Origin of the sequence: Brevibacillus sp. NPDC058079, assembly GCF_042885155.1 — a bacterium.
Taxonomy (GTDB): Bacteria; Bacillota; Bacilli; order Brevibacillales; family Brevibacillaceae; genus Brevibacillus.
Window position 1 is genome coordinate 576,714 of sequence record NZ_JBHVSO010000003.1, and the last position, 55,229, is coordinate 631,942.

52 protein-coding genes, 1 tRNA gene and 4 pseudogenes (1 of these 57 only partly in view) are annotated in these 55,229 nt (G+C 45.9%); 19 read left to right on the forward strand and 38 right to left on the reverse strand.

Features of this window, described 5'->3' with window-relative positions:
• Window positions 1-459, reverse strand: the start of a protein-coding gene (locus ACFVS2_RS12870) for an S-layer homology domain-containing protein (RefSeq protein WP_390234402.1). The gene continues 1,014 nt to the left of window position 1, outside the view; 459 of the gene's 1,473 nt are visible here — the first part of the coding sequence; the start codon lies at window positions 457-459; its stop codon lies beyond the left edge, outside the window.
• A 161-nt stretch (window positions 460-620) separates the two neighbouring features.
• The gene (locus tag ACFVS2_RS12875; protein ID WP_390234405.1) at window positions 621-1,817 is read right to left on the reverse strand and encodes a DUF418 domain-containing protein; all 1,197 of its coding nucleotides are present in this window, start codon (window positions 1,815-1,817) and stop codon (window positions 621-623) included.
• Window positions 1,818-2,109: 292 nt separating this feature from the next.
• Here ACFVS2_RS12875 and ACFVS2_RS12880 point away from each other — a divergent pair, with 292 nt between their 5' ends.
• Window positions 2,110-3,324: a GDSL-type esterase/lipase family protein gene (locus tag ACFVS2_RS12880; RefSeq protein ID WP_390234407.1), complete on the forward strand. Its 1,215-nt coding sequence runs from the start codon at window positions 2,110-2,112 to the stop codon at window positions 3,322-3,324.
• On the opposite strand, the gene ACFVS2_RS12885 is transcribed toward ACFVS2_RS12880, so the two are convergent.
• Window positions 3,269-3,799, reverse strand: a complete 531-nt coding sequence (locus tag ACFVS2_RS12885; protein WP_390234409.1) for a hypothetical protein — start codon at window positions 3,797-3,799, stop codon at window positions 3,269-3,271. The genes ACFVS2_RS12880 and ACFVS2_RS12885 overlap by 56 nt on opposite strands.
• A 234-nt stretch (window positions 3,800-4,033) precedes the next feature.
• Between ACFVS2_RS12885 and ACFVS2_RS12890 the strand changes: the two genes are divergently transcribed.
• From ACFVS2_RS12890 to ACFVS2_RS12900, 3 genes are all read left to right on the forward strand, one after another.
• Window positions 4,034-7,129 carry a GNAT family N-acetyltransferase gene (locus ACFVS2_RS12890; RefSeq protein WP_390234410.1) on the forward strand — a complete coding sequence of 1,032 codons (3,096 nt, stop codon included), beginning with the start codon at window positions 4,034-4,036 and terminating at the stop codon, window positions 7,127-7,129.
• 14 nt (window positions 7,130-7,143) lie between these two features.
• Window positions 7,144-8,001, forward strand: coding sequence for an amidohydrolase family protein (locus ACFVS2_RS12895; protein WP_390234412.1), 858 nt, complete (start codon window positions 7,144-7,146; stop codon window positions 7,999-8,001).
• Window positions 8,002-8,225: 224 nt separating this feature from the next.
• A complete protein-coding gene (locus tag ACFVS2_RS12900; RefSeq protein WP_390234414.1) occupies window positions 8,226-9,071 on the forward strand; it encodes a DegV family protein in 846 nt (281 codons plus the stop codon).
• Window positions 9,072-9,145: 74 nt separating this feature from the next.
• Here the strand turns inward: ACFVS2_RS12900 and ACFVS2_RS12905 are convergent.
• The 11 genes and pseudogenes from ACFVS2_RS12905 to ACFVS2_RS12955 all read right to left on the reverse strand — a co-directional run.
• Window positions 9,146-9,444, reverse strand: a pseudogene (locus ACFVS2_RS12905) (NAD(P)-dependent alcohol dehydrogenase); the annotation flags it as partial.
• A 24-nt stretch (window positions 9,445-9,468) separates the two neighbouring features.
• Window positions 9,469-9,855: an iron chaperone gene (locus ACFVS2_RS12910; RefSeq protein ID WP_390234416.1), complete on the reverse strand. Its 387-nt coding sequence runs from the start codon at window positions 9,853-9,855 to the stop codon at window positions 9,469-9,471.
• A 112-nt stretch (window positions 9,856-9,967) separates the two neighbouring features.
• Window positions 9,968-10,405 (reverse strand): SRPBCC family protein, encoded by a 438-nt coding sequence (locus ACFVS2_RS12915; protein ID WP_390234418.1) that lies wholly within the window; start codon window positions 10,403-10,405, stop codon window positions 9,968-9,970.
• Between the two features lie 87 nt (window positions 10,406-10,492).
• Entirely contained in the window at window positions 10,493-11,254 is a 762-nt protein-coding gene (locus tag ACFVS2_RS12920) for a DUF4253 domain-containing protein (RefSeq protein WP_390234420.1), read from the reverse strand.
• Window positions 11,255-11,337: 83 nt separating this feature from the next.
• Complete coding sequence (locus tag ACFVS2_RS12925) at window positions 11,338-12,474, reverse strand: VanZ family protein (RefSeq protein WP_390234422.1); 1,137 nt, start codon at window positions 12,472-12,474, stop codon at window positions 11,338-11,340.
• A 45-nt stretch (window positions 12,475-12,519) separates the two neighbouring features.
• On the reverse strand, window positions 12,520-13,935 hold the full coding sequence (locus ACFVS2_RS12930) for a sensor histidine kinase (RefSeq protein ID WP_390234425.1): 1,416 nt from the start codon (window positions 13,933-13,935) through the stop codon (window positions 12,520-12,522).
• Window positions 13,936-13,938: 3 nt separating this feature from the next.
• Window positions 13,939-14,637, reverse strand: coding sequence for a response regulator transcription factor (locus tag ACFVS2_RS12935; protein ID WP_173619957.1), 699 nt, complete (start codon window positions 14,635-14,637; stop codon window positions 13,939-13,941).
• 112 nt (window positions 14,638-14,749) lie between these two features.
• The gene (locus ACFVS2_RS12940; RefSeq protein ID WP_390234429.1) at window positions 14,750-15,121 is read right to left on the reverse strand and encodes a YxeA family protein; all 372 of its coding nucleotides are present in this window, start codon (window positions 15,119-15,121) and stop codon (window positions 14,750-14,752) included.
• A 20-nt stretch (window positions 15,122-15,141) separates the two neighbouring features.
• Complete coding sequence (locus tag ACFVS2_RS12945; protein ID WP_390234432.1) at window positions 15,142-17,070, reverse strand: FtsX-like permease family protein; 1,929 nt, start codon at window positions 17,068-17,070, stop codon at window positions 15,142-15,144.
• On the reverse strand, window positions 17,057-17,824 hold the full coding sequence (locus ACFVS2_RS12950) for an ABC transporter ATP-binding protein (protein ID WP_173619960.1): 768 nt from the start codon (window positions 17,822-17,824) through the stop codon (window positions 17,057-17,059). The genes ACFVS2_RS12945 and ACFVS2_RS12950 overlap by 14 nt, the downstream gene beginning before the upstream one ends.
• 221 nt (window positions 17,825-18,045) lie before the next feature.
• Window positions 18,046-18,492 carry an SRPBCC domain-containing protein gene (locus ACFVS2_RS12955; protein ID WP_390234435.1) on the reverse strand — a complete coding sequence of 149 codons (447 nt, stop codon included), beginning with the start codon at window positions 18,490-18,492 and terminating at the stop codon, window positions 18,046-18,048.
• A 188-nt stretch (window positions 18,493-18,680) separates the two neighbouring features.
• Between ACFVS2_RS12955 and ACFVS2_RS12960 the strand changes: the two are divergent.
• Both ACFVS2_RS12960 and ACFVS2_RS12965 read left to right on the forward strand, forming a co-directional pair.
• Window positions 18,681-19,010, forward strand: a pseudogene (locus ACFVS2_RS12960) (nuclear transport factor 2 family protein); the annotation flags it as partial.
• A 129-nt stretch (window positions 19,011-19,139) separates the two neighbouring features.
• Window positions 19,140-20,612 (forward strand): MFS transporter, encoded by a 1,473-nt coding sequence (locus tag ACFVS2_RS12965; RefSeq protein WP_173619961.1) that lies wholly within the window; start codon window positions 19,140-19,142, stop codon window positions 20,610-20,612.
• Window positions 20,613-20,648: 36 nt separating this feature from the next.
• On the opposite strand, the gene ACFVS2_RS12970 is transcribed toward ACFVS2_RS12965, so the two are convergent.
• The 6 genes from ACFVS2_RS12970 to ACFVS2_RS12995 all read right to left on the reverse strand — a co-directional run bounded on the left by ACFVS2_RS12970 (window position 20,649) and on the right by ACFVS2_RS12995 (window position 25,393).
• Window positions 20,649-21,854, reverse strand: coding sequence for an MFS transporter (locus tag ACFVS2_RS12970; protein WP_390234437.1), 1,206 nt, complete (start codon window positions 21,852-21,854; stop codon window positions 20,649-20,651).
• Window positions 21,855-21,928: 74 nt separating this feature from the next.
• Window positions 21,929-22,480: a MarR family winged helix-turn-helix transcriptional regulator gene (locus ACFVS2_RS12975; RefSeq protein WP_173619963.1), complete on the reverse strand. Its 552-nt coding sequence runs from the start codon at window positions 22,478-22,480 to the stop codon at window positions 21,929-21,931.
• 27 nt (window positions 22,481-22,507) lie between these two features.
• Complete coding sequence (locus ACFVS2_RS12980) at window positions 22,508-23,206, reverse strand: formylglycine-generating enzyme family protein (protein WP_390234440.1); 699 nt, start codon at window positions 23,204-23,206, stop codon at window positions 22,508-22,510.
• 2 nt (window positions 23,207-23,208) lie between these two features.
• On the reverse strand, window positions 23,209-23,577 hold the full coding sequence (locus ACFVS2_RS12985) for a DUF4180 domain-containing protein (protein WP_390234443.1): 369 nt from the start codon (window positions 23,575-23,577) through the stop codon (window positions 23,209-23,211).
• 11 nt (window positions 23,578-23,588) lie between these two features.
• Window positions 23,589-24,245, reverse strand: a complete 657-nt coding sequence (locus tag ACFVS2_RS12990; RefSeq protein ID WP_390234445.1) for a TetR/AcrR family transcriptional regulator — start codon at window positions 24,243-24,245, stop codon at window positions 23,589-23,591.
• Between the two features lie 128 nt (window positions 24,246-24,373).
• A complete protein-coding gene (locus tag ACFVS2_RS12995) occupies window positions 24,374-25,393 on the reverse strand; it encodes an AraC family transcriptional regulator (RefSeq protein WP_390234446.1) in 1,020 nt (339 codons plus the stop codon).
• Window positions 25,394-25,535: 142 nt separating this feature from the next.
• Between ACFVS2_RS12995 and ACFVS2_RS13000 the strand changes: the two genes are divergently transcribed.
• On the forward strand, window positions 25,536-26,111 hold the full coding sequence (locus ACFVS2_RS13000; protein ID WP_390234448.1) for an NAD(P)H-dependent oxidoreductase: 576 nt from the start codon (window positions 25,536-25,538) through the stop codon (window positions 26,109-26,111).
• A gap of 67 nt (window positions 26,112-26,178) precedes the next feature.
• On the opposite strand, the gene ACFVS2_RS13005 is transcribed toward ACFVS2_RS13000, so the two are convergent.
• From ACFVS2_RS13005 to ACFVS2_RS13015, 3 genes are all read right to left on the reverse strand, one after another.
• Window positions 26,179-27,159: an ABC transporter substrate-binding protein gene (locus tag ACFVS2_RS13005; RefSeq protein ID WP_390234450.1), complete on the reverse strand. Its 981-nt coding sequence runs from the start codon at window positions 27,157-27,159 to the stop codon at window positions 26,179-26,181.
• A gap of 27 nt (window positions 27,160-27,186) precedes the next feature.
• A complete protein-coding gene (locus tag ACFVS2_RS13010) occupies window positions 27,187-28,494 on the reverse strand; it encodes an NtaA/DmoA family FMN-dependent monooxygenase (protein WP_390234453.1) in 1,308 nt (435 codons plus the stop codon).
• Between the two features lie 139 nt (window positions 28,495-28,633).
• Window positions 28,634-29,446, reverse strand: coding sequence for a helix-turn-helix transcriptional regulator (locus tag ACFVS2_RS13015; RefSeq protein ID WP_390234455.1), 813 nt, complete (start codon window positions 29,444-29,446; stop codon window positions 28,634-28,636).
• A gap of 192 nt (window positions 29,447-29,638) precedes the next feature.
• Between ACFVS2_RS13015 and ACFVS2_RS13020 the strand changes: the two genes are divergently transcribed.
• Complete coding sequence (locus ACFVS2_RS13020) at window positions 29,639-30,169, forward strand: ECF transporter S component (protein WP_069845969.1); 531 nt, start codon at window positions 29,639-29,641, stop codon at window positions 30,167-30,169.
• Between the two features lie 318 nt (window positions 30,170-30,487).
• On the opposite strand, the gene ACFVS2_RS13025 is transcribed toward ACFVS2_RS13020, so the two are convergent.
• The 6 genes and pseudogenes from ACFVS2_RS13025 to ACFVS2_RS13050 form a co-directional block, all read right to left on the reverse strand.
• The gene (locus ACFVS2_RS13025; protein WP_390234532.1) at window positions 30,488-31,015 is read right to left on the reverse strand and encodes a terminase small subunit; all 528 of its coding nucleotides are present in this window, start codon (window positions 31,013-31,015) and stop codon (window positions 30,488-30,490) included.
• Window positions 31,016-31,072: 57 nt separating this feature from the next.
• Window positions 31,073-31,261, reverse strand: a pseudogene (locus ACFVS2_RS13030) (DNA translocase FtsK); the annotation flags it as partial.
• 45 nt (window positions 31,262-31,306) lie between these two features.
• Window positions 31,307-31,816, reverse strand: a pseudogene (locus ACFVS2_RS13035) (SDR family oxidoreductase); the annotation flags it as partial.
• Window positions 31,817-31,897: 81 nt separating this feature from the next.
• Window positions 31,898-33,064: an SMP-30/gluconolactonase/LRE family protein gene (locus ACFVS2_RS13040; protein ID WP_390234459.1), complete on the reverse strand. Its 1,167-nt coding sequence runs from the start codon at window positions 33,062-33,064 to the stop codon at window positions 31,898-31,900.
• Window positions 33,065-33,096: 32 nt separating this feature from the next.
• Window positions 33,097-34,110: a zinc-dependent alcohol dehydrogenase family protein gene (locus ACFVS2_RS13045; protein ID WP_390234462.1), complete on the reverse strand. Its 1,014-nt coding sequence runs from the start codon at window positions 34,108-34,110 to the stop codon at window positions 33,097-33,099.
• The gene (locus ACFVS2_RS13050; RefSeq protein WP_390234464.1) at window positions 34,107-34,952 is read right to left on the reverse strand and encodes an SDR family NAD(P)-dependent oxidoreductase; all 846 of its coding nucleotides are present in this window, start codon (window positions 34,950-34,952) and stop codon (window positions 34,107-34,109) included. The genes ACFVS2_RS13045 and ACFVS2_RS13050 overlap by 4 nt, the downstream gene beginning before the upstream one ends.
• 293 nt (window positions 34,953-35,245) lie before the next feature.
• Here ACFVS2_RS13050 and ACFVS2_RS13055 point away from each other — a divergent pair, with 293 nt between their 5' ends.
• Window positions 35,246-35,902 (forward strand): TetR/AcrR family transcriptional regulator, encoded by a 657-nt coding sequence (locus tag ACFVS2_RS13055; RefSeq protein WP_390234466.1) that lies wholly within the window; start codon window positions 35,246-35,248, stop codon window positions 35,900-35,902.
• A gap of 221 nt (window positions 35,903-36,123) precedes the next feature.
• On the opposite strand, the gene ACFVS2_RS13060 is transcribed toward ACFVS2_RS13055, so the two are convergent.
• Window positions 36,124-36,516, reverse strand: coding sequence for an ArpU family phage packaging/lysis transcriptional regulator (locus ACFVS2_RS13060; protein ID WP_390234534.1), 393 nt, complete (start codon window positions 36,514-36,516; stop codon window positions 36,124-36,126).
• A 390-nt stretch (window positions 36,517-36,906) separates the two neighbouring features.
• Between ACFVS2_RS13060 and ACFVS2_RS13065 the strand changes: the two genes are divergently transcribed.
• The 4 genes from ACFVS2_RS13065 (at window position 36,907) to ACFVS2_RS13080 (ending at window position 39,426) form a co-directional block, all read left to right on the forward strand.
• Window positions 36,907-37,443, forward strand: a complete 537-nt coding sequence (locus ACFVS2_RS13065) for a hypothetical protein (protein WP_390234468.1) — start codon at window positions 36,907-36,909, stop codon at window positions 37,441-37,443.
• 646 nt (window positions 37,444-38,089) lie between these two features.
• Window positions 38,090-38,554: a GNAT family N-acetyltransferase gene (locus ACFVS2_RS13070; RefSeq protein WP_390234471.1), complete on the forward strand. Its 465-nt coding sequence runs from the start codon at window positions 38,090-38,092 to the stop codon at window positions 38,552-38,554.
• A gap of 227 nt (window positions 38,555-38,781) precedes the next feature.
• Window positions 38,782-39,021 (forward strand): hypothetical protein, encoded by a 240-nt coding sequence (locus ACFVS2_RS13075; protein WP_390234473.1) that lies wholly within the window; start codon window positions 38,782-38,784, stop codon window positions 39,019-39,021.
• Between the two features lie 99 nt (window positions 39,022-39,120).
• Complete coding sequence (locus ACFVS2_RS13080) at window positions 39,121-39,426, forward strand: NIPSNAP family protein (protein ID WP_173608843.1); 306 nt, start codon at window positions 39,121-39,123, stop codon at window positions 39,424-39,426.
• A gap of 114 nt (window positions 39,427-39,540) precedes the next feature.
• Here the strand turns inward: ACFVS2_RS13080 and ACFVS2_RS13085 are convergent, their stop codons facing one another.
• The 4 genes from ACFVS2_RS13085 to ACFVS2_RS13100 form a co-directional block, all read right to left on the reverse strand.
• Window positions 39,541-39,762, reverse strand: a complete 222-nt coding sequence (locus tag ACFVS2_RS13085) for a BRO-N domain-containing protein (protein ID WP_390234475.1) — start codon at window positions 39,760-39,762, stop codon at window positions 39,541-39,543.
• A 238-nt stretch (window positions 39,763-40,000) separates the two neighbouring features.
• Window positions 40,001-40,609, reverse strand: a complete 609-nt coding sequence (locus tag ACFVS2_RS13090; RefSeq protein ID WP_390234478.1) for a GNAT family N-acetyltransferase — start codon at window positions 40,607-40,609, stop codon at window positions 40,001-40,003.
• Window positions 40,610-40,615: 6 nt separating this feature from the next.
• Window positions 40,616-41,224, reverse strand: coding sequence for a TetR/AcrR family transcriptional regulator (locus tag ACFVS2_RS13095; RefSeq protein WP_390234480.1), 609 nt, complete (start codon window positions 41,222-41,224; stop codon window positions 40,616-40,618).
• A gap of 134 nt (window positions 41,225-41,358) precedes the next feature.
• On the reverse strand, window positions 41,359-42,672 hold the full coding sequence (locus ACFVS2_RS13100; RefSeq protein ID WP_390234482.1) for an MFS transporter: 1,314 nt from the start codon (window positions 42,670-42,672) through the stop codon (window positions 41,359-41,361).
• A gap of 302 nt (window positions 42,673-42,974) precedes the next feature.
• Between ACFVS2_RS13100 and ACFVS2_RS13105 the strand changes: the two genes are divergently transcribed.
• The 4 genes from ACFVS2_RS13105 (at window position 42,975) to ACFVS2_RS13120 (ending at window position 47,290) form a co-directional block, all read left to right on the forward strand.
• Window positions 42,975-44,687 (forward strand): LytS/YhcK type 5TM receptor domain-containing protein, encoded by a 1,713-nt coding sequence (locus ACFVS2_RS13105; protein ID WP_390234484.1) that lies wholly within the window; start codon window positions 42,975-42,977, stop codon window positions 44,685-44,687.
• Complete coding sequence (locus ACFVS2_RS13110) at window positions 44,662-45,405, forward strand: LytR/AlgR family response regulator transcription factor (RefSeq protein ID WP_390234487.1); 744 nt, start codon at window positions 44,662-44,664, stop codon at window positions 45,403-45,405. The genes ACFVS2_RS13105 and ACFVS2_RS13110 overlap by 26 nt, the downstream gene beginning before the upstream one ends.
• A 436-nt stretch (window positions 45,406-45,841) precedes the next feature.
• Entirely contained in the window at window positions 45,842-46,951 is a 1,110-nt protein-coding gene (locus ACFVS2_RS13115; protein WP_173619977.1) for an acyltransferase family protein, read from the forward strand.
• A 263-nt stretch (window positions 46,952-47,214) separates the two neighbouring features.
• Window positions 47,215-47,290: transfer RNA gene (locus ACFVS2_RS13120), tRNA-Ala, on the forward strand.
• 123 nt (window positions 47,291-47,413) lie between these two features.
• Here ACFVS2_RS13120 and ACFVS2_RS13125 read toward each other — a convergent pair.
• Complete coding sequence (locus ACFVS2_RS13125) at window positions 47,414-50,008, reverse strand: Ig-like domain-containing protein (protein ID WP_173619978.1); 2,595 nt, start codon at window positions 50,006-50,008, stop codon at window positions 47,414-47,416.
• 183 nt (window positions 50,009-50,191) lie between these two features.
• Here ACFVS2_RS13125 and ACFVS2_RS13130 point away from each other — a divergent pair, with 183 nt between their 5' ends.
• Window positions 50,192-50,833 (forward strand): YdcF family protein, encoded by a 642-nt coding sequence (locus ACFVS2_RS13130; RefSeq protein ID WP_390234489.1) that lies wholly within the window; start codon window positions 50,192-50,194, stop codon window positions 50,831-50,833.
• Here ACFVS2_RS13130 and dnaI read toward each other — a convergent pair.
• The 3 genes from dnaI to nrdR form a co-directional block, all read right to left on the reverse strand.
• Window positions 50,810-51,742: a primosomal protein DnaI gene (gene dnaI, locus ACFVS2_RS13135; RefSeq protein ID WP_173619980.1), complete on the reverse strand. Its 933-nt coding sequence runs from the start codon at window positions 51,740-51,742 to the stop codon at window positions 50,810-50,812. The genes ACFVS2_RS13130 and dnaI overlap by 24 nt on opposite strands.
• A gap of 15 nt (window positions 51,743-51,757) precedes the next feature.
• Window positions 51,758-53,197: a replication initiation and membrane attachment family protein gene (locus ACFVS2_RS13140; RefSeq protein ID WP_390234491.1), complete on the reverse strand. Its 1,440-nt coding sequence runs from the start codon at window positions 53,195-53,197 to the stop codon at window positions 51,758-51,760.
• 152 nt (window positions 53,198-53,349) lie between these two features.
• Window positions 53,350-53,829: a transcriptional regulator NrdR gene (gene nrdR / locus ACFVS2_RS13145; RefSeq protein ID WP_173619982.1), complete on the reverse strand. Its 480-nt coding sequence runs from the start codon at window positions 53,827-53,829 to the stop codon at window positions 53,350-53,352.
• Window positions 53,830-53,966: 137 nt separating this feature from the next.
• Here nrdR and ACFVS2_RS13150 point away from each other — a divergent pair, with 137 nt between their 5' ends.
• Window positions 53,967-55,100 carry an HD-GYP domain-containing protein gene (locus tag ACFVS2_RS13150; RefSeq protein ID WP_390234493.1) on the forward strand — a complete coding sequence of 378 codons (1,134 nt, stop codon included), beginning with the start codon at window positions 53,967-53,969 and terminating at the stop codon, window positions 55,098-55,100.
• The last annotated feature ends 129 nt before the right edge of the window (window positions 55,101-55,229 follow it).

Below are 55,229 nucleotides of genomic sequence, written 5' to 3' on the forward strand. Positions count from 1 at the left end.
CCCTAGTCGATTCTGCAGCTCTTTCCAACTGGTCCTCGTGTAATCTTTTTCTTGCAGCTTTTCCACTGCAATTTCCTCTACTTTCGTTTGCAGTTTACTCTTGTCGACTGCACCTTCCTGCTTCTTCAGCCCTTCTCTTGCTATGACTAACACGGACAAGGCACCATCGATTTCTGCTTGAATGACGTTTGGCTTCGTCAGTACGGCTTTTGCAGCATCCAACGCATACACAAGCTTGCTCCAGCTGTCGGGCGTATATTTTTCCTGGATTAAATTCTCGGCGTTAATTTCATTGACTTTTCCTTGTAAGTGACGAAGATCTACAGTGGATTCTACCGCGGCAGGTGTTTCCTCTTCACTTGCTGCTTGGCTTACAGGCACGAATATGGATGCTTGGAAGATCAAGCAAAAGAGGCTAAAGAAAACAAGACTCATTACTGCTCTTGGAAAACGTCCCAATTCCCATCCTCCGTTCTTTACGATGACCCATTTGATCATCTTTTTCCAATCGTTGACATTATATGATGGAGACCGATAAGAGGATTCATATTTTTAGAGGCCAAGAAAAACAAAAAACCAAGTAGCCAATAGAGCAGCAACTTGGTTCTTCTTTTCTGGCGCTAAGCAGAAATAGGTTTTTCTGGGCGTTGCTTTGTCTTGCCGGAGAGCGAAAAATTCGTCCACATACGCAATAGTCGTTCCACTGGGCCATAACGGAACCGTTTGAGATACAGCGGGCTTAAGAAAAGCTGTCCCACATAAATCACGATCGCTAATCCGCAGCCAGCCAATACCCCGATCTTTCCGAACCATCCGAGTCCATAGCCATAGAAGATCGTCGTACAAATGACGGTTTGCAAAAGGTAATTCGTTAAGGAGAGTTTCCCCACGGCCTGAAACCTTGGCAGCCAAGTTGATTCCGTGCTTCTGGAAAAGAACCAAACAAAGGCGAAAATGTAACCGATGGCAAGAATGGTTCCCCCCGATATCTCACCGACGCCACTCCACCAATTTCCCGGCAGATACTCATGTAGCCCTTTTAACAAAAGTCCCGCTGGCAAGAAGATCAGCATGTTTCGGAAATACGAGGTTCGTTCTTCCTCTGGCTTCTCGAACCACCTGCGCTTCGCAGCATACATCCCAAAAAGGAACATGGGTGCGCTCATAAGCGGCGCGAGCAACAGTAAAGCAATCATCATGTATTCTGGCAATCCAAGCGGGTCTTCACTGCTTCTGTGATGCACGATCTCCTCGTACGTGCCCGCACCATAGACAGTCATGGTTTTGACGACATAAGTTTCCATACGGGCAGGATCGGTAATACTCGCAGGATCATTCGGATCATCTGGAGCAAGGCCCATTAAGCTGATGAGGCAGAGTAAGACAATCCCCCAAATGAGCAGTGTTTTCGGTTTACGGTTCATGAACAGCAACAGAAAGAAGCCCATCATGCCATAAAACCCCAAGATATCCCCTTCCCATAGGAAGTACGAATGAAGGAGACCAAGTCCGATCAGCATCAAAAATCTGCGGGCAAGGTAGCGTTTTTGCTTCAAACCTTTGGCGGCCAAGCTTTGCTGCATCTTGATCATGCCAAAACCAAACATGAAGGTAAAAATCGGCATAAAGCTGCCTTCCACAAATATTTTCACAAGCTTATAAGCTGTCATTTCATAATCGGGGAGGGCGTATAAATCCATTTCTTGGCTTCCCCAAATCCCATACTGGAAAATCAGCATATTCGCCATCAAAATTCCTACTAAACTAAATCCCCGCAAGCCATCGATGATTCGAACGCGGTTTTGCTGTAGCTCCATGACTATCACCTCAAGCCTGATTGTAACGAGCTAAGCTTAATGGCTTCTAAATCGCACCTTATCGTTTCCTTAATTTTACATCCATCATTGCTTGCGTATGGTGGACGGTCAGGAGAACTTCAACCGATCAAATATAGCGACAAATATTTTGGCGATGTTTCTGGCATCATCCATTCCACGATGACACTGCTTGTTACATTTCTTGTCTGCACCCAATATTGATCTCATCTGCACCCGATATTGATTTCTCTATTCTATGATATGGCTATCTTGTAAGAAGGAGTTATTGCGTATGAAATTGGTACAACGATGGGTAAGTATTTTTCTGTCAGCGGCGATACTATCAACCCTCGTCGCCTGTGGTGCGGCCGACGACAAGGGGCAGACTCAGCTCGCTACGACACAGGCGCCTGCAGGCAGTGTTCAGGAATTGTTCGGCAGTAGCTTGTTCGTAGGCGACTCCATTATCGGAGGACTGACGAACGATGACCTGATGCCTGAAGCGAACGTTATGGGGGGATTGGGCGCAACGGTCCAATCTACACTGGACAACGTCGAAGAGATCACGAGCCGCAAGCCGTCGCATGTGTTCCTGTCAATGGGGCAGAACGATCTCGGGGAACCGCTGGAGGAAGCGAAGAAGACATTTATACAGAAATACACTCGGCTGGTTGATCGTATAAGGGAACTCCTGCCGGCGGCCCGCGTCTACATGCTGTCGATTACGCCAGTAGATGCCACATCACCGTTCGGTGCGTCCATGAACCCGCAGATTGAAACATTCAACGCAGCCCTGCAGAAAATGGCGAAGGAGAAGGGAATCGACTACATTGACCTTGCACCCATTTTCCGGCAGCACAAGATTCAATACGATGAAGACGGCTCTCATTTCACGAACCCATTCTACCCCATCCTGCTGGGCTATTTGAAAGAGCGAACGGATTTGGCCAATCAGCCGCGCGGTCCGGCGGTCACCGATACGAACGAAGCCTACAAAGCAGCGTTCAGGCACAGTGTTTTCCTGGGGGATTCCATCCTGGGGGCGTTGTCCTATCTGAACAAAGTGGATACAGCGAATGTCATCGCCCCAAGCGGCGCGACGCTCTCTCTCGCTCTCATGAATGTCGAGAAACTCGCCAGCCGGGCACCGGAACATGTCTTCATTCTGTTGGGCAGCAATGACATTCGGTTGTCGGACAAGCAGGAATTCGTCGAGCGCTATCGCCAGCTGATCGACAGCATCCGGAACAAGCTGCCAAAGGCCAAGCTCCACATCCTGTCAATCCCGCCAGTCGCCGAGGAAACCCTGAAACAAGTGCCGCAGTATGCGAACATTACTGCCTTCAACCAAGCGCTTGAACAGTTGGCCGATGAAGTCAAAGTCGATTACGTGGACTTGTCACCCCTCTTCGCCGCCAACAAAATCCAATACGCGGACAACGGCGTTCACTTCAAACCGCATTTCTATCCGTTGCTCCTGGACTACTTGAAGGGACTTGTAAAGTAAGGAAATGGCCGGTTAGTTGGCAAGCGTCAAACAGCCCCCACCTTTTAACTAGGGTAGGGGCTGTGTATTTTAACATTTTACAAAGTGGTTCCTGTATCCTTCCGTGTTGATTTCCAAGGCATTTAGTTGTCCACCAGAATAGCCACACCCGCCATCTATTCCTATCCTCACCTATCCAGACAAAATCGGAAGGTGTTGTTTCTCGCCAATTCCTTGGACGAACTCCTGCGTGTACAAAAATATGTCCTTCATCTTCAAAGTAATAAGCTAAATGATTTATAAAATCAATTTCTTCTTTGCGCTCTACTTTGAGTGATCTTTTAACAAGCTCTATTTCGTTAAAAACTGAATCATCAACACCTTGAAGAAAACTTTCTATTGCGTCCATACCACCCATTTTATGTAGAAAAAACAAATCAAAGGAAGGGTTCCGAGAGTCTAAAAATTCAATCAAAGAATATTCATGATTCCCCATTAAAGCAATTGCATCTTCCTCTAATTTATTTTTTCCAGTAGCAGCTTACGTACATGAAAATATCCATGGATATCACCAATAATAAGCTTCCGTTTCATAGCTACCTCCTTCCTGCTTACTCTTATTATCACATATTCAGATTCTTTTTCCGAAAACTAGCAACAATTTTGTCGATCAAACGTACAACTCTTATAAGATACATAATTTAACAATGTAATCGAGGTGTTAACAAGCATGGAAGCATCAATCTCAATTGTCACCTACCGCCCTGAGTTGGCCGCAGCGGTCGCAGATATGTGGAATGCCAGCCGAGATAGCTGGGGAGGCGGAAATTCGATTACGACAGCCGAACAAATCAGACAAGAAGAAGCAGCCTCTGACGCTATCACTGTCTATCTCGCAATGGAAGGTGAAACGGTCGTTGGTTATTGCAGCCTGGCCGAATATCGGGAAGATACCGGTGCCCTCTATATCCCTTTGCTCAATGTACGTCCCGACTTTCACGGAAAAAAAGTCGGCCGGATGCTGCTTTCATGCGCACTGGAGAAAACGATTGAGCTCGACTGGCCGCGACTTGATCTGTATACGTGGGCAGGAAACACGAAGGCTGTTCCGTTGTATAAGAAGTTCGGTTTTTTCTGGGAAGACCGGGACGACGCCACCCATCTGATGAACATGATTCCTTCTGTGCTCCGTACCGAAGCGATCGCCCACTATTTTGAGGAGCTTGACTGGTATCAGGACTCCACTCGGGAGATCGTTGTAGAGCCGGATGGACGCAAGGAAAACGGCTTTGATTACTTCACATACTCCTGGGCAAAAGGAGAAAAGAGCTTGCGCGTGGAGTTTGAGCGGCGGGGTCGAGGCATGCGCCTCATCGAGACGGAGGATTATCTCGTGTCTGCCGAAGCGGAAAAGCTGGAGCTAGTCTTTGGACGGGAATATCAAATTCACTACCGGATCGTCAACAAATCAGGAAAGCCGTTACAGATTTCGTTAAACGGGCAACCGAGCGACACGATCCGCTTTGATTATCAACACGAGCTGGCTGTGACAGATGAAACGACGCTGTCAGCTACCTTTTTTGTCGATCCAATCACAGAAGAACAAAGCATCTGGCGCACTCATCCGCGTGTTTGTACCACCCTGCTGATCAACGGCAAGGCAGCGGTGTTCGAGGTGGGAATCCTTCCCAAGTTTCCTGCTACCCTTTCCTTGCATGTACCTGGCCTCTCCTATCCGGGACAAACAACGCTTTTTTATTTGGACGTGGAAAACAACTTTGCGGAAGAAGCGGAATTTTCATTCGAGCTGCCCGTTTGTTCATTTTTTGGCTTACAAGAGCAACGCCACACTTTGAAACTGGCTGGCAAAGAGCGCATTTCGCTTCCGCTTAACGCTGACCTGTATGAACACGGCTTTTACGAAGCCAACGTGCAGGTGGAGACAAAGCTCGCAGATGGCAGATCGGTTTCTTTTGCCAAAAAAATCGGAGCTGCCTTTACGGGGCTTGGTGCGATGGTGTCGGGAGAAACAGAACAGGCTTGGCAAGTTCACCATGGCCGCCATACGCTCTATTTGAACAAAGAAGATAATGAGATAACCGTTGTCGGCGGGACAGGTGGGGAGCCAACTAACTTCCTCTATCCCAAGCTCGGCAAACCGTTTTCCAGCGAGTTCTCGAAGAAGCGTGCCGAGAAAGTTGAGTTTATCGTGGAAAAGGGAGCAATCGGCATCCGTGCAACGTATCGCTCCGGGGCATACCCGCAAATTGCACTGGTTAGCAAAACGCTCCTGTTCGGGGATGGCACCGTAGAACACGGAATGGAGATAGAAAACCACTCTGCTGACAAGCTGACTACTGAGCTTTGGCTAAACCAAGGCTTTAGTCACAGTTTTCATCGCCCCATTGTGCCGTACCAAGGCCGTTATGTTGAAACACCATCCTCCTACGGCAGCGATATGGATTATTGGGATGCTGAGTTAGTCAGTGAAAACTGGCTGTTTACACAGGATGAAACGGCCCCATGGGGAATGTGCTGGCCTCCTGAATACCGTTTTGACATTCAAGGCTGGTACGTCACACTTGAAACCAATCTCGGCATGCTTGCTCCACATGAAAAAAAATCGTTCGGCACCTTCCACTTCTCGCATGGGGGCTATGCTGACTGGAAAGAGTTCCGTGCCTTTGCCCGTAAAGAACCTATGCCAGCAGACCTGCTCTTGACCTCTCACCTAGAGTTGAGTGCCAATGGGCAAAATCCGTTTGTCACAAGCAAGGAACTGGATGTACAGGTGAAAGAATACAAGCAGCAGTACTTGGACGGAGAACTGATGGCATCTCTTTTGAGCGAGTCAGCTTCCGAACAAACGCAGAGCTTTTCAGAGGATGAGGAAGAGACGGAATCTGGCTTCTCCTTCAAGACGCCAGAAAAACCATATGACCTCGTGCAAGTAGAGGGACGTTTTGCCACGCATGTGTCGCATTTGCAGAGCGCGATTTTCCCAATCGGTCAAGGCGAAGTCATACAGGAGCAAACAGTGGAAGAAGGACAGCAGGTCTATATCGCCGACAATGGACGATTGCGGATCAAAGCTGCTCCAGATTTTGCTCCGACGCTATACTCGCTTACAAGCAATGGGCAGGAGTGGCTGGACAGCGCATTCCCTGAACGGAAGCCGAAATCTTGGTGGAATCCATGGACAGGTGGAATCGGCAACTATATGGAGGAGTTAAGCGCGTTTTCACTGGTTAAAGAAGAGCGTACTGCTTCCTTTGTCGAGCTAATCGACAACAAGCAAAATGCGTGGCAGGGAATCAAGGTGAGCTACCATGTGAAAAAGCAGGAGAAGTATCGCGGGTTGACTTGCCATCAGTATTACTTACTGCTGCCAGGAGTACCTGTCCTCTGTCATACCGTAGCGATCGAGCAGAATACCGGAACGTACTTTGCTGGCAAGGAATTAGCCACTGACATCTTTTTGCAGCCAGGAACCGAGGACGAGGCGGTATGGCTGAAAACCATCGGTACGAATGGCGAGGAGCTCAGCTACAAGCTGGCACAAGGTGAATTGGATGTCCTTGAGGTATCCGATTATGTCCTCGGGCGAGCTTCCTGCAAGGATCAGATGCATATCGTTACTGACCTCGATACTGCGGACCTCCAAGTATACGCAAACAAGGAAGTGGCCGTAGCTTCTGTCATACGCGAACTGAATCTACCAAACAACAGCACTACCTTTACTCCGCCTGTCTTTTTCCTGTTTGCCGACAACACGCTTCCTTCCAATGCCTTGTCTGACTTACGGGCGATACGCTTTGCCAAATAAGGGAGGGCTTCCCAATGAAAATCATTGATGCGCACATGCATTTATCCCATATCGAGGAATTCAAGCGGACGGCGGCAGAAAAGTCGTTTGTCGATTACTCCGTCGCTGGTCTCTTGCAAGAATATGCCGAGAACGGCGTGGTCCTTGGGATAGGCATGGGCTTAACAGAGACTCAGCTAGACGGTTTCCCCGATGTGGAAGCTGTCACTCCCATGGGACTAGACCTGACAGACGAGTTGCCGCCACAGTTCGTCTATTGCCTGGGAATCAACCCGTTCAAGCTGGATGAAGCAGCAGTAGCACGCTTGGAAGCTGACCTGCAAAAGCCCAATGTGGTCGGGTTGAAAATCTATCTGGGCTACTATCCATTCTACGCCTATGATAGCGTCTACGATCCCGTCTATGCGCTCGCAGCCAAATACCAGGTACCTGTCGTCTTTCACACCGGCGATACGTACTCGGAGCGTGGGCTCTTAAAATACTCCCACCCTCTCACACTGGACGAGGTGGCAGTGAAGCATCGAGACGTCCATTTCATGATGGCCCATTTTGGCGATCCATGGGTACTCGATGGGGCAGAAGTCGTTTATAAAAACCGCAATATGTTTGCAGATCTCTCCGGCTTAATGGTCGGTGACGCAGCCAATTGCAAGCGACTCGCGGACTCCCCGCTCTTCTTCTCCCATCTGCGCCACGCGATCACCTATTGTGATCATTACGACAAGTTTTTGTTCGGAACGGACTGGCCGTTGGCGCCAGTGAAGCCGTATATCCAGTTTGTACAAGAGCTGATCCCAGCGGAGTATCACGAGGATGTGTTTTACAAGACAGCATTGAAGGTGTTTCCCAAAATCAAGCCGTTGGTTGAGTAGACGATACGAATCCCATGTCTCTTCCTCTCGAAGAAACATGGGATTTTTCATTTGTTCAATAAAACTTCTTCTATTTACGACAAAAACCGACAGTTTTCGTATTATGATAGAATATGCGAGTTTGCTTATACAACATCAGTAATGGACAACCATGACCCAAAGCTTTCGCTAGTACAGATAGAGCAAGACTAGGTTTCTACTTTAATGGGGGAGGACATGTTTCCTTGAAGAAAAAAATTGCCTGGGTTACAGACAGCACCGCACTCATCCCTGATCACATCATGGAAGAGCATGACATCTACGTCGTTCCACTGGAGATTATCTTTGAAGATGGCACTTTTGAAGACGGCATTGATTTAGCGCCTGAACAGCTTTATCAAAAAATTGTACAGGCTAGTTATGCTCCCAAAACGTCACAGCCTTCCTTAGGAAAATTTGTGACGCTCTACGAACGATTAAAGGAAGAGTATGAATGCGCGATTGCTGTCCACCTCTCCTCTGATCTGAGTGGGACCTACAATTCAAGTGCAACAGCAGCCAAGATGGTAGACTTCCCTGTCGAGCCGGTAGATTCCAAGCTGATGTCGTACCCGATTACCTCGATTATCTTAAACGGAATCGAGCAGGCCAAAGAAGGAAAAAGCTATCAGGAGATTGCGGCTTCCTTGCGCGAGGAATACAAAAAATTTGAGAACTATATCCTGGTTGGCAGTCTCGACCAGTTTTACAAGGGCGGCCGAATGACCGGTTTGCAATATTTCATCGGCAATCTGCTTCAGATCAAGCCGATTTTCCAAATTAAAGATGGGCTGTTTGAAGTATATGAAAAGGTTCGTACCGAAGGGAAAGCCGTCAAGCGCATGCTGGAACAGCTGGAGAAAGCCAAACAGAATTACACCGTGAAGCACGTGCAGATTTTGCATGGCAACGTTTTGGACAAAGCGCTGGAACTGAAAGAGAAAATTCAGAGCAAGTACTCCGATGTCGAGGTGTTGGTTGGACCGATCAGTTCTACGATTGGGGCACATGCTGGGATGGGGACGCTGGCGTTGGCTTGGCGGAATGAGTAAGAGTTAAATGGGGCAGTCTCACATGCTGATTTTTTTCGGCAAAGAGCTGCCCCCTTTGCCTTTCATTTTGGCACAATTTCCTCCGTCCGCACCTTTGCAATCCCTTGCCCATCCACTGTCAGGAATAACCCATTGGGCGCCAGTGCTTTTACGCAATGGGACTTCGTTGCTTTCCCAAATCTAAATTGGCAGAACTACATACCCCTGTCACCTCAGCGCCAAAATACTTGGCAAGCTGTACCGCGGATGTCCCTACCGATCCAGAAGCTCCGTAGATCAGCACTTTCTGTCCCTTTTGAAGCTTTCCTTTTCGAAAAAAATGCAAGGCGGTCGTTCCCCCAAAAGGAATCGCAGCGGCTTCTTCATGTGTTAAAAAGGGGTGGGTATAGCGATTATTTCATGAAGCAGAGTCGTGATCATCTGCTTTTTTCAAGTTACTCGCTACTCGGAATTGGACGATTTTCCTAATCAGATCATAAGGTAAGGGCTGATCGATCGGAAATTGCAATGTCCCTTTCGACTTGTGATATTCCTTCACTTCCTCTTCGAACTCCTCTATTCCGCCTGGCGATGGGTAAAAACCGATATGATTTTTGAAAGCAGCAAAATGCACCAGATTTCCATGGAGCGAAAAGGTCGGCATCTGGTAGCTGATCTTTTCCTTCGCATCCGGCGCCTCCTCCTTTATTACTCCTCTTAGCGTTTGCAGAATCTCCTGAACCTCAGGAGCAAACGTCGAAATATAATCATCGATGGACCCATACGTGATTTTGGTTTCTTTCATGGAGGAGATCTCCTTTCTCAATTCAGAGGGGAATGCCTTTATTATCTCCCAAACGTGCATGACACAAAAAAACACGCCGAGCTGGCGTGTTTTCGTTTTGGTGGCAAGGATGCTATTTCGATATACGTTTTCCAATAGCCTCCACGAGCTCCCTCGTTGTCTTGGGAAGATTGGATTTCAGAATGGAATTGATCATGGGGCCCTTCACACCATGGGCGGTGATATCCAGACACCCCGTCATTTTCGTCCGCGCCTCACCCATTGCCCTCGCTTTAAAGTAACCCTCTCCGGTAAAATTCCCGCTGATCCCTGTCAGGTTAAACCTCACCTCAGTTGGCGGAGTCCATTCGGTGATATCCACTTGCAGGCTGATCGTCTTCTTCATGATGCCGATATCGCCTGTAAACGTCCAAGCGACACGTCGTTCATTGATTACCTCGTGGCTGATGTAGCCAGGTACCAGTGGAACCCAATTCTCCACTATACTCACAAACTGCCATACCGACCCGATGGGCTGGTTCAGCTCCACATCATGTATTCCTTGAGGCATGATTTGCTCATTCCTTCCCCCAGTGTTCTTTGGTATCTTGTTATGTTTATTGTCGGAACACGGGAGATATTTCAGGAATATGGCGGGTTAATCCCACCAAAAATACCACACATCCTGTTTCATTAAATAATCGGCGTAATGCCCTAATGAAGGAAACTCATCCAAAACGTACTGACAAAAGATGAAATGCTCTTGTGCCAGCTTTAGGGCCTCCTGGTAGGTCTGCGGTCTTGAACCGGCTTGAAAAATCCAAGTATCCTCTGTCACAGCGAGAATCTTGATCCCATACGCCTCCTGCCAGTGCTTTACGATAACGGACTGATAAACAGGTAGTGGGCAGTCATTATAGCCGCCCATCGGGACCCACAACGGTGCTTCATAACCAGATGCTAGCGGCAATTCCATAACAATCAAGGAATCATCTTCTAACCGATCCTGCACCCATTTTTCACTTATGAGAAAGGACTCTATCTCTGTTTCACTGAGTTGTTCATTGATTAGCTCATGACCTTCCCATATAAGGGAATATGCCTTATAGATTTCTTCAAAGTTCTTCCCATCCAAATTTTTCAACTCGGATGAAATGTCTGTATACAAAAGTCGAGATTTTACAATTTGCCGAAAGACATCCTCTACTAATAAATGATGAACCTCCTCTAGCTGGTTATGTACATAATCAGAGAGTGATCCTTCTTCGTCCACAGCTTCTTCTATCATCTCTAGTATATTATAGCTAGGCAGGACCAAAATGCTGTGCTTATCTTCCTTTGTAGAAGGTACCGAGAAGTCTTCCCCAGCAACCACTTCTATGTCACATTCTTTTAGGTAATTTGACAACTCTTCTACCATCGTCACACCTCTTTTTTTGCATTTTTTCATACCGTATATCTTACCACATCTAACAGAAAAATCCTGCGTACCCTCTCTTGGATTCACTTTCGAGTTGGTCTTATTCTGGACGCAAATTCAAAATAAAACCTGCGTCTACCGCCGGAAAACACCACAAGCAGACCGTGAATGAGGAGTACAAGCGAAATCACTACGATGACGCCAAAGGAGAAAAGGATAAGAAATGGATAAAAAGCCGACTCCATTAAACTCTCTATCTGACCGATTGCACTCGAGGTGTACATGAAAAACCAAGTGAAATACAGCGCAAGAAATCGCTTGAATAAAGCAATTCCGGATGGCTTCCCGGAATCTTCGTTCACCAGTCTGAACCGCAAAATCGCCGATCCAATCGTCTTTCCATTCCATAAAATTGGAATGAAATAGAAGCAAAGCAGCATACCGAGCGAGGTACTGATCACCTCTGTCAGCCAGCCAACCGGAAGAAGAACGCCAAACAAATCCGACAAGAACTGAACTGCAATACTGTCGATCAACAACGCCAGCAATTGCGGTACAGGGAGGACGATATCACTCTCCATGACACTTTCTCTTTTCGCTTCTATGCTTTTATTGGACGGAAACAAAGCCAGTATGATCGGAGCAATGAAAAATCCAAATAAAACACCACTGCTGTTGAGTATAAGATCATCGACGTCGAACAGTCGATAGGGACAATTATAAATGCCATAAATCCCCGTTAATTGTGTGACCTCAAAGAAAAGCGACAACCCAAAACCAAGCCCCAAAGCCCGTTTCCAATATTCCCGCTTCTGGAAAAAGTACCGGAGATAAACGCCAAATGGGAGCAGTAGCAAAAAATTAAATGCGGCTTGCAAGAAAGCTCGTTCTGATATGAGTTGAATATAGCTGGATGGATGGGACCATACCATCGAAGTTTCCTTGAGAATATCACGGACAAAGGTAAAGGGAATCAGCGAATAATAAACCGTATTCTCTGCTTGCATCGCGCAAGTATCCCTCGTGTCTGGCAAAGGAAGCAGCACCAAAAACAAAGAGCAAAGCAAATAAAAAAGAAAGGAGGCGTTTAAAATGAACCTCCACCAACTAAAAAACCCATCTTTTCTATACGTGTAAATGAGCCAGGGAACAAACAATAAATAAGAACCTAGCATAAAAACAAGAAAAGCATATTGAATGGGAAATACGTACGATGACATGAGAGTACTCCTTTTACCTGTTGAGTAGCTGAGTAGCAGCCTTTTTCATAGTTGGATTTCAATCTTTGTTCCTAGCCCCAATAAACTATTCACCTTTATTTCTCCACCGTGCGCCACAATAATATCCCGCGCAATGGCCATACCCAGCCCGGAGCCTTTGTGCAGCTCTCCAGTATTCGTCCCCCGGTAGTAACGGTCAAAGATTCGATCGAGCTCCTGCTCTTTCATTCCTTTGCCGTTGTCCTCGATTCTGATCAAGGTGCGCTGACCTTTCTCTACACTTACTTTGATGAGGACGGAAGGATCATTATGAACGATGGCATTGTAGATTAAATTGGTGATCGCTCTACGAATCAGAATTTCATCCATATCCACTTTGATCATTTCATCACTAAATCGGAATTCCATGTTCCTGTCTGCATATCTCGCATCGTTCAATGTATCAATGACGACATTTCGTAATAGGGTCACGATGTTCTTATTTGATTTGAGCAAGCGCAATTCTTTATTTTTTAGGCGGGCAGATAAATTCAGATCCTCAATGACGTCTTTCAAGTACAATGACTTTCGTTCAATAATCTCCGCAAACTCTCTCATTTCCTCACACGAAAAATCATACTCGGTGTCTTTCATCATTTCTGCGTAGCCTTGGATCGACGCTAATGGCGTTTTTAAATCGTGAGAGACATTGCCGATCCACTCTTCTCTCATTGCATCTAACTTTTTTCTTTCATTTTCCGCCGCTCTTAGTTCATGTGATAAATAATTGACATTATAGAAAACATCTTTATAGATGCCAATCGGTTCATAGTTGATATGGTATTCCTTATTAGCGAGCTTTCTTATTCCCTCTATGAGTGACAACAGTGGTTTCGTTAGTCTTTTGCTAAAAAAATATCCAACGATCAGCGCGATCAATCCGTCGACGGTCAGAACGAGAATGCTTCCTATGTTAAATACTTGCACGACCTCCCGGATATCATAGGACAATACGTGTCTTTGCAAATTTGGATTTTGAAACCCGATAAAGTAACTATAATGGCTGGAACCTGTTTGCTTCTCACCAATAAAGACCATCGTGTTCATATCAATTTCTTTGTATTTGTACATCTGGATAATGTCTATGGGCGCATATTTTTCTTTTATACCCACCGGCAATCGATAGCCAAAGATCTGTTTGCCATCTTCGTCTAGAATTTGTATCCATGCGTTATGCTGATCCAGCTCCGCTTTCCCTTTGTCTGTAAGCGTCGCCTGATGATTCGAAATGACAATTTGCTCATGGAAACGACTGGTTATTGCTTCAGCAGAGTTTCTCTTCTCGCTTATTGCAGTTTCATCCCACTCCGTTTGGATGGTGACCACGATCGACAAAACAAGAAGAACAATATTGCTTAGTACAACCAAAATGACAATCAAAACAACAGACGCCAGAAACCTCCCAGTCAACCTCCAATTCATCCACTATTCATCCTTTACCACCAGCTTATATCCCAAGCCCTTCACCGTTAACAGGTATGTTGGATTGGAAGGATCATCCTCTATTTTCTCTCGTAATTTTCTGATGTGTACCATCACGGTATTGTCAAAGCCAAAGAAATCTTCACCCCATACTTGGTAGTACAGCTTTTCTTTGCTGATAATTTGGTTAGGATGCTTAAGCAAATGGGTGAACAGCCCCAGCTCTTTCGGTTTCAATTCGATGATGGTTCCATGCTTTCGCAACTCGACCTTTTCTTCATCAAAGACAAATGGGCCGACCTTAATGATAGGATCCGCCTTTACTTGAACTTGCTGATATTCAGCTCTTCTTAACTGTGCTTTCACTCGATAGGCCACTTCTTTCGGACTGAACGGTTTGCCAATATAGTCGTCACCGCCGATGGCCAAGCCTACTAGTTTATCCACTTCTTCCGTTTTTGCGGATAGAAACAAGATCGGGACATGTGAGATACTTCTGATCTTTTTGCATACGTCATAGCCTTCCCCGTCTGGAAGCATAATATCCAAAATCACAACATCTGGATGCTTGTCTTGAAACTGCCCAAATCCTTCGGCTGCCGTTGAAGCCGTGTATACATTCTCGATGCCTTCCTTGATCAGAACCGTTTTCAACAGTTTGACGATGTCCTCTTCATCGTCCACAATCAGTACTTTGCTCATGTAGAAGCCCCCTGCCAAAACTGAAATTATTGCTTATCCTTTCCTTGAACAAACAAGGATACACCGAAGCCATCCTTTAATGACTTCGGCAAAATCTTCTACCTTCTTTAGTTTACTGCTGGATTGCCAATTTTTCTTTCGCTTTATCAGGCAGTTCGTCCACTTTCACTTCCTGATAGGAGGTAACCCCTTTTTCTTCTTTTACGAATACGCACAGATAGGCTTCTTTACGCAGCTCTTTCATCGCCATAAAATTGAGTGTTTTTTCTTCGCCATTTGCGTTATAGCCTTGCAGCGTATAATCGTACGAGACAAACTTCTCGCCGCTATCCAGTGTAACTTCATTCTTTTTCCCTTCTTTATTAATCTGAACATAATACTCATCTGCACCCAATCTGTTAAAATTCACGTTTTGAAGCATGAGTACAGCTCCTATCATAAGAGCAAGTATGACTGATAATACGATGATGGTTGTCTTTTTCATAGATAGTCTCCTTTAAAAGTTTACGATTTTGTTTTCGTTACGATTTTGTAGTACGCATGGACGGTCAAGAAATAGTAGGCGGTGTACATGCATGTATAGATCGCCATACAAATCACCACAGGAACGACTAAGTTCATTTGCAACATCCGCGATAAAGGCGTTAGAGCGACGGCACTATGCGCGATACCAGCCAGCAAGGGAAGCGCGAAGATGAACAAGACTTGTTTGGCAATGGTTTTTTTGATTTCTTTTTTTCTGACGCCGATTTTGTATAAAATCTCATATCGCCCTTTGTCTGCATGGGCTTCCGTTAGCTGTTTAAAGTAAATGATGCTACCAGTTGCAGCCAGGAAAACGAGTCCCAGAAATCCGCCCATAAAAATGAGTAAGCCGGAAGTTTCCAATCCTTGTGCATAGTCCTGATAGAAGCTTGCAAATCTTGCTTTTTCGGGTAAGATCGCTTGAATCTCTTTGGTTAATTGTTTGGCCTGATCTTCCTGCGTAATGGCATATGCTACCAAGCTCGCCTGATTCGCTTCTTGTTGCAAGCGGACGAACAGCTCATCGCTGACGACGATCGTCGAAAAGACCGTTTGCAGATTCAAGACGTTGTAATCCTTTCGATCCTTGATCGTTATAATCTCTTCGCCGCCCTTCGCTTTTAAAGGGAGCCTTGTCCCGACATATTGAGGGGAAATACCCTCGATGTAATAGGGGTCTAATAAAACGGCTTCCTGGGCTTGTAAGGAAATCACATCGTCTTTTCCTTGTAATTGGGTCAATTGGTTGAATTCACGATTTGACATCACGGTATATGTCCGTTCATTACTTCCATCATCCAGATCACCAGTATCTACATCCATCTGAATAACCGGAATGGTTCGATGATAAAGAACTTCATGATTGGGATGATTCGAAATCACTTCCTCCACCTGTTTGGTTACATGTCTGTCCGTAGCGATAAACATCATGCTGTTCGGATTCAACTTTTCGACAGTGCTTCTATTGTTGTAATACAAGCTGTATGCCGTTCCAACAGATGTGAGCGTCGTGGCGCTTAGTACAGCAATGATGGTTAACGTGCGGGCATTTCCTTTCATTCGGTACAGCAGCTGAGAAATCCCAATTACGTTAATGCCATTCCAATAACTCTTCTTATGGTTTCTTAACCTTTTCAATAGCGTAACGCTGAAAACACCGAATAGGAGATACGTTCCGAGAATGACGGTTAGTAAGATGAGGAGCGGCGTTGCCATTATCCCTACTTTTCTCCATATCGCTGACTCAAAGATGTTTTGCAGCGTAAGCCAATAACCGAAGCCAATCAACGCAACCGATAAGATAGCAGTGATCCAAGAAGTTCTTGGTTCTTTTTCGCTTTCTTGATCCGCGCGAAAGAGTTCGATTAATTTGAAGCGATAAATTAACCGATAGCCTTGGAGCGAATTTATGAACGTAATGATAGAGAAGACGGTGATCGTGTTTATCATTGCCTCGGATGAAACAGAGAAATTAGCGATGGCATCATAACCCATGACCTTCATTAATACCGCAACAAAAAACTTGGACAACACGGAACCAAGAGCAATTCCGATCAGGAGCGCGATGATTCCCATTATGAAGTTCTCGTAAAAAAGCATGCGGCCGATCTGCTTCTTGCGTACGCCTAGCAATGAGTAAAGCCCGACCTCCTTCTTGCGTTTGCGTGTGAAGAATGCGTTGGAATACCAGATAAAGATGGCCACGAAGATCATTAACACGACCGACGCACCGCTAAATACAGAACTGATTTTATTCGACCCTTCGGCGGCCAGCTGAATCGTATCGTCATACTTTAAGGAAACAAACGTGAAGTAAATCACAATACTAAAAATCATCGAAGCAAAATAGATAAAATAGTTGGTGAAATTTTTTCGGATATTTTTTCTGGCAATGCTAAAGAGCGTCATGATACCCACCCCCAAGCGAAGCAAGAATCTCCAGTATCTTTTGGAAAAACTCCTTCCGGGACTGCTTTTCTTTGTGGAACTCGGTAAAGAGTTGACCATCCTTGATGAAAATAACCCGTTTACAGTAACTCGCCGCATACGCATCATGCGTGACCATCAGAATGGTAGATTGATTGGTTTCATTGAGTCTGCTTAAGCTTTCTAGCAAGCTTGCTGCCGATTTGGAATCAAGCGCACCTGTGGGTTCGTCCGCCAAAATGAGGCTTGGATTTGCCACGATGGCCCGCGAAGCCGCTGTCCGTTGTTTTTGACCCCCTGAAATATGGTAAGGGTATTTGTCTAAGATTTCCCGAATGCCGAACGTGTCCGCTATCTCGTTGACTCGCTTTTCGATTTCAGCGGCTGGCACCTTCGACAAGGCAAGCGGAAGCAAAATATTTTCTTTGACAGTCAACGTATCGAGAAGATTATAGTCTTGAAAAATAAAGCCCAGCTTATTCCGGCGAAAGTCTGATAATTGCTCTTCGTTCATGTAGACGATATTTTGATCAGCAATAACGACCTCACCCGAAGAGGGCATATCGATGGTCGAAAAAATATTGAGCAAGGTTGATTTTCCGGCTCCGGATGGGCCCATGATTCCGACAAATTCACCCTCTTGTATTTTTAAGTTAATATCTTGCAGGGCGGTATACACATTTCCTTTTGTGCCAAATGTTTTTTGCACGTGGATTGCTTCCAGAATGGTTTTCATATCGCTATCCTTTCAAATGCAACTCATTTTTTCGTACTACATTTATCATAGCGATCGAACCTTAGAGCATTTTTATTTAAACCTTATATAAACCTTAAAAATAGCATCCGAAAAGCAAAAAAGCGCCCTCCATCGGACGCCTCCCACGTTACTATTCAGGAACATACTTTGCTAATCTGCGTAGAACATGGAAAAATAAATCCCCGTTCCGACAGAAGTTTTTATTCCCTCTCCATCATGGAGACTTTTTGCCTGATTTCATTCAGAACTTCTTTCCAATGAAGCTTCATTTGCTCCCTTGTGCTACTGTTATCCAGATTCTCTTGATGAAAACTAATTGTCGTTCGGTCAGGCTTGTCGGATATCAGCCGGATTTGCAATGTGGACGGCTTTTCCCACTCCTTCATCGACCACTTCAATCGAAACTGCTGGAACGGCTTTACAACACGAAATTGACCCGATATTCCTTCGCTGGAAGTAAAGGCCTCCCCCTCGCTAAAGGTAAGCCTCGATACATGTCCAAGCCATAATTTCACCCCTTCGGACGAGGTTAAAAACGCCCATGTCTGTTCTTGAGTAATGGGCATCGTCCTGCGTACACCTACTTGGAAGCCTGTCGCTGCCGTTTGACCAACGATTTTGCTAGATTTGGTATTTGGATTCTTCATCGGGACACCTCGCCAATCCTATTTGTTCGCACTTGCTTTTCACGAATACCACAATCGCGTTTTTTACACCGTAAATTGTAAGCAATCGCCCATAAAATGTCACTCTTAAACAGAAGACCAACTCGTCGATAGTGTCGCGATTGAGCGATGATGGTTTGTTCTCCTATAGTTATTAGAGGAGAACAGCTTCATTTGATGTCCAAGGTATGGTGAAACTCTTGCATACGGATATTGTGTTCAGGAATTATTCCAACGGTGAACTGGACATAGAAACCAAAGGATTAGAAGCGTTTAGTGAGCTAGCTGAAAAGTCTGCGAAAATTTTCTCGAGTCGGCGTCAGACCATTCTTGCCTGCCTAGTAATGGATGACAAAGCAGAAGTGCAAATTGATTATGAAGGAATACTGGCGATTGATTTGCCAAACGGAATTAAGGCTGGAGATACGATGCAATTAAAAGGGAAATCGCTATTTATGATGAAAGAAGGAAAAGTCTCCCTAATTGAAGATTACAGTTAAGATCACGGCAGAAGAAATACACCTCCCTCATGATATCGACACAGGAATGACCCGAATTTGTTCACTTTCTTCATCAAAAAAAATGTTAGGATAGAGGCATCACTTCATAAAAAATGAGGAGAGTCACAAGTGCGGGTACATCCAATTTACTTTTTACGTCTTACAGGCCTATTTGATGGCCTTTCCTTATTAGTATTGATGGGCATCGCAATGCCCTTGAAATACGTGTGGGGCTTAGACAAAGCCGTAACCATCATAGGAAGTATTCACGGCGGGATATTTTGCTTGTATGCTCTGGCGATACTCTATGCGGCCATTCGCGTGAGATGGAGCTTGCTCTGGTCTCTTGCTGCGTTACTTGCCGCTTTTGTACCGTTTGGGAACTTCTTTCTGGATCGCAGACTGAAAACGGCACAGGATGTGTATCCTCTGAAGCCGTTTAATAATGCCCTGCTCGTATACGGCATCGTTTTTTTCTCGTTCTTTGATTTGTTCTCGCAACTGCCGGTCATGAGTACATTTGCTGCTTCCGTAGGTGCCAGTTCATTTGTTATAGGCTTTGTCATCGGTCTGTATTCGTTAGCCAATACCTTTGGCAATATTATCTCTGGCATACTGACAGATAAGGTTGGTCCATCCAAACCACTTTTGATCGGATTGGTTTTATCAAGCTGTGCCTTGCTGCTGTATCACATCGTCGATCAGCCGTTTCTGTTGATTATCGTGCGACTCATTCACGGATTTGTTGCCGGTTTGATAGTTCCTGCTGCTTTTACTTTCTCTGCGAATAACACTACACATGAGCAGCAAGGACGAAAGGTTGCTTTCACCGGTACCTTTGTGGGACTCGCAGCGATTATCGGACCTGCATTCAGCGGCATTATGGCAAGCAAAACCTCCGTGCCTTTTGTCTTTACATGTGTAGCTGTAATGGGCTTTTTCCTAGCCATCCTGTCCGTCATTTTTCTGCGATCCACTCAGGCCTGCAAGAAAGAGAAGCTTAAGAAGGACGTTCCAACCTCAGCCCTGATCTTCAATGCTGGGATAATCAAGGCTTACGGCGGTGCCTTTTTGCTCATGTTTTCACAAGGCGTCATCGCTTACCTTTTGCCCTTGCATGTCCAATCGCTTGGATACGATTCGAAATTAAGCGGTACGTTATTGAGCACGTTTGGGATGATTGCCGTTCTGATTTTCGTGCTTCCGACCAATCGCATTTTTGATCGTGTGGCCCCTTCCAAAACGATGTCCATCGGAATTGGTTTCATGGGCGTGAGTCAGCTGCTTATTGGTCAGTCCAACACGACATTGGCACTGTACTGCATGTTAGGACTATATGGGATAGGCTTCGCTCTCTTGTTTCCTTCTGTCAATACGATGCTCATTCAATCGACGCCGCAAGAATTGCGGGGGAAAGCACACGGTTACTTATACGCCTTCTTCTCTCTCGGTGTGGTCGTCGGCTCAGGTCTTTTAGGGTGGCTGCCCTTCTCCATCGAGGAAGGGTTTCTGTTCACAGGAAGCCTGCTGCTCGTGTTTGCCGCTTTCATTGCCATGCATAAACAGAGAGAACGCTTGCTAAATCAACAAAATAATCGATAGCAGCCAGCGTTTGTAACAACAAAACCTCCTCAACCACTAAGCTAGTGGTGAAGGAGGTTTTGTGCTAATGCTTTCAACCGCGGAATCACTACGAATCAGGCATGCAGCCAACAGACCAATGCCAAGTACGATTGCAAGCAGTACAAAAGTAATTTCATAGCTGCCAACATTCATCAAACGGATGGACAATATCGGCCCAAGACTTGTTCCCGAAAAAAGGATAAACGTATAAACCGAAACCGCAATTCCCCGCGATTTGCCCCCTAGCTGTCCAATAAGCGTGATCAGGGAAGGAACAGATAACGCAATTCCGGCAACGAAAAGCACACTCGTACCAATCAAAAGAGACAAATTAGATATCATACCGAAGGAAGACATACTGACCACTGCTAGACCTAACCCGCAGCGTAGCACGGTACGTAAGCCAAACCGTTTTGCCAGCCCGCCCGCCAGCGGAGAAATGAGCATGCCCACTACACCAATCGTTCGAACAAGCAGAATATCCTTGTTGCTAAGCCCAAAATCGGGTCCCGCCAAATAACTCCCCAAGACCGTATACATATTAACGAATGACATAAGCAATACAAGAGCGATTATGTAACTCAAGACGATATTTTTTTGTTTGAACAGGGAGGGAATTCGCTTAATCGGCTCCCAAATATTCACGGTAGCAAGAGGACTCTCTTCTTTTGGTAGCCACCTCATCACCACGAGCAGCGTCACGAAATAAAAAGCAGCAAGCATATAGAATACGGCGTGCCAACTGTATTGTTGACTCATAAAGCTACTGATCACTTGACCAATGATCCCAGCCGCCAAAAATCCTGTGCTGATAAATCCGATTGCCGTTACTCGTTTTGCCGCAGGGAACATTTCCACAGCATAGGCGAGCGCAACAGGCGAGAACGTAGCAGCGGCAGCACCTTGCAAGCTCCTGAGCACAATGATCCATGCGAAATGATTTGCACTTCCAAGCAACAAAGAAAAGAGAGTCAAGGCAATTAGCCCGAACACGATCACGTTCTTGCGGCCATACTTTTCGGACAACGGTCCATAAATCAGGCACCCTATGGCAAACCCAACCGAAAATGCGCTACCTACTGCTGCAGCCTGTGTCAATGTGATACTGAAAAGATCGGCAAATATAGTCATAAGGGGAATCGTGACGTATAAGCTCGACATGACGACGATTCCTGACCAGCATAAGATTGCAGTCATGAGTGAGTAGTTTCGCTGTGACATCGCACACCTCTTTTTCAATTATTTACACACAATATAGTTAGATTATCTAATTATATTCATAAAAAAATATGATCTTATCTTCCCACCCCCAGTTTCTCTTCCATGCTGCGATTCAACTTCATCAAGATTTTTTCTAGCAGCATCCGTTCTTCCTCTTCTAAGTCGCTCATAATGGAGGAGCAGGCAGACCAGAAAACTGGCAGTGCTCTGGCTACTAATTCTCTGCCTTCCTGTGTTATTTTGACATGAATCTTGCGACCATCCAGCGTGCTTTGCTCCCTGATTATCCAGTGCCTTTTTTCCAGCCAGTCCAGCAAAGCTGTAACAGAAGCACGCCGAATGCCCAGTCTATCTGCAAGCGAAGAGGGGGTGATAAGTTCACTGTCTTCATGTAACGTAAGCAACAGCAATACGTCCCATTTACTCTCCGTTATGCCGAATGACTCCAAATTCAAATCAATGGTGTCTATGGCGTTATCCCCCAGCCATAGCATCAATAACCCCAAATGAGCCAATTTGCGATCCGTATTTTGCAGAGCTGTTTTTTCCATCAGATCCAAATACGGCTGAATACCTAGTTTTGGCAATTGATCAGATGTATGCTCTCTCTTGTTTTTTCTGCTCATAATCCACCTTGAATATAATTAGATTATCTAACTAAAATCAATATAACGGATTCTTTTGGATTTTGCAACCCCCCTGGCAAGACGAAAGCCGAGATCATCAATACGAAACGTGGGGTGACTGCGTCTGCGGCACGTCGCTCCACAGCCTCTGGCCTCTTCTGCCCAGCTGCCACCGCGAAAAATTCGATAGGAGCCGTAGACGTTCACATCGTAAAGGTCCCAGCACCACTCCCAAACATTTCCCAGCATGTCATAGAGCCCCCACGCATTCGGCAGCTTTTGTCCTACCGCATGTGCTGTACCCTCAGCATTCTCTTGGTACCATGCGATCTCATCCAGCTCGCCGTACCGATAACCACCCGTCCCTGCTTTGCACGCGTACTGCCATTCCGCCTCTGTCGGCAGACGATAGCCATTCGCTTCCTCGTTCCATACGACACGCTCACCATCTTCACTTATCGAGTAGCATTCTGTGAGACCCGCTTGTTGAGATAGCAGATTGCAAAACGAAATCGCATCGTTCCACGAGACATTTACAACGGGAGCCTCTGGGTGGTCATTCGATCCAGCTGCTTTTTGTACCACCGAGAAGTATAACGCATTCGTAACAGGAACCGGCGAGAGTAAAAATGCGTTCACCTCGGTTGTCCATGTGGCTTTGATTCGATCGTCCCGTAATTCGATTTGCCCTGCTGGGATATTCACCATGGTGTACGCCCGTTCCATCTCTATTTCACCTGGCTTAACTTCTCGATCGCCTGCTCTTCGGTCGGCAAGAAAAAGATGTCCTTTCCGTTGTTGGATTCATAAATGAAGTCTTTTAGACTTTTACTTGTGTACACCGAAAAATCTCCTACAATTGCCACTTTCACCCGATAATTGATGAACTTTTGCAGGATCTCGCCAGCCAGGCGTGTTTTCAAATCGAAAAAGCTTTCGTTAATCAATGATTTGTTTATAATGATAAGATTACTGTCTGCCTCATAGTGTACGGTTGCAATCAGATCCAGGGCTGACTGCACATCAATAATCAATACCTCGCTACCACTCACGATCGCAATGTTTCCCACGGCTGCTTCTACCTTTGTAATATTCATGTGTATCCTCCTCACTTTCTGTTGGTAATCTGCCTCACAAAATCCTCACAAATATATCGATTGTCTTCGCCGTTTGCCGGCGCAATGCTCGCCACTCGAAAGAAGCTCAAGCCCACAACCATCGCCATGAGTCCGTAGGCAGCGCTTTGTGAATCTTCTACAGACATAAGCCCGGTTTGCTTGCCGTAATCAAAAATCTTTGTGATGCCCTGCAAATCTCTCGTATAACTTTTCGCAACCACTTCTTGGAGATTGGGGTCCAATGCGGCTTTGGAGAAGAATTGTACAAAGAGTCTTGCTTGATCGTCATGCGGGATGTACATCTCAGCGATGCCATCCAGCTGCGAAACATTGATCCGTTTCTCCTTGTCGTTCATGTACGGCGGCAAGATATGCGTAAGCGTAACATCCATCATTTCCTGGGCTGTCATGGTGTTCTCAATGTCAGATTCGATTTTCAAGCCATAATAGGCCAAGAATGCCTGAAAGGCTTCACTCGTCAAATTGTCCTTATTCTTAAAATAATACGTGACGACACCTTTTGAACAGTCTGCATACTCCGCCACCTTATCTAGCGTCATGCCATCAATCCCGTGATTGCTAATACAAGTGAGGGTCGCATTGATGACATCTGCTCGGCGCTTTGGTTCCATTCCTAATTTGGGCATGATCTTACCTCGTTTATTTATACTGTACGGTCGGAATAAAAAAGTGTACACAATTATTTTCCAGTTTGTCAAACAAATGGGTTCGACAACAAAAAAAACACGCTTACGCAGCGTGTTCCATCAAGACGTTACATGGCAAGTGCTTGACGATTGATCCGATATTGCCCTGGTGTCAGCCCTGTCCATTTCTTGAAAGCATTTTGAAAGGCGCTTGGATCTGAAAAATGCAGCAGGTACGCAATCTCCCCAATGGAATGCTCCGCTTGCTGTAAATACCCCATCGCTATTTCTTTGCGGACATTCGTGGACAATTCATGATAGGAAGTGTCCTCTGCCTTTAGTTTCGCTTGCAGGGATCTCGTACTCATATGAAAAGCAGCGGCAGTCTGCTGTAAGGTCGGAAAAGCCGCAGGCATACATCCCATCATCCATTGAAACACACGGTCCGAAAATTCTCGCCCTCTGATCAGCTTCTCTCTAATTTCTTCCGCGATTGGTTCAAAAGCTTTACGCAGCCGAACATCTGAATACAGGATCGGGTATTGCAAAACTTCTTTGCCTATCAAGAGCCCATTTTCTTTTCCACTAAAATGAGGCTTCATTCCGAACAAATTCAAATACGGAACGATATCGGCCGTAGCGTCGTGTGTGAATTGTATCGCCTGTAACGGAATAGACCGGTGACTCATATGGACAATCAAGTGGTACAAGGAGCTGACCATATCCTCCATGCAATGTCGAGAAACGCTCCCAGGGCTTTGTCTATGAAACCGCAGGAAAACATCGTTCCCCCTCACTTCCCAATCCAGGTCGTACCCGCTGCAAAGGATCACGTGATACCGCTGATAAGCCTTCAATGCATCGACGATTTTTTCGGAATGCATCATGACATAGCCAAGAATGCCCAGATCGGCAATATCGGTTAACTGTCCTTGATGCAGCCCGAAATGATCATCCTGCGTATAAATGGCAGCTTCCTTCATCAAACGCTCGAGCTCCGCTTCATCAATGCGCGCTTCTACATCTTTTAGCAAGCTACTGTCGAAAGAAATATGGTCACAAAAACGCTCAAAATCAAGCTTCTTGTGAGTAATTGTTTTCATAATCGGATACACCATCGAAATCGCAAACCCATGCGCATTTTCCAAGTACGGAACCTCCTTTGCGTGAATCCACAACATTTATGCGCTTTCGATCATTCATCTGTTCCATTCCACACGATATGCTGAATACAGTTCAGTTTACCACGATCTGTCGGTAATGGAATCAACTCTACAGGGGGATATGAAAATGAACATTCTCGTTATCATCGGACATCCAGATCCCGAGAGCTATTGCTCTGCGTTGGCGCACGCCTATATGAAAGGAGCTAAAGGCAAAGCAGCACAGATTCGCACCATTGATTTGAGCCAAATCTCTTTCGACCCAAATTTGAAATACGGATATCGGAAAAGAACGGAGCTGGAGGATGATCTAAAAGAAGCGCAGGACCTCATCCGTTGGGCGGATCATCTGGTCATTGTCTATCCGACCTGGTGGGGCACGATGCCCGCTATCTTGAAGGGATTTTTCGATCGTGTCTTATTACCCGGATTCGCCTATAAATATCGAGAAGGTTCTTCTCTATGGGATAAGCTGTTATCGGGCAAAACCGCGCATGTGATTGTGACCATGGATACTCCATCTTGGTACAACCGATTGATCTACTGGCAAGCCGGACATCTCGTGATGAAACGCAACATTTTAAAGTTTTGCGGGATTAAGCCTGTGAAGGTTACGGAGATTAGTGGAGTGAATGCCTCGGCGGAGGAAAAGCGCAAAAAGTGGCTGGAGAAAGTGAACCAGCTTGGGGAGAGGCTAGCCTAAGCATAGCCGGACCAGAACGACATAACAAAAACTCAAGCATATCCCAGCTTGAGTTTTCTCCATTCCCTTACTTATCGAGGTGCTTTTGTACACTTTCCAAAAACTTGATGCGGCTAAATGCGGGGCCGCCCTCCAGCAGCGGATCAACCACGTTCACGTATACATGATCTTGTTTAAAGGCATTCGTGCTTTGGATAATCGGATTCTTTTTCAATTCATCAAAGGCATTCTTTGCATCTTGCGTTTCACGTGTAGAGAACTGTACAAACAAATAATCTGGATTCATTTCAGCCAGCTGCTCGACAGAGATCGCTTCTTGCGTTTTCGCCTTGCTGATCTGTTCCGGAACTTCCAGACCCAATTCATCGTACAAGACCGGGTTGAAATACACATCTTTCGGGTAAACGTAAGCTTGTGTCCCACGAATGCGAACAGCGGCTACCTTTTTCCCCTGTAGCTTTTCCTTCAGCGATGCTTTGACTGCTTGTGTATTTGTTTCATATTCGGTTAGAACCTTTTCTGCCTCTGCTTGCTTCCCAGATAATTCTCCCATTAGCTTCAGATTGGATTCCCAGTCAGTCGAAATATGCGACACCAAAATGATAGGAGCGATTTTTTGCAAGTTATCCACCACTTCTTTTTGGAACTTGGTGGAACCCAAAATGACATCTGGCTTCAATTGCAATATTTTCTCGAAGTTCGGTTGCTGTTTTTCACCAATAGATTCCGACTTCCCCGTTACCGAAGCAAAGATTTCAGGAAATTGTCTACCAACGGATATCGCCCCAATTGGATGCACGTCGAGCACTACTGCATCCTCCATCGCTTCCATCGCGCCAGTAATCACGATTTTTTCTACCTTTTGCGGGACGGTATACTTTTTGCCTAAATACTCAATCGTTCTTGTTTCGCTTGTTCCTGTCTGTTGTGCATGATCTCCGCTGATGCTAGCGGTTGAACTCGATTCTGCCTGTTTGCCAGCTCCACATGCTGCTAAAACAAGCATCCAGACTGCTATCAGGCCAACCAGCATTACTTTTTTGTTCATTTTTCTCCTGAACCCCTTTTCCAAGGCTTATCTCATTCCTAAATGTTCTCGCAAAGTGACGCCCGCATATTCGCTTCTAAACAAGCCTCTTTCAACCAATTTCGGCATCAGCTTGTCAAAGAACAGGGCCATCGATTTTTCTGATCCGCCTGGAAGTGCAATGAATCCGTCGATCGCTCCAGCCTCAAACCGCTCCAGGATATCGCTCAACACGTCTTCAACTGTTCCAACAGAAACCCAGTGAGCAGATCCGACAACCTCTGGCCTTGCCAACACCTCTTCTACTGTAGGTTGATGGATGGTGATATATCGGCGCAACAGCTCGGCATGTGTTCGGCTACGGACGGGCTGATTCGCATCAGGAAGCATATCAGCAGTTACGCGTTGGTCCAAAGCAAAACCGCTTGCATCGAGACCCAGCACTGATTTTAACGATGCAAGTCTGCGCTCCGTACTCAAATTTGCGTGTGCCACTTTGTGTAATTCCTGAGCTTCCTCACGAGTGTCAGCCAAGAAAAAATACAATCCCGGCAACACTTTGATGGCATCGGGACTACGGCCCTGTTCCTCGGCTCTTCTCCTCAGATCCCTACGCAACTCCACTCCCGATTCGATGTCTGGCATCGCTACAAAAATGGCATCTGCGACTCTGGAGGCAAACGTCCGTCCTGTATCTGACGCGCCTGCCTGAAAGAAAGGAATCGATCCCGATGGATGGCCTGGCAAAGTAAGCGGTCCCTTGACACTGAAAAACTCGCCTGAATGATGAATCGGGGAGATTTTGTCCCTGTCAGAAAACACGCCAGACTCGCGGTCAATCACAATGGCTTCTTGCGGGAAGCTGTCCCATAGCTTGCGCACAACATCCGTAAATTCCATGGCTTTCGCGTATCTTTCTTCAGGAGACGGCATGGGGCCATCACCGAAATTTTCGGCTCCTTCAATAGAAGTGACAATATTCCAGCCAGCACGACCATTACTCAGCCAATGTAGAGACTGAAGCTGCCTAGCAACAACATACGGCGGATTAAACGTCGTAGAAATCGTCGTAACCAGTCCGATCCGCTCGGTTTCCCTAGCAATCGTAGCGAACATCATCGTAGGGTCAGGACTCCCAAAATTAACGGAATCGCCTATCATCTGCGGATGAACATATAGATAATCAGCCCTGAAAAGAAAATCGAGCTTTGCCTCCTCCGCCATTTTTGCCACTGCAATGTAATAGTCGATGGAATCCATTTTTTCCACATCGCTGTCCGGGTGTCGCCATCCTTCCCCCTTCATCCACGTTGTGTTTAAGGATAATCCGATGCATAATTGTCTGCTTTCCATCATTTTTACCTACCTTTCCTACACGATAATAAAAATGATTCTCATTATCATCCAGTAGTGTAACAAGGACTGGTATAAATGCAAATACACAAATCCCAAATTTTACATGCATCATTATTTAAACGAGCGACGAAAGAAGCGCTCATTGACTTATGTAAGCAGAGGGAGAAACCCCGAATTTCTTTTTAAAAACTCTACTGAAATACAGTGGATTGTCGTACCCCACACTGAAGGCTACATCACGGATGGAATAATTGCCGGTTAGAAGTAATTCACTCGCTCTCTCCATCCGATACAAGATGACATAATCGATTGGACGGACCCCCGTATATTTGTGAAAGTAGTAAGAGAAGCTCTTGGGAGTCATTGCATGCAGCTCCGCCAATTCATCGATTGTCAGTGGATTCATATAATGTCCGTTTATGTATGCAACGGCTTGCTCTATCACCTTTTTACTAGGAGAACTCTCAGTCTCTCGATGCTTGCACCCCACCAAAACCTGATGTATGATGCCAAGAAATAATTCCTTGATACGAAGCCTCCCAATTCCGTCAACTACGTGGGCTCTCTGATGAAGCATCATCAGCAATTCGGTCACTCTTGGATTCGCTCCCGGTTCCAGCTTGAAATGTGCGTCACATTCATGAGCACTAGCTTCATCCCCTGACTTGTCCAATCGATACGTAAGCAAATAGTACTCGAACTCTGCTTCGCCAATGACTTGCGTATCCAACAGCATATCTGGCGCTGCATGAAATACGGATCCTGGATGTAATTCGTAGACAGTTCCATTCACACACATTCTAGCTGCTCCGCGAGTCGTAAACAGAAAACCATGCCATACCGTCCTAAATTCACGCAATATACGGTTCGGCTGGATGACTAAACGGTACGTACTTACTATCTCGGAGGAACCACTAGCAAAAACTTCGGCTAGTTTATCCAAATCTGTCACTGTCTTTGCACCTGCTTCCTGTCCAAGATATCTGGGTCCATTTTTACAGCCATATTTTATCACAGGCCTTTATCCAGCGTATCTCTTTCGCTGGAATGATTTACCTAGGCAAATAAATCGTGCAAAGTGTATTTATTATGTAGCTGATTCTGAGTATGATAATAGTAAAAATAATAAGAAAGAGGCTATCATATGGATTCTACTTTTTCATCAAGAAAAGCAACAAAGACGAAAACCTTGGTTATTAACGCACTTTTTATCGCTTTTACACTCGCAGCCACCATGTTTATCAATTTACGACTCCCGATCATGGGGAACGGTGGCCTCATCCATCTCGGTAACGTGCCTCTTTTAATCGCAGCTTTTGTGTATGGCAGAAAAACAGGTGCTATCGCTGGAGCTTTTGGTATGGGCCTCTTTGACCTTATCTCCGGTTGGACAGCATGGGCACCGTTTACCTTCGTAATCGTAGGTGCAATGGGCTATGTAGCTGGCCTCATCGCCGAAAAGGTGCCTGGCAATCGGGTATTTGTGTACGCACTCGCAGTTGCCGCTGCATTGGTGATTAAGATCGTGGGCTACTATTTTGTTGAGGTTATTCTTTACGGGAACTGGATTCAGCCGTTTGGCTCCATTCCGGGGAACGTTTTGCAGGTGGTTGTAGCAGCAGTTATTGTCATCCCGCTGGTGGGACGCTTGAAGAAGATTGTAGGGCAAGGGTAAAAAGGAAGGATGGGGCAGAGCTCCATCCTTCCTTTTTTACAAAAATAAAAAGCATACAATACTTCTTGTTGCCAATCGTCTGGTTCAACACCCAAAGTATCCTCGACGAAAGCAACTGGATCATCCCAGTACAATTCTAGCAAGTCTAGTACGACATTATATGGCTTGCTACTCATTTGCAGTTACCTTCCCTCGACGCCGAGCTGCAATCTCTTGAATACCATTAACCCACTCTTTCACTGAATCTCGCTCATCATCTTCTGCTCTTCTGTCATGAAGCCAAGATACTTCTCCAGCTTCTCCAGCGCCTTCATTTTGTCAAGTAGCTTGACACTCACTTATCAACGTGCCGTTGACCTCTTCGCTATTCCGGAAAGCAATGTAATTTCGCTTGTAAGTCATCTGTTCACCGGTCTCTGGATCATTTATAGGCTGGCCCTCTTCAGTACACATTGGGATGTCCTGCTGTCCAAACTCCACATACTCAGAAATGTCAGCAAAGGCAATCTTCATGTACTCTGCCACAATTCGTTGCACACTCATTCCGAACTCATCTGTCATTGCTTCTTTCTGACACTTGATCTCTGCCTGAATCTGAGGTTTCCTCAAGTTCTCCCATCCGATGGAATAGGCTGTTTTCTTACTGTAGCCGACAGCCATAGCTGCTCGGGTGGCGTTAAAGTCACGAAGGTACTCTAAAACAAAAAGCCTCTGCTTTTCAGTCAGAGACCCGTCTTCGTTATCGACTTCTGGTGGAGGATTGATTCGTTCTATTACATGTTTGGAACGTTCCGTAACTTTTGGAACGTTTGGAGCGTTTCGTTCCGTTTGATTGGAACGTTGCATTGGTCTTGAAACAGTATCTGTCTTCGTTGGCTGAGGTGACGGTGCTGCCTTTTGGAACACCTTGCGCGGTGCGCTGCCCTCATAAGGGCCGACAATACCCTGCTGCTCCATCAGTTCAACAAGCCTAACTGCGCGGGTGTATCCAATCCGCATACGCCGTTGCAGGAGGCTTGCAGAAGCTATTTGTGCTTCTACTACAATACTAACTGCCTGATCATACAGTTCGTCGTCTTCCAGTGTTACTTGAATTACCAGAGGATCCTTGTGTGTGCTACAAGAAGTCTCCCATTTGTCCTTGTTCTTCCAGCCTCGTACTGTTCCCTCTGATATGCCGAGTTGATCAGCAATAGCTTTGAGTTTGACTTCACCATTTGACTGCTTCCGAATCTCGAACGCTTTAATGATGATGACATCTCCCTTGCCCTGACCCAGCATCGGCGGAAGCCCGTAGTGCAGCGTCAACATAAGACCATGTACACTCGTCCTGTACAGCTCCTCCCATCTTTCCTGATCCACTTCTACCAAAGGACTTCGATACCCAAATCCGGCATTGGCGACTATAATATCAAGACGGCCCCAGCGGTTAATCGTTTTATTGACCACATGCTGTACTTCTTCAGCCTTTTGAATATCAGCAGGTACTGCGATAACCTCGTACAATCCCTCTTTATGCAATTCCTGAACCAGCTCATCCAATCGATCCCGCCGACGTGCCACGACCGTCACATGGGCGCCGCGCTTTGCCAGTTTCCTGGCGATCGATGCCCCGATGCTACTGCTAGCGCCTTTCACTAAGGCCACTTTGCCGATCAGACTCTACTTCTCATTCCAAGATAGCTCCAAATCATCCAGATTCATTTCACACCCTCCCAAATTCCAACATTATTTTGTTAAAAGCACGCGATGAACACCCTTGCTGCCTCCCGGTGCCGTTCCTATATATAAATAACCGTTATGGCTTACAGCCGTAGTTACGCCATACAGTTTGCCTTCCGGATCATGCCAGCTTCCGATAAGCTCTCCCTGCGGGCTGAGCTCCATAGCAAGCCCATGCTTCGCCGGTGCGCTTGCGCCGCTAAGCAGCGACTCCGGCAATTTGGCCATGGTACTGGCTAACCAAGGGTTGCTATGCATCTGATCTACAAAAGAAATGCGAGTCGTGAAGATACCGACCCAGAAATGACCTTGATCATCACGCGTAATGTTGTCTGGAAAACCTGCGAGATTGTCTACGAAAATATCAGATGTACCCTTCTTCGGTCCTTTAAGCCAGTATCTAGTCAATTGATAATGATACGATTCCGCCACAAGCACAAAATCTTCATCCGCAGACAAGGCAACTCCGTTTGCAAAATAAAGGCCTTCTAACAGAACGGTCGTTTGCTTGGTCTTTGGATCGTACTTCAGCAAACGTCCATGCGGCTTGTTCTCGGCAATTTCTTTGAAGGTCACACTACCATAATTCGAAGTATCAGAAAAATAAATGGAGCCGTCCTTGGCAATATCAAGCTCGTTAGCTAGATAGATCGGCTTACCGTCCACTTGATCAGCCAATACCTCTATGCTCCCGGATGGGTTAATAGACAGCAGTCCCCTCTTGACATCAGTAACGATCAAATCGCCTTTGGCATCGAATATAAGCCCATTAGGAGTTCCTTTGGTGTCTGCAAACATTTGGGCTTTTTGCGGATTTCCTTCTGCATCGAAAGGAACCTTGTAAATCTTCCCATCTGAATCTCCTGTATATAGCTGACCTTCTTTATCGAATGTAATGAATTCAGGGAATTGAGGGGCATCAGTCACAAGCTGAGCCGAGCTGAGTTTATTGTTTTGTTTCCACGGACCCGCTTCCTCAAAAGAGGGGGCCGTCGGTGCTGACCATTTTGCCGGTTTGATCGGTGAAGGTACAAGCAAGAAAATGAGTATTCCTAGAACGAGCACCGCGAGCAGCGATGATAGCCCCCATCTGCATATCCTAGCACGTAGTGAACGTTTAGGACGATTCACGCCTTCAGTAGATTTAACGGGTCGAACTTGTGTATTAGGCATTAGTGTGTCTCCTTTTTCATATAAGCGAGATTTTAGATTTGGACTACGATTTTACCGAAATATTGCTTTCCTTCAGCCAAGAGCGCGATTGCTTCTCCAATTCGGGCCAGCGGGAATACATGGTCGATGACGGGATATAAACGATGATGGGCAATCGCCCGATTCATCTTTTCGAAGTGATCTCGGTTGCCGACTTGACTGCCGCGAACAGTTGCGGCTTTCTGCAAAATGCTGGAGACATCGTATTCCGGAATGGTCAAGCCCGATAAGAACCCGACCATACTCAAGGTCCCTCCAGTGCGAAGCGCATTTATGGATTTCCCCATCGTTGCCGCTCCTCCAACATCCAGAACATGATCGACGCCGCAGCCAGTCAACTCTAACGCCGCTTTATCCCAATCGGGAGCTTCCGAATAATTGATCGTTTGCCATGCGCCAAGAGCTTTTGCTCGTTCCAGCTTGGCGTTGCTGCTCGAAGTGATGATGGCTCGTGCTCCGGCCATAAGCGAGAATTGAAGCCCGAAGATGGATACCCCGCCCGTTCCTTGCAGCAGCACGGTATCACCCGCTTGCAAACCGCCATATTCGATTAGCATGCTCCATGCGGTTAATGCCGCGATCGGTAAGGTTGAGGCCTCCTCATAAGTGAGGTGATCGGGAATAGTGACGACTCCATCTTCATGTAGAACGACATACTCGGCCGCTATTCCGTTCAACGGCCCCCCCAGGCTTTCTTCTAACACCCCAGGTCTTGGGCTGCCGGCAATGAATCGCTGTTGAAAATTACCCGCTACTCGGTGTCCGACCTGGAACCTTGTTACTCCTTGGCCAACGGCTACAATTTCTCCCGCTCCGTCTGATAATGGAATGAAGGGAAATTTGACTTCGATCGGCATTAATCCGCTGAGGATCACTAGATCACGGTAATTGAGAGAAGCTGCCCTCATGCGGATCAGTACCTCCTTAGGTCCTGGCGTTGGTATGTCTAGTTCCGTTATGGTTAATTCCTCGAAGCCGAAGCCGTTTTTCAGCTGTATAGCTTTCATCGAATTGTCCTCCCTGCAAGATCAGATTGATTACCCGGATTCTTATTATTGCTGCTGGATCCTTCACGCGGACGAATCATGCTTCCAACAAGCCGGAGACTTTGTTTTCGTGTAATGAATCGCGATAACTGCGCCCCGAGATAATTCTGTACACCCGGAACGACGTACACTTTCCCTTCCTTCAACGCACGAAGTGCAACCTCTACGACTCTTTCCGGAGTGTCTTTCTTTCCGACGGAGGCTTCTTCTGCTCCTACGACATTAAAGAAACTCGTGTCCGTCGCACCGGGACAAAGTGCGAAGAATTTAATGCCGCGGTTGCGGTTTTCAAACCATAACGCTTGAGTAAACGACAGGACGAAAGCTTTCGTTGCCCCATATACGGCCATATAGGGAAGTGGTTGAAATCCGGCGGTTGAAGCAACATTGATAACTGTACCTGAACTTTTACGCAACATGTCCGGCAAAAACAAGTGGGTCATATCTACAACAGCGGCGACATTGAGCATAACTTCTTCATGTTGACGCTCGCCTGACACTTGGTCAAACAAACCATGCGTAGCAAAGCCTGCATTGTTGACCAGCAGTTCGATATCCACTTTCAAAAGTCGACATTGCTGATATAACTCGCTGGGTGCGCCCTCTTTCGCAAGATCCATAGCGATAACCTCGGCTTTGATGCTATACATCTTTCTGAGCTCTGATGCCAGACTCTCAAGTTTGCCCTTCGATCGGGCTACGAGTACTAAATGGCTGCCTTGTTTGGCCAGTTGTCTCGCGAATTGCTCTCCAATACCGGAAGAAGCTCCCGTGATAAGCGCCCATTTACCTTGAATCGTCATATCGCTACTCCCCTTCTAGATACTATGTTATAATATAGAAACAGTGTTACCGAATGAGCAAAAGTAATTATTCCCGATTCTCAAGGAACGTGGTAATCACCATACCATTCGGTAACGATGTTTCCAAGCGAATTCATTGTATCTCGGCTTTTCTAGAAAGTCAATATGATCTTTGAATATCCTTGAACATCTACCGTCTCATTGACAACCGCTTAACAACTGTATAAAATTCCTTGCAAGAGCGTCAGAAACTTTGTTTCCTGACGATAACTTGATATCCGAAGGTGATGATTATGAGCGATCAAGATATCTCCTCCAATGCAAACTCACGAGTGTTGAAAACCTACCAAGAAGCCCGCTTGCAAAATATTGAAAATCTCCGCAAGCTCGTTGTTGACGCTGCGGCAACGCTCTTGCAAGAAGAGGGTCCGGAAGCCGTTACGGTGCGTAAAGTATCGCAGAAAATGGATTGCTCGACAAAAATCATTTATAACTTGTTTGTCAATAAAGAGGGCTTGGCTCAGCAGCTGTATCTGGACGGTTGTAAGCTTCTCGCTAACGAATTCGAGGGGACGCCGCAAGCTGCTGATCCGGCGCAGCATTTGCAGAATTTAGGCGAAGCCTTTTGGCAATTCGGGCAGCGTTACTCCAGTTATTATAAACTGATGTTCGGAGGCGCATTCGCGGATTTCAAACCGGACGAGGAAAGCCTAAATGGTACCGTAACGGCCATGCGGCAATTATTGACGGTGATCAGCAATGCGCAAAAGCAAGGTCTCATCCCTGTCCAGTATGACACTGAATTAGTTATCCGCGTATTCTGGGCTTCGCTCCATGGCGTCATTCATCTTTACATGGGAGGACACTTAGGAGATGTACAATCGGCGCATGCGGTATACAGGCAAACGTTGTCTTTAATTGTCAGCTCGTTATTGCCGGATAAAGCTTAAAAGACGGCAAGCTCTTCCCGGTTTAGGGGAAGAGCTTGTCTTTTTTCACACTGCAAGGATACCTTCAATGCTAATCTCTACTTCAATTTTTTGCTTTACCGCTATTTGTGATACGCTTCTCCGCGCTTGATCTTAAACGAATCTGCCCGTAGCGTAGCAAATACTCGTAATCAAAATTTATTGCCAATACAGTCTTGTTTCACGAAAAATAAAAAGGGCACTCAGATCATCCCGAGTGCCGTAGCAATTTGCATAATTGCCTCGTTCTTTTTTGTGTAGAATTGGTCTTTTGTCAGACCTAAGTCCAGATATACATTGATGTCCTTCACCCTGGATGTGCTCAGATACTTCTCTTCGTTGATCTGTCGCTCTACCTCATCGAGCGAATACTCGAGTGCTCTTTCGATCTGCTTCGCTTTCAACTCATTCTGTGTCTCTGAAAGCTGCAGCCGAGGGAACAATTGCTCGATGCCCTTCTCCACTTGCTCTTTCTTGTTCTGAACAGCAACACGGAGGGCTTTGTATGATTTCAATTCTTTCACAACTGCTTTTCTGACTTCTCTCTCATCAGCCGGTTGCAGAAATGACAATTGTTCTTGTACCTGTGCGCTCATCTTTCCAATTCCCCCTCGCGGTAAGCCCATGATATGTCCCACCTCCTTCCTGCTACGGTAAGTGCGGAAGGAGGTGATTACCTTGACCAAGTAGCTTTTGTTTTCGAGCGTGTTACCGAAATGAGCCATGCCATTTTGAGACAGTTGTTTGCAGATCGTCACTAGACAGCTAGTTCCGCAGAGCTGGTGCTCCTCGATCTGAGGGGCATCAGTTCCATCACTGATTTACTCAGCAAACACCACCTGCACATTGTTCTGTTTTGCCAGCTGCATGAAATCGCCTAACTCAACAGGGTTTCGGGAGTTCGCTCAGCACTGTTCTAATTTGTTTGTCGTCTTACTAATTATGTATGGTATTACATGTAAATAGAAAGGAAATGACACTCTGTTATGAAAAAATCATATGTGCTCCTTTCTTCTCTGATTTTATGTTCATTGCTTGGTACTGAGGCTTATGCAGGTTCACAACAACAAACAACTGCACCTGCTCCTTCCTCAGTAATTATTCCAACTAGTAGCAAAGATAAACAAGGCAATACCATTGAAAAATCAATGGCCTATGTGAAAACTCTACAAGTGAAAAATGGAAAATTAGTAGTCACGCTTGACTATGTGCAATGGTTTTTCGGTGAGGAAGCAGTTAAAGCTTATCGTCAAGATCATCCCTTAGTGAAAGAGGACTATCCAGCACCATATTACATTCGCAATAGTAACCCTAAAATTAGGACGTTTGAAATTTCTCCAGAAGCTTCGTTTACTCTTCAAACCAACTCTACAAAAGATGGGGATTTACACTGGAATGAATCAGTAAACGCCGATACTTTTAGCAAGTTTGTGCAATCCAAAGGAATTCCTTATCAGCTACCTTTCCACATTGAAGTAACAAATGGGGGCGTCACAAAAATTACAGAGCAGTACGTCCCATAATTATTAGCAGCACTCCCTATTTGGGATGCTGCTTTTCATTTTTTCTCTTTTGTTAAATCAGTGAAACCTATTACTCCCTGTGACGTAATCTTGGGTGCTCTTATTTTTACTCTCTATTCATATTTTGCTGGAAAATCTTCTCATGAAGAAGTGATTCAGGAATTCATTGGTTCCAAGGGTGGCGCTGTAATTAGTATCGAAGTGTTTCCTTAGATTCAACACCGTTCCCCGTCTATTCCGAAAATGGGCGAGGTAAGCTGGAGGCAGGGCATCAATTTTATAAAGTAACCTACACAAAAAACGGAGGTGAATATACTGCCTGGTACCGTGGTGTAAATGGGCCGTTTGCAATACATATACAAACTCAGACAGGATCAGGTGTACCTATAGAAGAAACACCAGAGAACGAGCAATTTATTCGCAGTTATGGAGAACGATGGATCTTTTCTGACTAAACAATAAGTAATGTTTTGCTAAAAACTCTCTTTCTCCCAATCCCCAGTAGTATTCCAACTACAAAAGCAACATTTTGACTTAACCCTGACCTGGTATTGAAACGATTTTCTGCATCCTTATTAAGTGAAAGATTCGTGATAATATGCTTATTAAATCTTTAATGATGACAACTAGGAGGTTTGATTTTCAAATGGCTGAAAAAACGAACAAGAGTATCATGCTTGATATCGCTCCGCTAAGAGCAGAGGATCGCAAGCGTTGGGACGTATTGGCTCGAAGCTACAAAGCCTTTTACGAGACAGAGCTCCCAGATTCCACATACGATGAGATCTGGAACCGACTGCTCATTGGCGATAGGATATTCGGTTTCGGTGCGCATCTTCATGGAAACTTGATCGGTATCACCCACTACGTTTTTCAGCCTACGGTCTGGAAAGTAGATGTGTGCTACCTGCAAGACCTCTTCGTTAACGAAACTGCTCGCGGACATGGGGTGGCCCGCGCCCTTATAGAACGGGTCGCTCAAGCTGCTCGAGAACAAAAAGCTTCTGCACTGTACTGGCAAACCCACCAGGACAATTTCACTGCTCGTGCTCTCTATGACAAAATTGCTCATCATAAAGGCTTCATTCGCTACGACTATACACTTGAATAGAAGTGGAGGCCGGTATCTATTGCGTACGGGATACCGACATTTTTTCAAACTTACCTGCTGATCCCATTTAACAAATCGATTGTTTTTGATAAACCCATCGACACATATCTCTTTCACTTCTGATAAGATCGATAAGTTGCCAACTTGTCGTTTCCCACCCGGTTTTCATTACTGTGATATAATGAAAATAAAAACAATGGGGTGTATTGTTGAAGAGACAGTTTTTGATGATTGTAAGTGATGTAACAAAACCACAAATGGATAGAGTCACCGAAGCAGTAAAAGATTTTAACGAATTCATTGACTTGATTCCAATTGAGTCTAAATCTGATGGAGGCTATAGCCTATACATCGATATTCAAAAAGGCGATGTTGCTATAACAGTCTCAGATACACGAACATTCCTGAGAAATTGGTTTAAGGCTTTAAAAATAGAATGTGATTCAAATCCACGAGACTTTTATTAAAAGTCTTTTTTAAATACACATTTTGTAGAACCATATCCCCTCTTGTTCCTAATACTGATGTACAGTAAGATTTAGGAAAAACCATTAGGGAGTGGAAAAATGGTCACTTGTTACTTGAAATATGTTATTGATCCATATCAGGTAAGTGTTTTTGAAGAATATGCAAAGATGTGGATACCTCTTGTCAACAAGTTTGGCGGACATCATCATGGCTATTTCCTTCCTCATGAAGGTGCTAATAATATTGCTTATGCCTTATTTAGTTTTCCTAGTTTGGCAGAATATGAGGATTATCGAAAGAGAATACTGGTCGATGAAGATTGCCAACTTGCCTTCTCACTCGCAGAGCAAACAAAGTGCATCATCAGTTACGAGCGAAGTTTCTTGCGTCCGGTGTTTGAATAATTTTCCTTCAACCTTGTCCATCCTTAGATAGGATGGGCTTTTTTATATAATGAGCATTTTGTATCCATCCGCTATATGCCGGGCAGCGAGAAGATTGTCTGCTGCCCCACTTGATCAGCTGCCACTGGATTGATCCAGATAACTTCTGTTCTGATGCGCGCCATTTCCGCCAAAGCTACCCTTCTCATCCTCGTCAAGTCGAGCAACTGCGTCTCTGCTGTTTACAATCTCAAGGACAGCGCAAACGTCACGGGCTACAAACCAAGGTTCTCCATCCTTTACCACTACTCGAATCTGTTTATCTTGATAGTTAATAACGTTTTGAAGTGCCTGCATTGTATATTCCTCCCCTAACTTCCCGTTGTCCTTAAACTTCTCATGCGATCTAGTATTCCCATCAGTTTCGGGTCATCCCGTAACAAGCGCGTTGATTCCCGTGACTGGAAAGCCCCTGCAGGCCGTTTAGGAGGCTCTAAAAGAGAAGGGAAAACCTTCTGTCCGCGTAAGAGTGGCTTTCTTTTTTGCGTTCGTACGAGATCGGCGCGGAAATACGAAAAATCGCTCAGAGGATCATCTATCCCTTGAGCGATTTTTCGTATTTCAACGATATAAAATGATTGATTCCAATTTTTTGAGCTCTCTTTAAAGGGACAGGCTTCCGGCTATATACTTGGAACCCTAATTTCTGGTATAGCTTCATAGCGGGAATATTCGTATCTGCTACTTCTTCGATGAGAAATTGTTCATACGGGGTATTTTCCATCATATAACGGAGAATCATCATTGCCGCCCCCTGCCCTCTGAATTCGGGAGCCGCTCCGACGAAATCGATTGAGCATTTGTCGGGAGAAGGATCTACCAGCGTGGCTTCAAATTCTTTTTTCAAAAAGAGTCCGGCGAGGGTACCTTTATAGAATCCCAAGTGTTTTCGCAGCTCTTTTTGATTGAGCTTTACTGAAGAGATAGTGCCATCCGTGCATGCGGCCATGCCAGCTAGTTTGCGATCATCCGTTACCGCTACATAAAATTGATTCAAAACGAACATGTGAGCAAAAGCTCTGGCAATGGTTTGCTTGTCATTGGAAAAAAAGCCAAGCCACTGCGTGAATCCCTCCGCAAAAATCTGAGACATTTGCTCTCTTGCATCGAATTCTACTTGATCCGCCCTGATCACTGTAAACATGTACGGCTATTCTCCTTCCTTATACAGAAAAGAAGTGAGGATGACGCGGGAAGGCATCGTGAAGTGGTTTTTTCGCATCATTTTCATCATAGCTAGGCCGTGGAGCGTCGAATAAAAAAATACGACCATTTCATCTGGGTCCCCTGATCGGAATTCACCGAGTGCCTGACCCTTTTTGATAAGCTGTGCTGTGGCGTGAAACAACTTGTCGCTAAGGCGAGCTACCTCGGTTTGTTTGACGCTTGTACCTCCTCCCGATAGAAACGATTGCGCCATCAGTATCAGCAAATTCGCAAACTCTTCGCCTGTCGTCATGTCGTTGTGAACTTCTTTCAGAAACTGATCCAATGCTTGTTTGGGTGAAACAGTCGACACGAAAAAATCGATGTTTTTCTGCAATCCTGCAAGCGCGTAATCCACCAGGTCGTCAAACAAGGTTTCTTTCGATTTGTAATGTCGGTACAAAAGCCCGATGCTGATGCCAGCCGTATCCGCAATGTCCTGGACATTCGTAGACCCGAAACCTTTTTGAACGAATAGCTGCATGGCTGCTGATTGTATTTTCTGTTTGGTTGCATTGCGCATTTGTTCGTATTGTTCTTTGGTGCGGGGCATTGGGGGACCTCGTTTTTTGAGTGAGTTTTTACTCATTATAAAAGCTGGAATTTTGAAATGCAATCTTTTCAGTTCGGTACATGCAAAAAAAAACGGCATCTCTGCCGTTTTTCGTTGCTCCTCTATTCTTCAATCTAATCCTTTGCAGCATTTAGCTCTGCTTCGATCTGGGAGTTTTTCGACGACTCACCCATACGCCAGTAAACGAGGAGGCTTATGGCAATACAAGCTGCTACATAGTAATAGAAGAGAGACTCGTTTCCGATACTTTTAAACCATAGCGCGATGAACTCCGCTGTTCCTCCAAAGATCGCGACGGTCACCCCGTATGGAAAGCCTACGCCCAGCGCGCGAATGGCGGTAGGAAACATCTCGGCTTTCACGATCGCATTGATGGACGTATAGCCAGTAACAATGATAAGACCAGACAGCATCAGCAAGAAAGCGACATATGGGCTAGTCGTTTGTTCCAGGAGCAAAAACATCGGTACAGTCCACAATGTTCCAAGAATACCGAAACCAATCAGTAACGGGCGCCGTCCAATTCGGTCGGACAGCATACCAGCAAGCGGCTGCATGACGACGAATACGAGCAATGCGGTAAAGTTAATCCAGCTGACTACTTCTTTCGGCATTCCTACCGTAATCACCATGAATTTTTGCAAATAGGTCGTGTAGGTGTTAAAGGCGATAGTTCCTCCGAGCGTAAGGCCAACAACTGCCAGTACCGCCTTCGGATGCTTCATCAACTCCCGAAGCGTACCCGCCTTCTCCTTGTTTTTCGACTCCATTTTGGTATACTGCTCCGATTCGTCCATACTGCGGCGCAGCCACAACACGGCTACTGCTCCAAATGCCCCGATGATGAAAGGAATTCGCCAGCCCCATGCCATCATGGCTTCTTCCGGGAGTATTTGCTGCAGGATAATTTGCACACCCAACGCCAACAATTGTCCACTGATCAGCGTAACGTATTGAAAGCTAGAATAGAACCCTCGACGACCACTCGCAGCCATCTCGGACAAGTACGTTGCAGATGTTCCGTATTCTCCGCCAAGCGAAAGACCTTGGAGCAGGCGGGCAAGAACGAGAATAATAGGAGCAAACACGCCGATAGTTTCATAGTTTGGTGTTACGGCAATCACCAGAGAACCACCTGCCATGATGGTAACAGACAGCGTCAACGCGGCACGGCGCCCATGACGGTCAGCGTATCGGCCCAGGAGCAAGCTCCCAATCGGTCTCATTAAAAATCCAATAGCAAAAACAGCGGCAGTATTCAGCAACTGGCTGGTAGCGTCTCCTTTTGGAAAGAACTGAGACGAGAAATACACCGCAAAAGCTGCATATACGTACCAGTCGTACCATTCAATCAGGTTCCCCAGTGAACCTTTAAAGATGTTGCTTGTGATGCGCCGCGTATCTGCACGATCACTTGATGACTTCATTGCTGTCCCCTCCTTATGATTGACCCGAATCCATTCGCAATTGGGATAGTTTAACCGCTTTCAATTGAAACAATACCTTTTCTCAAGAATGATGGGGGCATTGTTTGCTTTGAAAGGGGTTACATATTGACCCGGATGGATTCTCGAAGAACTGTTCTTATTCTAAGTTGTTTGTTTTGCTAGAATCTATTGAATACTTCCGAATATGCAAAAACGGCATCTGAACTGCCGAAAAACCCAGTTGAGTTACATTGATTTTTCGGCCGGATCGGGCTACCCTTTTTCATAGGGAGGCGGCTGTTATGACAATCACTATGCTTCTGGGACTGCTTGAAAACATCTCTGTAATCGCAGTCATCGCCCTTATCATCGGCCAACTGGATTACTTTCGGAACATCATGTACGGGAAAAACAACTGGATGCGGATCGTGATCCTCTCTACGCTGTTCGGGTTCCTGTCGGTAATCGGAACGGAGAACGGGCTACGGGTCGATGACGCTCTTGCCAATACGCGCATTGTCGGTGCCGTCGCGGGCGGGTTGATCGGGGGGCCTGTTGTCGGTTTTTTTGCCGGCCTTATCGGAGGTATTCATCGCTATTCGCTAGGTGGATTTACCGCATTCGCCTGTGCCATCTCGACCGTCATGAACGGCTACTTGGCCGGGATCGTAAGTACGAAAATGAATATGCTGCGACTGAAATGGCAGCATATCGTACTGATTGGCATTACTGCCGAGCTCATTCAAAAAGTTTTGGTGCTTCTCATGGCCAAGCCTTTTTCTGCGGCACTCGACCTGGAAGTAAAAATTGCGATCCCGACCACCATTATGACCATTGCGGGACTGCTGCTCTTCACGCGCGTTTTCCAAAATCTCAAAATGATGCAAGACCAGTCCGGCGCATTGGGGGCAAACCTGGCCTTGTCGATTGCAAGCCAAACATTGCCTCATCTGCGGACGGGTCTAAATGAACATTCTGCAAAAAAAACCGCTGAAATCATCCGTGAAATAGCCAGGGTGGATGCAGTCGCCATTACCGACCGCGAAAAGCTGCTTAGCGCAAAAGGCCATGAACTGGAAAATCATTTGCAGAAAGAGACGCTGTGCACACAAGTAGCGGAGGCTGTTTTGACCCACCCTACAGGGGTATGGTGCGACAAAGATTTTGCTCTTCCGCATCCGCCTCGCCTAAAATCGATCAGCGCCGCATCGTTGTATCATCAAAACCAGAAAATCGGGACGTTGCAATTCTACTATAAAACCTCCTCCTCCAAGACGTCCCAGACCAATGAGAAGTTAGTGGACGGCCTGGCCAAGCTGCTGTCAGTCCAAATTGAACTGGCGGAGATCGAGCATCAAGCGAAAATGCGGAAGCAGGCTGAAGTGAGCGCCCTGCAAGCACAAATCAATCCGCATTTTCTGTTCAACACCTTGGGGACGATTATGTCCTATTGTCGTACAGACCCTGATCAGGCGAGAAACTTGATCGGTCATTTAAGTGACATCTTCAGGCGCAATTTGAAAAGCAAGGGAAATCATCACAGCTTGCAGGAAGAACTGGACGGAATCAAGTCGTATTTGGAAATCGAGAAGGTCAGATTTAGCAACCGATTAAAGGTGAACATGGAGATCGACGAATCTCTGCTGGAGCGCAAACTGCCTGTCCTGACTTTGCAGCCGATCGTGGAAAATGCCATTCACCATGGACTTTCCCCAAAAGTTAGCGACTGTCTGCTCACAATTCGAGTAGAACTGTACAACCAAGAAGTGAAAATCAGCATTGAAGACAATGGAGTTGGAATCAGTGAAGAGCGTTTGGACGAAATCTGGAACAGCCAATCGAAAGGGATCGGCCTTGTCAATGTCCATTCACGGCTTCGATCCATTTATGGCAAAAAGTATGGCCTCACGATTCAAAGCAAGCCCGGTTTGGGAACAGTAGTATCCTTTGTCGCTCCGTTATCCGCATTTGAAAAGGAAGTGCATCCAGATGCTCCTGAAAACGATCATTATTGATGACGAGCCAGCCATTTGTTCCGAATTGGAATATTTGCTGAAAAAGTATATTGATATCCAGGTGGACGCAATCTATACCAATCCGCTTGAAGCATTGCCTCATATTATCAATTCCGAGCCTGATTTGCTTATGCTTGATATTCAGATGCCCGGGATGAATGGGCTTGAATTTGCCAAAACATTGAATCAGATGTCCAATCCCCCATTGATCGTTTTTTCGACTGCCTATCATGAACACGCTCTGGAGGCTTTTTCCACGCTGGCTGTGGGTTATTTAACCAAACCGATCATGGAATCGAAATTGGACGATGTGATCAAAAAAGTAAGGACACTGAGGAACCGATCGACCATGAATGCCCGCACCTCAACAGTTCCCCCGATGGAAGAGCATGTCTGCATCCGGAAGACCAATAAGATCATCCCGATCCCTGTAGGGCAGATTTACTTTGCGTTTGTGCGGGAGAAAGATTTATATGTGGCGACTAAAGAGAGTATCGACAAGTGCGACTTGTCCTTAAATGAGCTGGAGGAGATTTTGAACCGGTCCCGCTCTTTCTTTAGAAGTCATCGAAACTATATTTTGAACGTGAAGCATATTAAAGAAATCATTCCGTGGTTTAATAATACGTATTTGATTAAGATGAACGATGACAGCCAGACAGATATTCCTGTTAGCAGGGGGAAGATAAAAGCGTTTCGCGGTTTGATGAATCTGTAATTTTGTGAAAAGAAGAATGATGAACGGAGCGGGGGGAGAGTATCTTTTCGCTCTGTTTTTTCAGAGAAGCGCGGTATATATTACAAAAAGAAAAAACGCGGCATCTCTGCCGTTTCCATAGTTACTTATATGGTGGAGCATAGCGGGATCGAACCGCTGACCTCTACACTGCCAGTGAAAATAATTCAATTCGTGAAAACAAACCAATCTCAAAGACCCTTGAATATCAAGGGTCTTTCTTGTTCGCATCTGGGCAATTCAAAGCGCAACACCCATTACAGCAATAAATTTGAAATGAAATTTTTAAGAAATCTTTAGATAAAGTTTCTTTTATCTTTCGATTAGTATTATATGATTTACCCCTAAATATAAGAATCCCCTTCAGACCTAGTATAGTGGCATTTATCAACAGCAAAGTTTACAAGGAGGGTCATCTATGAGTAAGAGAATAAAAGAATTAGATTCAATACGCGGATTGGCGGCTATTACAGTGGTGATAGGACATTTTTTTTTAATGCTACCATCGTTGCCTAATTCCATCAAATTTTCACCTCTTAGATTTTTATGGGCTGGTGGAGAAGCTGTAATCATTTTTTATGTACTCAGTGGTTTTGTCTTATCAATGGCAATTTATCATTCAAAAACAAATTATTGGGGATATTTAATTAAGCGATTTGTAAGAATTTATATCCCTTATTATGTCTGGATGTTCATCACCTTTGCTTTATTTATTTTGTTTTCGCCATATGAAGTTACGGGACTACGAGATTGGTACTATGATAAGTGGCAAGGTCCTATAACAGAATTAGATATTATCAATCACCTAGTGCTTCTCAACAACTTTTTTTCAGATAATTACAATCCGGTTATCTGGTCATTGGCTCAAGAAATTCGTATATCTATCGTGTTTCCCTTGTTATTCCTTCTTTTTTATAAACAGAGTTGGAAGAAAACGATACTGTTTGCCATGAGCTTTTCTTTAATTAGTATTTTCCTTAATATATTGCACATTGGAAAAGCTGAGGGATTTTATAATGGTTATGCTGATACACTGCATTTCACATCTATGTTTATGGTCGGAATGTTACTTTTTAAGCATCAGGAAGAACTTATCCGATTATATAGAAATATGAAAAAATTAAAAAGAAGACTTCTTATCACATTAGGAATCATTCTATATTTATACTCTACTGGAATTTTGGTGATTTCTCGTAGTGATACGATGTTTCTATTAAAAGATTGGGGCGTTGTAATTGGTGTTAGTATACTTATTATAATGGCTATGAGTAACCTAAAAGTAAAAGCAATTTTAAATAAGAGTGTATTTGTATACTTAGGAGAAATTTCATATAGTATCTATTTATGTCATTTTCCAATCATGATGGTACTATTTAAACTTTTGTATGCAAAAATTCCAATCTCTTTGCTGTTCCTCTTATGTGTTACAACGGCAATATTGTTTTCTATCGTATCGTATCATTTTATTGAAAAGAAATGTATAAAATGGGCAAAGCAAAGGACAATAAAATTCCAAAAAAAGGTGTAATATTTAATCGGTTCCTCATATATTTAGGAACCGATTAAAATGCGTCCAAGTTGTATAAGCGTACAATTTTCTTTTTGGGGTCGTGTCGCTCTTAGAGGGGCATAGTGACAGGATTACTGCCATATGCATCACTCTCCCCACATGCGATTATACTACCAATTATATGAAAAGAATTTGTGCTGGTCAGTTGACTCCATATACTCATTAGTAAATATTTTATTATTGACTATCTACCCAACATATGTTAGTATTTAGACATTAATGGGGCCATAGCTCAGCTGGGAGAGTGCTTGACTGGCAGTCAAGAGGTCAGGGGTTCGATCCCCCTTGGCTCCACCATAATATAGAACTCAGAAGTCACCTGTAAAAGGTGGCTTTTTTAGTTTTTACAAACCGAAAGTCCAGACAAAAAAAGCCAACCGATCTCCACCGGTTGGCTTTCCTCTTTACTCTATCAACCCACTATCTCACCGTCACCACAATCGGTGTCTTCTTCCCACCATACTGCACATAAATTGTCGCTTTACCCGACCCTGTCGCCTTGATCACGCCGTCTTTCACATCGGCTACCAACAGGCGAGAAGTGGTCCAGAGAGCTGGCTTACTGACATCTTGCTCAGAGCCATCCATGTACGTCGCGATGGCGCTCACTTTCTTCACTTCGCCTTTGCTCATCACGAGCTGGACGACATCTGTCTTCAAGTATTTCAACATATCAACATCGACTGGAATGGATACGCTCTTGTCGTTGTATCTCGCTGTAACCGTCGTTTTGCCGTAGGCACGTCCTGAAACGAGGCCTTTGGTTACGTCTGCTACCTTGTAGTTGCTCGTCTTCCAGTCAGCCAGATTGGTAACATCCATGGTGCGGCCATCGGAGAAGGTAGCTGTCAAGGTTACTTGTACGTTGCTGTTCGACTTTGTAGATACAAAGCGCTTGTTTGCTTCCAGCTTGGTCACGATTCCGACTTCTACCGGGATGCTGATCGATTTGCCGCCGTATTTCGCGGTGATCGTCGCACGTCCGTTTGAGAGACCTGTTACGCGGCCGTTTACCACATCCGCTACTTTCAGCGAGGACGAGGACCATTCTGCATCGTTGGTCACATTGTCCGAATTGCCAGCGGAGTCTGTTGCGCTCAGCTTGATATCTTTTGATTCACTAACGTTCAGGATCATCATGCGAGGATCAACAGAGAGATTAGTCGCTTGGTCTACTTCTACTGCAATCGAAACCGACTTGCCTTCGAAGGTACCTGTTACGGTCGTTTTCCCTGCTCCTGTCGCCGTGATCTTCCCGTTCATTACTTCTGCTACAGCAGCAGAAGCCGTGCTCCATGTCGCTGTATCTGTTACATCCTTGTTCGTTCCATCTGCGTAAGCTGCAGTCAGCTTAACGGTTTCGGACTTGCCTTTGCCAAGCACGATCTTTTTCTTGTCTACCGTCAATGTCTGCATGACGCCAACCGATACGGAAATGTTCACTGTGCGTGTTCCGTATGTAGCAGTTACGGTCGCTGCACCTGTGGACACACCAGTGATCAAGCCTTGACGCACGCTTGCTACGTTCGGAGCACTGGATGACCAAACGACTTTTTGAGTGACATCTTCAGCAGGAGTGCTTCCATCTGGATAAGAAGCCGTTACTTTCACTTGCTTCGCGCCACCCACTGGGATCGCTACTGTCGTGATATCTGCGGTCAAGTTTTGCGGTACATCTACATCGACAACCAGTGTCGCTGTTTTTCCGCCGTATTTCGCGGTTACATTCGCCGTTCCAGCCTTGTAGGCGGATACGGTCTTGCCGCTTGCAAATACGACATCTGCATTATCCGAAGACCACTCTACTTTTGAAGTGATATCTTCACTTGTTCCGTTTGCGTAGGACGCGTTTACAATTACGTCTTTCGTCGATCCGCTTTTCATCGTCAGGAAAGCTGGAACGATATACAAGGAACGAGGTACTTCTACATCTACGCGTACCTGAACGGATTTGTTTCCGTATTTCGCAGTAATAACTGCTTCACCGGACTTCACCGCATGGATTTTCCCGTTGCTGTAATACGCAACGTCCTCGCGATCGGAGGACCATTCGGCCTTATCGTTCACCACTGTGGAACCGCCGCCATTGGCATAAGTTGCTTTCAGCTCGATGGCTTCTTCCTTGCCCACATTCATGAAAATGTTTTGCTTGTTGAGTTCCAGCTTTTGCGTTGTATCCACATCGACTTTGATCGTCGCTGTTTTTGTTCCATACTTCGCCGTAATGGTTGCTGTACCCGCGCCATATGCCTTAATCGTGCCTTTGAGCGCATCAGCTACAGCGGTATTGTCTGAAGACCATTCAGCCTTGTCCGAGACGTCTTCCGTTACACTTCCATCCGGGAAAATGGCCTTGAGCTTGATTGTTTCTTCGCCGTTCAGCAAGAGTGAAACCTGATTTTTGTTTGGCTCCAATCTGTGGGCGATCTCGACGTTTACAGAGATCGTCGTCGTCTGGCTGCCAAACTTCGCTGTCACGGTACCCGTTCCTGAATTCAAACCTTTGATTGCACCGTTGACTACAGTCGCAATCGCCGGATTATCGATGGACCAGTCTGCTTGGGTCGTTACATCTTCTGTTGTCCCATCGCTGTATACAGCTGTCAGCTTTACATTTTCCGTGCTGCCAATTCTCACGTTCAACGTTTGATCTTCTGTTGTCAGTGCCTTTACCTTTTTGGTTACATTCACACCCACTACGACAGGCTTACCCATGTAAGTAGCTGTAATGGTAGATTTCCCTACCGATTTGGCTGTAATCTGCCCCGCATATACAGAGGCTACATCCGCATTTTGCGTGGTCCATTCTGTCTTGACGGTGACGTCTTCCGTTTTTCCGCTCACATAAATAGCGGTAGCCGTCAGCTTGGTAGAGTCTCCATTTTCCAATGTTACCTCGTTCTTGGACAGAACGAGTCGGCTGATTTCATCGGCAGCCAATCCTACCCCTGCGTTTCCAGTCCCCACTAATAGCAGGACGGCCAGAAACAAGAGCATCGTTTTTTTCCAGAACATTAACTAGCCTCCCTCGCAAGTATGAAATTTGCTGATCTTCGAAACCATTCCACCATTACTATATCGGCAAAGAGCAAGAAACAATTTACTAGTTTTTCGTGTCAGGCATGTGTCAAGCTTTGTAACTAGACCTTCTTTCAAACGTCTAAATAAAGAGAGGGACTACAAGGGAGATTTCGAAGAATGAAAAATCGAACGATAGCCGCACAGCGTCCTTGCTGGCGCGGGATATGGATAGTGTTGGGGATTGTCATGCTGCTCGGGCTAATATGGTCGGGCTACAACTGGTATCGCATCGAACAGACGATTGAGAAAGCCAAAGCCCGACACGCAACCGTCGGCATTGTCCTCGGTGCAGCGGTCTGGGGTGAGGGACCTAGTCCTGGTCTGCGCGAACGTCTGGAGCAGGCGGCAACCCTGTATGAAGGAGGGTATGTATCGAAGCTGCTGGTCACAGGCGGCCTTGGTGAAGGCAAAACGATCACGGAAGCTGCTGTAAGCAGAAATTACTTGGTGGCCAAAGGAATTCCCAAAGAGGACATTTTGCTAGAAAGCAAGTCTACCAGCACATACGAAAACCTGCTGTACGGCCAGCAGGTCTTGGAGGAACATCATATTCAAGATGCCCTGATCATCAGCCACGACTATCATTTGGCCCGTGCAATGATCATGGCTGATTCACTGGGAATTGTCGCCTCTCCTGTAGGGACGACGTCACACGTCCTGTTTGGACCGTATCATAAGGCGAGAGAAGTACTCGCCCTCACGCATTGGGAGCTCTCTCGCCTCTTTTCACAAGTGCTAGGAACGGTGGTTCTCGCGTAAAATTTCATACACATCGACAAAATGGCGGATTCGCTCCATGATGCGAGCCGCTTTTGTTTGTTCGATCCGATTTCCGTTGGAGATAGACAAATGCTCTTGCAGTTCATTCAGCGCGTAGTTTGAAGTAAACAGCGTAGGCAAATGGTTGTTTGCCCGCTGATTCAATATAACTCCCAAAATCTCGTCACGAACCCATGGCGTCAAGTTCTCCGCACCGATATCATCGAGGATCAGTACAGGCACTTCTTTCAGTAGCTCCAGCTTCCCTGCGTACGATTGATCCGAGATAGAATCCTTCATCTCCCGGATAAAGTCAGGCACATAAACCAGCAAGGAAGCAACGTTGCGCTCCGAGAGCTCACGACCGATTGCTCCCATGATGTAGCTTTTTCCGACACCAAACGGACCGTGCAGATAAAGTCCTTTTACCCGCTCGCCTGTTCCGACTTTTTCACAGAACTGAATCGCGGCATCTACGGTAGCCAAATTCCCGGAGTCAATGACCAAGCCCTCAAAGCTCGCGTTCAAGGTCTCTTCGGAAACGTAGTAGCTGCGCATCAGTCGGCGGCGGCGAATCTCTTCCTCGTGCGACAGTTGCTTGGAACAGGGCGTCATCGAGCTGATAATATGTTGGTGAGCCAGCTCCAATTGAGTGCTATGCCCCTTGACCAAATTCGGGCATTCGCCAAGACCCGGACAACGCTCACACCAATACTGCTCCTTGACTGCCGTATAGATGTTGGAGAGCGAGCGAAGGTAATCGTCTCGAGTCAATGCGGGATGCTCTTGTTGAAATGCTTTTAAATATGCTGACGAACGGAACATTTTATCTAACTGCTGATCTGGTGTCAGCAACTGACGCGGCGTTCGTTTGGCGAGCTCTTGCATGAACTCACTGATAGATTCCACGTTCCCTCACACTCCTTATTTCCGTTTTCGCAAGGTTTCCAGTCTTTTCTGCAAGTCTGGAAAATCCTGAATGGACTGTTTCTTTTCAGCGTCCGTTGCGGTTTTCTCCTGCGACAGCTGCCACTCAACAGATGCCGGCAGCTTGTCCTGCAAGATAGCTCTACCGTTGCGTCTGACAGGGGCAGATTCCTTCTTGCCCGTTTTTGCCTTCTCGGCTGTTTGTGCCCGTTGATCCGCACGCTCGAGGATCTGCTTGACTGCCTCGTCAACTGTCGCGATCCGCTTGGCTTTCCAGCTGTCTCGAATCGTCTCCATGTACGCTTTTGGCAGCTCCATTTGCATGCTGGCTAACGTATGGAGCAGCAGCGCATTGACGACTTCCGGCTGCATCCCATCCGCAAATACAAGTGTTTCAGCACGTTCCAAAAACACCTTACTGATTCTGCCACCAACGACCTTTTCCAACAGGGTCACCGGAGATAACTGGCGACAAGCACGGATAAAGGCTTCACTGCCAGGCTCAGGCAAGCGACCAGGTCCAAAGCCATCCTCTGTCATGTCAGTTGCAGGCGCCGTTCGGTATAGCTTGTCTTCCGTGTAGCGTTGTACCAAACGCTTGCGCAAAACTTCTCCGTCCAAGCTCCGATCCGATTTGTACAGCGTCCAATCACGCAGCTCCTGCCCCATCCCCCAGCTGTCCAGCTGATAGAAATGGCACAGCGAGAACAACAGCTCCATGCTCTTGCCTTCCAAAACTTTGACCGAGTCGGCATTATCCGGCAAGTACAGGCGCAAGGACGATACACTCAGCGAATGGTTGACCTGTGCCTCGTAGCCAGATTTCATCGGCGCTTGCGGGAAGCTGGTGTCCATCTCGGTTAAAAACTGATCCCGCTCCGACCCTTTTTTCACTTCCAGCTCCGATTGTTTCAACGACTGGAACACATCATGGAAGTCTTTCGTGACGTTTTCCACAATGGAGTATTCTTGATCCAACTGACTGCCAAGCGTATCTGCATAATGCTGGCGCAGTTGCGAATAGCGAACATTTTCGATTTTGTTTAACAACATCAACGACAGTACATAGTCTGCAAAAAACTCAGCCGGACTAAGCGGAGGTTTGATCAAGTACTCGTAATAATAGTCACGCTGCTGATTTTCCCTGCGGCGCACCTCGACTAGCCCGATTGCCTCCAGACGTTCACGCGCATCCAATAGCCGATCCAGAGAAAGCGAAGTCGTCAGCATCAAACTGCGATGGGTCCCCTCCGAGGAGGCTCCGCTCACCTCCTGCACGCCATGGACGAGCAGTTGGTAGAGAGCGTACGATTCGACACCGATGATCGGCAAGTATAGCTGCGTAACAAAGCCCATTTCGGCAAAGCCAATCGGTCTTGCCATTCGCACCAGATAACGATCCTTCGGCAACAACTCGTTCCAAACTAAACGACGCATCAGATCTTTCCTTCCTGACAAAATTCGATTCTTTTATTATAGCACGACTCCCCATTCATTCGCGGAAAAATCAGCTGGAAAGCCAAAGAAGCCCTGGCGGATTGGCCGCAAGAGCGAGAGAGAGGTTGCGAGTCTGGCAGAAAAAAGCTTATCTATTCTTTTGGAAACGAGCTGCTTCGCGCTTGAGCTAAAAGCTCCTCCAGCTCTTTCATAAATACATTGATATCTTTGAATTGGCGGTATACAGAGGCGAAGCGCACATATGCGACCTCATCGACATGGTATAAACGCTCCATGACCTTCTCCCCAACGTCATTGCTCGGGATCTCTGCTTGCCCGCAGCTGCGCAATTCTTTTTCAATGTCGTTCACTACATTTTCAAGCACTTCCAACGGTACAGGACGCTTTTCGCAAGCGCGCACCAACCCGCGCAATATCTTGTCTCGACTGAATTCCTCGCGGGTTCCTTCCTTTTTCACAATTAACAAAGGTGTTTCTTCTACCATTTCAAAGGTAGTAAAACGGCGCTCGCAGGCTTCGCACTCGCGGCGACGACGAATCGATTTATTATGATTGAAAGGACGTGAATCCAGGACTCTAGTCCCATTATATTCGCAAAATGGACAACGCATATCAGAATCAACTCCAATACTGACAATACTTGTCTACAGTGTCCCTCATATTCCTGTCAGAAGTCAAGTCAATCCTTGTACCTATTTAAAGCATAAGTCGAATGGAGTACAATTATGGTACTGTTGGAGGGATAGTCATGCGTTTAGTATCTTTAAAGCACCTACAGCCTGGAATGAAATTGGGACGTACGGTCTTCACAGATGATGGAAAGGTGCTGCTTGGAACCGGTATGGAATTAACGGAACGACTCATCACCGGATTAGAGCGAGCTGGTGTTGATTCGGTGTATATCGATGATCCCCGTACCAATGACATCGTTGTGGAAGAAGTAATTCGCCCACAAACCAGACAAGTAGCTGTGGAAACCATCGAGAAGACGATCAAACAAATTACAAACTCAAACAAGCTGGCCCGGAAAATTTCCTTAAAAGAAATGGGCCTTCATTTTCAGCGTGCCTTTAGTTCTATTTTGGACGACCTGATGCAAAACAAGCAAATGGTTGGACATTTGACGACGATGTCTTCTCATTCGCCATCCCTATACCATCACTCTGTGAATGTGGCCGTGCTGGCAACTGCTGTGGGCATGTCTCTGGGCTACAATCGCACACAGCTCATAAACCTAGGCGTAGGCGCCATGCTGCACGATATCGGCAAAATAAGCCTGCCTGAAGAGCTGTTGCAAAAAACAGAGCGTTGGACGGACGAAGAGAAGGAAATCGCCAAACAGCACACGATGCTTGGCTTTAATTTGTTGCGAAAGCAGCATGACATTTCGCTTTTGTCAGCACACGTCTGCTTGCAGCACCATGAACGACTAAATGGAAGCGGCTATCCACAGGGATTATCCGGCAAGCAAATTCACGAATTCGCACAAATCGTCGGTCTCTGTGATATTTATGACTCATTGACTTCCCCACGTCCATGGCGCAAGCGGTACATGCCACAGGATGCTGTCGAGTACCTGCTAGGCTCTGGCGGTACTCTATTCGAGCATCATCTAGTAAATGCCTTTATCAAGCACATTGCTATCTTCCCGATTGGAAGCAGCGTCGTTTTGAATACCGGAGAAGTCGGGGTAGTGAGTCGAGTTGATCCGGATTATTCGCATCGCCCTACCGTACGTGTGCTAAAAGACGGCCGAGGAAACGACGTCCCAAGCCCTTATGACCTCGATCTCAAGGCGAACATCCGACTATTTATTGTCGGCTTTGAAGATGATGATCTGTTTAACGTGAACTCATTAGATGAATCTTCTACCACATCGTAAATACGAAGCAACGAAAAACCCCTTTGCTCGAAATTGAAGTGCACCCCTTAAAGTAGACATTGGAAAAACCCCTGTGGTTTACCGATGAACTTTAGGGGGTGCATTTTTTTATGGCAGCTAAAGGGCAAA

Excerpts from the sequence above, each read along its gene's own strand:
- ACFVS2_RS12880 (WP_390234407.1), top strand. The coding sequence starts at position 2,110 with ATGAAATTGGTACAACGATGGGTAAGTATTTTTCTGTCAGCGGCGATA.
- ACFVS2_RS13115 (WP_173619977.1), top strand. The coding sequence starts at position 45,842 with ATGAGTAAGAGAATAAAAGAATTAGATTCAATACGCGGATTGGCGGCT.
- ACFVS2_RS12985 (WP_390234443.1), bottom strand. The coding sequence starts at position 23,577 with ATGAATATTACAAAGGTAGAAGCAGCCGTGGGAAACATTGCGATCGTG.
- ACFVS2_RS12950 (WP_173619960.1), bottom strand. The coding sequence starts at position 17,824 with ATGAAAACCATTCTGGAAGCAATCCACGTGCAAAAAACATTTGGCACA.
- ACFVS2_RS13085 (WP_390234475.1), bottom strand. The coding sequence starts at position 39,762 with ATGCAGGCACTTCAAAACGTTATTAACTATCAAGATAAACAGATTCGA.
- ACFVS2_RS13000 (WP_390234448.1), top strand. The coding sequence starts at position 25,536 with ATGAACATTCTCGTTATCATCGGACATCCAGATCCCGAGAGCTATTGC.
- ACFVS2_RS13025 (WP_390234532.1), bottom strand. The coding sequence starts at position 31,015 with ATGCAACGTTCCAATCAAACGGAACGAAACGCTCCAAACGTTCCAAAA.
- ACFVS2_RS13110 (WP_390234487.1), top strand. The coding sequence starts at position 44,662 with ATGCTCCTGAAAACGATCATTATTGATGACGAGCCAGCCATTTGTTCC.
- ACFVS2_RS12910 (WP_390234416.1), bottom strand. The coding sequence starts at position 9,855 with ATGAAAGAAACCAAAATCACGTATGGGTCCATCGATGATTATATTTCG.
- ACFVS2_RS12970 (WP_390234437.1), bottom strand. The coding sequence starts at position 21,854 with ATGTCACAGCGAAACTACTCACTCATGACTGCAATCTTATGCTGGTCA.
- ACFVS2_RS13140 (WP_390234491.1), bottom strand. The coding sequence starts at position 53,197 with ATGCGTCGTTTAGTTTGGAACGAGTTGTTGCCGAAGGATCGTTATCTG.
- ACFVS2_RS13065 (WP_390234468.1), top strand. The coding sequence starts at position 36,907 with ATGAAAAAATCATATGTGCTCCTTTCTTCTCTGATTTTATGTTCATTG.
- ACFVS2_RS12930 (WP_390234425.1), bottom strand. The coding sequence starts at position 13,935 with ATGAATTGGAGGTTGACTGGGAGGTTTCTGGCGTCTGTTGTTTTGATT.
- ACFVS2_RS13150 (WP_390234493.1), top strand. The coding sequence starts at position 53,967 with ATGCGTTTAGTATCTTTAAAGCACCTACAGCCTGGAATGAAATTGGGA.
- ACFVS2_RS13125 (WP_173619978.1), bottom strand. The coding sequence starts at position 50,008 with ATGTTCTGGAAAAAAACGATGCTCTTGTTTCTGGCCGTCCTGCTATTA.
- ACFVS2_RS13050 (WP_390234464.1), bottom strand. The coding sequence starts at position 34,952 with ATGACGATTCAAGGTAAATGGGCGCTTATCACGGGAGCTTCTTCCGGT.
- nrdR (WP_173619982.1), bottom strand. The coding sequence starts at position 53,829 with ATGCGTTGTCCATTTTGCGAATATAATGGGACTAGAGTCCTGGATTCA.
- ACFVS2_RS12975 (WP_173619963.1), bottom strand. The coding sequence starts at position 22,480 with ATGAGCAGAAAAAACAAGAGAGAGCATACATCTGATCAATTGCCAAAA.
- ACFVS2_RS13080 (WP_173608843.1), top strand. The coding sequence starts at position 39,121 with ATGGTCACTTGTTACTTGAAATATGTTATTGATCCATATCAGGTAAGT.
- ACFVS2_RS12980 (WP_390234440.1), bottom strand. The coding sequence starts at position 23,206 with ATGGAACGGGCGTACACCATGGTGAATATCCCAGCAGGGCAAATCGAA.
- ACFVS2_RS12935 (WP_173619957.1), bottom strand. The coding sequence starts at position 14,637 with ATGAGCAAAGTACTGATTGTGGACGATGAAGAGGACATCGTCAAACTG.
- ACFVS2_RS12915 (WP_390234418.1), bottom strand. The coding sequence starts at position 10,405 with ATGCCTCAAGGAATACATGATGTGGAGCTGAACCAGCCCATCGGGTCG.
- ACFVS2_RS13055 (WP_390234466.1), top strand. The coding sequence starts at position 35,246 with ATGAGCGATCAAGATATCTCCTCCAATGCAAACTCACGAGTGTTGAAA.
- ACFVS2_RS12940 (WP_390234429.1), bottom strand. The coding sequence starts at position 15,121 with ATGAAAAAGACAACCATCATCGTATTATCAGTCATACTTGCTCTTATG.
- ACFVS2_RS13070 (WP_390234471.1), top strand. The coding sequence starts at position 38,090 with ATGGCTGAAAAAACGAACAAGAGTATCATGCTTGATATCGCTCCGCTA.
- ACFVS2_RS12885 (WP_390234409.1), bottom strand. The coding sequence starts at position 3,799 with ATGGGGAATCATGAATATTCTTTGATTGAATTTTTAGACTCTCGGAAC.
- ACFVS2_RS13075 (WP_390234473.1), top strand. The coding sequence starts at position 38,782 with ATGATTGTAAGTGATGTAACAAAACCACAAATGGATAGAGTCACCGAA.
- ACFVS2_RS13060 (WP_390234534.1), bottom strand. The coding sequence starts at position 36,516 with ATGAGCGCACAGGTACAAGAACAATTGTCATTTCTGCAACCGGCTGAT.
- ACFVS2_RS13105 (WP_390234484.1), top strand. The coding sequence starts at position 42,975 with ATGACAATCACTATGCTTCTGGGACTGCTTGAAAACATCTCTGTAATC.
- ACFVS2_RS12895 (WP_390234412.1), top strand. The coding sequence starts at position 7,144 with ATGAAAATCATTGATGCGCACATGCATTTATCCCATATCGAGGAATTC.
- ACFVS2_RS13095 (WP_390234480.1), bottom strand. The coding sequence starts at position 41,224 with ATGCCCCGCACCAAAGAACAATACGAACAAATGCGCAATGCAACCAAA.
- ACFVS2_RS13100 (WP_390234482.1), bottom strand. The coding sequence starts at position 42,672 with ATGAAGTCATCAAGTGATCGTGCAGATACGCGGCGCATCACAAGCAAC.
- ACFVS2_RS13090 (WP_390234478.1), bottom strand. The coding sequence starts at position 40,609 with ATGTTTACAGTGATCAGGGCGGATCAAGTAGAATTCGATGCAAGAGAG.
- ACFVS2_RS12955 (WP_390234435.1), bottom strand. The coding sequence starts at position 18,492 with ATGAAGAATCCAAATACCAAATCTAGCAAAATCGTTGGTCAAACGGCA.
- ACFVS2_RS13010 (WP_390234453.1), bottom strand. The coding sequence starts at position 28,494 with ATGATGGAAAGCAGACAATTATGCATCGGATTATCCTTAAACACAACG.
- ACFVS2_RS12925 (WP_390234422.1), bottom strand. The coding sequence starts at position 12,474 with ATGTCATCGTACGTATTTCCCATTCAATATGCTTTTCTTGTTTTTATG.
- ACFVS2_RS13130 (WP_390234489.1), top strand. The coding sequence starts at position 50,192 with ATGAAAAATCGAACGATAGCCGCACAGCGTCCTTGCTGGCGCGGGATA.
- ACFVS2_RS13045 (WP_390234462.1), bottom strand. The coding sequence starts at position 34,110 with ATGAAAGCTATACAGCTGAAAAACGGCTTCGGCTTCGAGGAATTAACC.
- ACFVS2_RS12875 (WP_390234405.1), bottom strand. The coding sequence starts at position 1,817 with ATGGAGCTACAGCAAAACCGCGTTCGAATCATCGATGGCTTGCGGGGA.
- ACFVS2_RS13020 (WP_069845969.1), top strand. The coding sequence starts at position 29,639 with ATGGATTCTACTTTTTCATCAAGAAAAGCAACAAAGACGAAAACCTTG.
- ACFVS2_RS13040 (WP_390234459.1), bottom strand. The coding sequence starts at position 33,064 with ATGCCTAATACACAAGTTCGACCCGTTAAATCTACTGAAGGCGTGAAT.
- ACFVS2_RS12945 (WP_390234432.1), bottom strand. The coding sequence starts at position 17,070 with ATGACGCTCTTTAGCATTGCCAGAAAAAATATCCGAAAAAATTTCACC.
- ACFVS2_RS12990 (WP_390234445.1), bottom strand. The coding sequence starts at position 24,245 with ATGCCCAAATTAGGAATGGAACCAAAGCGCCGAGCAGATGTCATCAAT.
- ACFVS2_RS12890 (WP_390234410.1), top strand. The coding sequence starts at position 4,034 with ATGGAAGCATCAATCTCAATTGTCACCTACCGCCCTGAGTTGGCCGCA.
- ACFVS2_RS12920 (WP_390234420.1), bottom strand. The coding sequence starts at position 11,254 with ATGGTAGAAGAGTTGTCAAATTACCTAAAAGAATGTGACATAGAAGTG.
- ACFVS2_RS13005 (WP_390234450.1), bottom strand. The coding sequence starts at position 27,159 with ATGAACAAAAAAGTAATGCTGGTTGGCCTGATAGCAGTCTGGATGCTT.